Annotated in this window: 27 protein-coding genes and 1 pseudogene (1 of these 28 running past the window's edge); 11 read left to right on the top strand and 17 right to left on the bottom strand. The window is 50.5% G+C overall.

Going from position 1 to position 57671, the window contains the following annotated elements:
* Window positions 1–426, bottom strand: the start of a protein-coding gene (locus DHN43_RS26045) for a TRAP transporter substrate-binding protein (RefSeq protein WP_208995635.1). Its footprint begins 552 nt before the window's first position; 426 of the gene's 978 nt are visible here — the first part of the coding sequence; its start codon is at window positions 424–426; the stop codon falls past the left edge of the window.
* 213 nt (window positions 427–639) lie between these two features.
* Here DHN43_RS26045 and DHN43_RS26040 point away from each other — a divergent pair, with 213 nt between their 5' ends.
* The 6 genes from DHN43_RS26040 to DHN43_RS26015 all read left to right on the top strand — a co-directional run bounded on the left by DHN43_RS26040 (window position 640) and on the right by DHN43_RS26015 (window position 6104).
* Window positions 640–1599 carry a C-terminal binding protein gene (locus DHN43_RS26040; protein WP_108820598.1) on the top strand — a complete coding sequence of 320 codons (960 nt, stop codon included), beginning with the start codon at window positions 640–642 and terminating at the stop codon, window positions 1597–1599.
* Between the two features lie 26 nt (window positions 1600–1625).
* Window positions 1626–2282 carry an RraA family protein gene (locus tag DHN43_RS26035; RefSeq protein ID WP_063288110.1) on the top strand — a complete coding sequence of 219 codons (657 nt, stop codon included), beginning with the start codon at window positions 1626–1628 and terminating at the stop codon, window positions 2280–2282.
* A 55-nt stretch (window positions 2283–2337) separates the two neighbouring features.
* A complete protein-coding gene (locus tag DHN43_RS26030) occupies window positions 2338–3267 on the top strand; it encodes a sugar kinase (RefSeq protein WP_108820597.1) in 930 nt (309 codons plus the stop codon).
* A gap of 28 nt (window positions 3268–3295) precedes the next feature.
* Complete coding sequence (locus tag DHN43_RS26025) at window positions 3296–4492, top strand: L-dopachrome tautomerase-related protein (protein WP_108820596.1); 1197 nt, start codon at window positions 3296–3298, stop codon at window positions 4490–4492.
* Window positions 4493–4568: 76 nt separating this feature from the next.
* Window positions 4569–5207 (top strand): bifunctional 4-hydroxy-2-oxoglutarate aldolase/2-dehydro-3-deoxy-phosphogluconate aldolase, encoded by a 639-nt coding sequence (locus tag DHN43_RS26020; protein ID WP_063304525.1) that lies wholly within the window; start codon window positions 4569–4571, stop codon window positions 5205–5207.
* Between the two features lie 30 nt (window positions 5208–5237).
* On the top strand, window positions 5238–6104 hold the full coding sequence (locus DHN43_RS26015) for an EamA family transporter (RefSeq protein ID WP_108820595.1): 867 nt from the start codon (window positions 5238–5240) through the stop codon (window positions 6102–6104).
* 261 nt (window positions 6105–6365) lie between these two features.
* Here DHN43_RS26015 and DHN43_RS26010 read toward each other — a convergent pair whose 3' ends face one another.
* The 14 genes and pseudogenes from DHN43_RS26010 to DHN43_RS25940 form a co-directional block, all read right to left on the bottom strand.
* Window positions 6366–8279: an SWIM zinc finger family protein gene (locus DHN43_RS26010; RefSeq protein ID WP_108820594.1), complete on the bottom strand. Its 1914-nt coding sequence runs from the start codon at window positions 8277–8279 to the stop codon at window positions 6366–6368.
* Complete coding sequence (locus DHN43_RS26005) at window positions 8276–9382, bottom strand: VWA domain-containing protein (RefSeq protein ID WP_108820593.1); 1107 nt, start codon at window positions 9380–9382, stop codon at window positions 8276–8278. The genes DHN43_RS26010 and DHN43_RS26005 overlap by 4 nt, the downstream gene beginning before the upstream one ends.
* Window positions 9379–11736 (bottom strand): DUF5682 family protein, encoded by a 2358-nt coding sequence (locus tag DHN43_RS26000; RefSeq protein ID WP_159096993.1) that lies wholly within the window; start codon window positions 11734–11736, stop codon window positions 9379–9381. Before DHN43_RS26000 ends, DHN43_RS26005 begins: the two co-directional genes overlap by 4 nt.
* On the bottom strand, window positions 11687–12778 hold the full coding sequence (locus tag DHN43_RS25995) for an ATP-binding protein (protein WP_108820591.1): 1092 nt from the start codon (window positions 12776–12778) through the stop codon (window positions 11687–11689). Before DHN43_RS25995 ends, DHN43_RS26000 begins: the two co-directional genes overlap by 50 nt.
* Complete coding sequence (locus tag DHN43_RS25990) at window positions 12772–13527, bottom strand: DUF4132 domain-containing protein (RefSeq protein ID WP_244307022.1); 756 nt, start codon at window positions 13525–13527, stop codon at window positions 12772–12774. The genes DHN43_RS25995 and DHN43_RS25990 overlap by 7 nt, the downstream gene beginning before the upstream one ends.
* Window positions 13524–14270: a hypothetical protein gene (locus DHN43_RS25985; RefSeq protein WP_108820589.1), complete on the bottom strand. Its 747-nt coding sequence runs from the start codon at window positions 14268–14270 to the stop codon at window positions 13524–13526. The genes DHN43_RS25990 and DHN43_RS25985 overlap by 4 nt, the downstream gene beginning before the upstream one ends.
* Window positions 14271–14308: 38 nt before the next feature.
* Window positions 14309–16540 (bottom strand): HEAT repeat domain-containing protein, encoded by a 2232-nt coding sequence (locus DHN43_RS25980; RefSeq protein WP_108820588.1) that lies wholly within the window; start codon window positions 16538–16540, stop codon window positions 14309–14311.
* Between the two features lie 646 nt (window positions 16541–17186).
* Window positions 17187–17906 carry an IS6 family transposase gene (locus DHN43_RS25975; RefSeq protein WP_244307019.1) on the bottom strand — a complete coding sequence of 240 codons (720 nt, stop codon included), beginning with the start codon at window positions 17904–17906 and terminating at the stop codon, window positions 17187–17189.
* Window positions 17907–17956: 50 nt separating this feature from the next.
* Window positions 17957–18463: pseudogene (locus DHN43_RS25970) on the bottom strand (transposase).
* Window positions 18464–18541: 78 nt separating this feature from the next.
* Entirely contained in the window at window positions 18542–19453 is a 912-nt protein-coding gene (locus tag DHN43_RS25960) for a TauD/TfdA dioxygenase family protein (RefSeq protein ID WP_108820585.1), read from the bottom strand.
* Between the two features lie 23 nt (window positions 19454–19476).
* Window positions 19477–20115: a hypothetical protein gene (locus DHN43_RS25955; RefSeq protein ID WP_108820584.1), complete on the bottom strand. Its 639-nt coding sequence runs from the start codon at window positions 20113–20115 to the stop codon at window positions 19477–19479.
* Window positions 20102–20815, bottom strand: coding sequence for a hypothetical protein (locus DHN43_RS25950; RefSeq protein ID WP_108820583.1), 714 nt, complete (start codon window positions 20813–20815; stop codon window positions 20102–20104). Before DHN43_RS25950 ends, DHN43_RS25955 begins: the two co-directional genes overlap by 14 nt.
* Complete coding sequence (locus DHN43_RS25945; RefSeq protein ID WP_108820582.1) at window positions 20784–21830, bottom strand: GSCFA domain-containing protein; 1047 nt, start codon at window positions 21828–21830, stop codon at window positions 20784–20786. Before DHN43_RS25945 ends, DHN43_RS25950 begins: the two co-directional genes overlap by 32 nt.
* Window positions 21831–21865: 35 nt before the next feature.
* Window positions 21866–23104: an MFS transporter gene (locus tag DHN43_RS25940; protein ID WP_108820581.1), complete on the bottom strand. Its 1239-nt coding sequence runs from the start codon at window positions 23102–23104 to the stop codon at window positions 21866–21868.
* Window positions 23105–23496: 392 nt separating this feature from the next.
* Here DHN43_RS25940 and DHN43_RS25935 point away from each other — a divergent pair, with 392 nt between their 5' ends.
* From DHN43_RS25935 to DHN43_RS25920, 4 genes are read left to right on the top strand one after another with little or no spacing between them, the layout of a single operon-like run.
* Window positions 23497–31791, top strand: a complete 8295-nt coding sequence (locus DHN43_RS25935; protein WP_108820580.1) for a non-ribosomal peptide synthetase — start codon at window positions 23497–23499, stop codon at window positions 31789–31791.
* 36 nt (window positions 31792–31827) lie between these two features.
* A complete protein-coding gene (locus DHN43_RS25930; RefSeq protein WP_108820579.1) occupies window positions 31828–42228 on the top strand; it encodes a non-ribosomal peptide synthetase in 10401 nt (3466 codons plus the stop codon).
* The gene (locus DHN43_RS25925) at window positions 42225–46346 is read left to right on the top strand and encodes a non-ribosomal peptide synthetase (RefSeq protein ID WP_108820578.1); all 4122 of its coding nucleotides are present in this window, start codon (window positions 42225–42227) and stop codon (window positions 46344–46346) included. Before DHN43_RS25930 ends, DHN43_RS25925 begins: the two co-directional genes overlap by 4 nt.
* Before the next feature lie 8 nt (window positions 46347–46354).
* On the top strand, window positions 46355–55570 hold the full coding sequence (locus tag DHN43_RS25920) for a non-ribosomal peptide synthetase (protein WP_159096991.1): 9216 nt from the start codon (window positions 46355–46357) through the stop codon (window positions 55568–55570).
* On the opposite strand, the gene DHN43_RS25915 is transcribed toward DHN43_RS25920, so the two are convergent.
* Window positions 55517–56284, bottom strand: a complete 768-nt coding sequence (locus DHN43_RS25915) for a 4'-phosphopantetheinyl transferase family protein (RefSeq protein ID WP_108820576.1) — start codon at window positions 56282–56284, stop codon at window positions 55517–55519. The genes DHN43_RS25920 and DHN43_RS25915 overlap by 54 nt on opposite strands.
* Window positions 56285–56290: 6 nt before the next feature.
* On the bottom strand, window positions 56291–57076 hold the full coding sequence (locus DHN43_RS25910) for a thioesterase II family protein (protein WP_084405891.1): 786 nt from the start codon (window positions 57074–57076) through the stop codon (window positions 56291–56293).
* A 228-nt stretch (window positions 57077–57304) separates the two neighbouring features.
* On the opposite strand from DHN43_RS25910, the gene DHN43_RS25905 reads away from it, so the two are divergent.
* Window positions 57305–57671 (top strand): IS6 family transposase (locus DHN43_RS25905; protein WP_244307017.1); only part of this gene is annotated, 367 nt, incomplete at its 3' end.

Raw genomic sequence — 57671 nt, 5'->3', positions numbered from 1 at the left:
CCAGCCCAGACCCTTGATGCCGAAATCTTCAACGCGGTTAAGCAGCATATCGCCAAACTCGCCGTAAAGAGCATCAAGCGCGTCTGCTCGATTGGCAAAGGTATAAGGGAGACCTGGAACAGAGAAAGCCGGATCCCAACCAGCCATCACTTCAACAACAGGTGCAGTCATATCAATGACACCAGACTGCACTGACTCGGTCAGTTCTCGGTCCCCCCCGATTTGACCATTTGGGAAAATGTCTACCCGTACTTCACCGTCAGATTCAGTTTCGATGATTTCTTTGAATTTAACCCATGCTTTATGCATATGGTAGGTGTCAGCCGCTCCATGCCCCACTTGAATTGTCGTTTCTGCATTAGCCATCCCAGCGAAAGAGACGGAACACGCTAAAGCAACAAACATTGCTGTCTTCTTCAAAAACATAACAACACTCCCAATTAACATTTCAGTTATGTTATCTATATTTTTCTGAAATCTCAGATATTCAAGCGTAAATTTACGTATCACGACATTATCCACAACGAATACGCGGCGTAAATCACAAATTTGCCTGTGTGTTATATTTTTCACTTGCCAATTTTTTAATCTCGATCTTTCTTATATCTCATAACTAACATGTCACTTTTGGGGCAGATAATGAAAAAGATCGTGGTCATTGAGCCAGGTTACCTGAGCTATGAAGAAGAAGAGACGGTACTTCAGCAATACAACGCGAAGATTGTCGCACTACCGATTGGAACTGACCGATCTAAAATCGAGACTGAAATCATAGATGCAGATGCTGTCTTGGTACGCGAAGCACAGATTGATGCTGAGTTAATTTCACTCATGAAGCGCTGTCAGATCGTTGTTCGTTATGGAGTTGGTGTAGATAACATTGACCTGAAAGCAGCAAAGGACAAAGGGATCTACGTCGCTAACGTACCCGATTACGGGTCCGAAGACGTTGCTGAGCATGCCGTCTCACTCATGCTTTCCGCTACACGTAGAATTCCGAGCCGCGATCAAGATGTACGTTCCGGAAGATGGGGGGTTGGCCAAGCTGAACCAATGGTCCGCATGGCTGGGAAAACACTCGGCATCGTGGGGTTTGGTCGTATTGCTCGATGTTTTGCGCAAAAGACTGAAGGCCTTGGTTTCTCACGTACTCTGGTAGCCGATCCTGCATTATCTGTCGAAGCGGCTCTGGAAGCGGGCGTAGATCTCGTCAGCCTCCAGACGCTTTGCGCAGAAGCAGACTTCATCTCACTCCATGCTCCCCTGAACGCCAAAACCAGACACATGATTGATGCTGAGATTTTGGGCAAAATGAAGCCAAATGCGGTGCTTGTAAACACAGGCCGCGGTGGGTTGGTTGATGAAGATGCTCTTCACGATGCCTTGAAGAACAAGAAGATTTTCGCTGCGGCCATTGACGTTTTCGAGCAAGAGCCCGTGCGCAAGGACCATCCTCTGCTCACCCTGCCAAACACCATCTGCACAGATCACACCGCTTGGTTCACTGAAGAATCCGTCGTCGAGCTCCAACATAAAGCAGCTGTTGAAGTGCTGCGTGTGTTCGACGGAGAGCAACCCAAGAACTGGGTCAACTCGTAAGTTCCTCCAAACTGAAGGCTAGTTCCATGTACAGCAAAGATATTATCGAAGGCTACCGTGCCATTTTCTCCACCGCATCCATCGCGGATGCATGTGATCAACTCATTGGCGAAACGATGTTCCTGCCATTCAGCATTAAAAATCGTATCAACGAGAAGAAAATTGTCGGTCCGGCTGTAACCATCCTCGAAGATGTAACACAAGAGAAACTCCCTCCTCAGCACGCCCTTGATGCAATTGATGAGTCCGAGGAAGGGTCCGTTATTGTAATCACCGGCTGCGAAGCTCTGGAAACAGTTGCAGTCTGGGGTGGTTTGATGACCGCAGGTGCCGTTGCAAACAAGCATGAAGGCGCTGTTCTGAATGGTGGGTTGCGCGATATTGCAGAAATTCGCCGTGACTATGACTTCCCTGTCTACTCGAAAACTGTAACTCCAGGTACCACGCTTGGTCGCTTCAAAACTATTGATGCCAACAAACCTGTCGAGATTGGCGGCGTAACCATCAACCCAGGTGATCTGATCATTGGTGATGTTGATGGTGTTGTATGCGTTCCAAAAGACAAAGTTGAAGCTGTCCTAGAACTCTCCAAGTCCATTGATGAACGTGAACTTGAGCAAGCCAAGTTGATCATCGACTCCGGCTCTCTACGCGATGGACTGGCCAAGTACGGCCGCATCTAATTTTCTTAGATCATAGCGGTGGCTTATCAGGAGCCACCGCATTTTGGAGTACCCTATGTCCATCGATATTGTTTCTTTTGGTGAACCTCTTCTGGAGTTTAGTCAGCTTCCGGGTCAGGACAAACCGGTTTCCTATCTCAGCGGTTATGGTGGCGACACGTCCAACTTTGCGGTTAGCGCAGCGCGCCAGGGTGCCAAAGTCGCGATGTTTGCTCATCTTGGTTCAGATGTGTTCGGTGATCAGTTTGTTGATCTCTGGAATGCGGAAGGGGTCTTGACTGACTGGATCCAACGCCACCCAACCGCGCCAACTGGTATCTACTTCATCTCACACGATGAGCGCGGCCATCACTTCACCTTTTATCGTGAAGGTTCGGCAGCCTCTCTTGTATCACCAACTGATCTGCCCGAGGACCTGATCGCCGACGCTAAACTCTTGCACACATCAGCGATCACACATGCCATCAGCAATGGCTCTTGCGATGCAGTGTTTGCGGCCATTGAACTGGCGAAAAAACACAATACGTTGGTTTCTTTTGACACCAACTTACGCCTCAAACTATGGACTTTGGATCGCGCACGGGCGGTTATTCATGAAACGGCTCGCCACGTCGACTTTTGCATGCCGAGCCTTGATGAAGCGCGGCTGCTGACGGGGCTCAATGATGCAAACGAAATTGCGGACTTCTACCTGAATCTTGGTGCAAAAACCGTTGTGCTCAAGATGGGGCCAGAAGGTGCAATGGTCGCAACTACCGGTGAACGCTTCACAGCAAAAGGCCACAAGGTTGAGACTGTTGACGCGACCGGTGCTGGAGACTGTTTTTCCGGTGCATTTTTCAGTCAGATTGTTGCTGGAAAAACCCCACAAGAGGCGCTGGTTTATGCCAACTGCGCTGCAGCGCTGACCACAACAGGATACGGCGCAGTTGTGCCAATTCCTACTGCGGCACAAGTCGCAGCTTTTCAAGAAAACATTTCATAAAGCGGACTTCTAAGGAAAGGGAGAACCCATGAAGATCGTCTCAAAGCTGCTTGGTGCAGCTGTACTTTCACTTGTTGCATCTACAGCATTGGCTGGTCCAAAACTGGAAATCGTTACTGAATGGAACTCACTTCCTTACGAAGTACAGGATACACAAGTAAGAACCACCTGGGAGAACAGTAAGCTTTTCGGCAAATCTCTGATGCAGGGCGTAAAAGTCGACAGGCAAAGCAATTTGTATGTGTCAACTGCTCGCTGGGGTGGCCCAGAGATCCCGGCAACGCTTTCTAAATTGAAAGATACCTCGGAAGGAAAAGTGCTTGTTCCATATCCCTCTGAGGAAATGAACAGCATGGATAATGCGAAGGGGTTAAAAGCTGTTCTTGGCTTTGAGATTGATCGCAACAACATCATGTGGATTCTGGATCAGGGGCATGTTGCAGGTCAGCCAAGTAAAGCTGGTGATGAGAAGCTTGTTCTTTGGGACATTGATAAGGATCAAGAAGTTCAACGTTATGAGTTCAGTGAAAAAGACAGTAATCGTAAGTGCTCTTTCCTGAATGATCTTGCCATCGATAACGATAGCGGCTTTGCTTACATCACCGATTCAGGAATCTTCTGTCAGCCCTTGGATGGCGGCTTGATTGTCTATGACAGTAATACAAATACAGCGCGCCGGGTTCTTGCTGGTACCAAGTTCACCAATAACGAGAAGAACTTCTTCTTCAACATCAATGGTGAACCAGTACTCTCCAAAAATCCTATGCTAACAGGTGCTGACGGTATCGCTCTGTCTGGTGATAGAAAGACCCTTTACTGGACTAATCTGACCGGTAACACGCTGTATGCTATCGAGACCGCTTTGCTGCGTGATTTCAGCCGTTCTGAAGATGTGCTGCAAGCAAGTGTTCGTGTTGTGACTACTCTACCTTCCAACACTGATGGCATGACTGCCGACCGGGATGGAAACCTTTACATGACAGGCCTGACACTCAACGGACTCATGCATCGTGATGCTGAAACCGGTGACGTCACTCGTCTCGCCTATGACAAAACCATGGTTTGGCCAGATACATTGGCATGGGGACCGAATGGCGATCTTTATATCACATCCAACAATCTGCACACTTGGGTGGATGGGAATATGAACTTTGAGAACCCTGAAACCTCTAATTTCAAGATCTGGCGTTTGAAGGTCGGCAAGAAATCTTACTTGCAGCCTTAATAGGGACAAATGCCAGCAAGTTCAGGGGGAGTTTTTCTCCTGAACTTGGCCCCCCAAAAAAAACTCTGGAACCGAAATGAACAGTAAAGTCCGTGTACTGGAAGCCTATAAAGTCGTTCCAGTCATTCAAATCTCATCACTTGAGCAAGTCAAACCTCTGGCTGAGCAACTGATTGTCAATGACCTACCCGTCGCTGAAGTAACTTTGCGAACGAAACCCGCTCTCGCATCCCTCGAAGTCTTTGCAAAAGAATTCCCAGAGCTTCTTTTGATTGCGGGCACAGTCCTGAACAGTCAGCAAGCTCGCTCTGCATCTAATGCGGGCGCTTCGATGATTGTTTCTCCAGGTTTCAATCCTCAAACTATAAGTTACTGCCTTAATAACGATTTGGATGTCATTCCTGGCGCTATGACGCCAGGTGAGATGGAACAGGCACTTGATCTTGGGCTGAAAACGCTGAAGTTTTTTCCCGCAGAAGCAGCAGGCGGTATCAAAATGCTCAAGTCAGTCTCAGCTCCTTACAAAGACCTTCGCTTTATGCCGACTGGTGGCATTCATCCCGCGAACGTCAACGATTACCTCGCACTATCTTCCGTCATCTGTTGCGGTGGTTCATGGATGGTGGATCCTAAGTTAATGGCAACTCATGATTGGCCGGAAGTTGGGCGCCTGATACGTCATGCCCGTGCTCTGACTAGCAACATAGCCGACTAGTTTCCGATAAGTTACTGGGGATCCAAAATTATGGATGTAGGGCTAACTGCCAGTATAACAGGTGCTTTCTGTCAGGCTCTCAACTATGTATTGACACAGAAATGCCAGGATAACGTCAATGCCACAGGTACTCAGATCATCATTGCCGTACATATCGGGATGGGCATAATAGCAGCAATCCCGTTTATTGGTTTTCAGCTCTGGAGCACTGTGTCCTTTGATCATGTAGTTCCGCTGCTTATGGTCAACATCCCCTATATCGGTGCACAAGTTTTATTTCTGGCAGCACTCCAGAAAAGCGGAGCCTCTATAATCTCTCCTCTGCTTACTCTAAAAATACCAATTCTAGCAGCACTCGGCTTCGTGTTGCTGGGTGATACGCTAAACCTTCAGCAATTATTTGCGGTGTTGGGCATTCTTGTTCTTGCTATTTGCCTTTCCAAAAGCGCAGGAAAGATCGATTGGGTGCCTCTACTTCTGATCTCACTTGCATGCTTGGGATATGCCATCTCAGATCACTCGATCACCCAATACTCGAAATCTTTGCAGAATTTTTCCGAGTTAGATCAGGTATGGGTTACTGTCTCAATCAACTATCTGTTCTGTGGGTTGATCTGCCTCATCTCGGCACTTCCATGCAAGGTTGATCACCACCTCGTCTTTAAATGCAAATGGATTTCCGTCACTTGGTTGATGGCTGTTACACTGCTGGTTCTTGGCTTCAAAAGCAGCGGTGTGTTACAAGCCAATGTCGCACAATCCCTTCGAGGTGTTTTTGGCGTCGCCCTCGCCTACATATTCCTCCGCACAACACCTGCTCCCTCAACTCTATCACCACCACGAAAACTATCGATTGCAGCAGGAATGATCGTCGCTGTTGCTTTATTTTTCTCTTGAAGCCAATAGAGAACCCCTAATATTGGTGCTCACAAGCGAAACGAATGGCTTCAACGGTCACGTCGCAACAAATCGATCAAAATCAACTCATGATTGAAACGTGCTCTGGCCGAGTGTTCCTAGAATAGGGCCGTATGTCAGCTATTGGTCAAAGCTGTACTTTCGCACCTGCAGCAAACGGCAAAAAAGTTAGCTCTACTTATCTAATTTCAGTAGCGTGGCAGGACACTTGGGGGGGGGCTTTTTGGGTGCGTGTTTTTGTTACTTTCCAATAAGACTGTCATTTAGCAACGCTGCACGTCGGATTAGCACAACCTTCCAGCAGAGTTTTAAAACCGCCTGGCGGTCTTGTAGCTCTACTTGGGAAAGGGTCCTAGCAAGATTGGTCAAGCCTAACTCCTCTGCTTTTTGCACTAATTCCGCAAATTTCTTAGCATCCTCAGGAGCGGAAAAGCCATCACACAGGGCCTGCAAGGTCTCAAAGGAAAAAGCGCTTAGCTGATTAGAAAACAAGGGGCGCTGCGTCGAGCGCATGACTTTGTGTACCTGTCCGCGAAACTTTTGCCAGTTGGTGATCTTGGTCCAAGCTTCAGGTGGACCCTCTGCAGTTACATTCCAGATCTCGAATGGTGCTTTAGCGTATAGACTGATAAGCCGAAAAAAGACGCCCTCTCCCTCCGGTACCCCTTCAATCAACGCACCTTGAATATTATGCTGCCAGTTACAAAGTAGTTGTCCTACTTGTTTATCCGGCACATTTAGTTTCAGTTCGTGGCCTTCAGCATCGTGGACATCGACCTTATAGCACTGGTTAATTTCATCAAAGTAAGGTGCAGTAGCGGATGCAAACCAGATTAAAGAGGGCTCGGGGCGATACATCATGCGCAGCCCAATGCCCATTCGGCGTACTAGATCAGCCCGCATTCGCTGCCAATCTGCAAAGAATGGCAAGCTTTCCAGCCTCAACGGGTTTGGGTCAGGTGCCACTTGAAGCTGCCTTGGCAGGATACCATCCTCTGAGATGCGGGGTTCTCGAAAATGAAGAACTTTACCGGGCATTTGTGAGGGAGCTAATCCCTGCCACCAGGACTGCTCAAAGGCTTTGTCTATTGAAAAAGTGATATCTGAGCCTGCAGCACGCGCAGGGCCAGAAGATAAAAAGCGCTCCCCATCCCATCCGTATATCGTTAAGCCCCGTGCCCCTGCTGGTGTGCGCCACTTACTCACGCCAAGAATTGCAAGCTCAAACGGCTCAGCAGGTTGATAATCACGCCGTAATTGCCCTGTCAGCAACGGGTCATCCGGTGCTATCACTAGCGCCCTGATCAGGGCGTAACACGCTGACAATTCGGTCAGATAGACAACAGGATCTGCGTTGGGAGCATGAGTTGCAAGCTGGCCTGCATGCATTGCAGCACCGCGCAACATAGCCGCCAGCCGTGGCACAGCGTCAGCCCGAGCAGAAATGGCAAGATCGTTCAGCCTGTCTTGCGCCAACAGCGGATTGCCTTTCAAGCCATGCTGTAATGCGCTGCATACCGCTGCACCGGCATTCTCCAGAAGTTTGGGATCTACTTGGGCCTGTACTTCCTCAACATCTGGAAGGTCGTGTTTGCACAATACGAGAGCCGCAGCTGCAACGGTTCGCTTGCGCCGACCTTCTGTGCCTTTAAACATGGCCGCGCGAAGCCCACCTCCGGCAAGGAAGGTCACCGGACCTGAGGCCGCCTGAAGCCTGACGACACAGCTGTTGTCATTTGATGTGGGTACCGCACCTTTAGATAAAGCCGCGATGCGCAGGGCCTGTGGCCAGTCGCCCCCGGCAAACCGTTCGATCTCATCTAGCGACAGTTTTGAAATTTCTGAATAGGCCGAGATCTTATCTGCACTAGTCTCTGGTTCAATCGTACCGCGCAAGTGCAGCACGGCCATCAAGATATGCTTGCAAACACCGGTGGCTGAACAGCCACACTGCGCCTTGGCGGGGCCACCCTTATCCAACTCCACCTGATAGGATTCAATCTGCAGAACGGCGCTCTCAGCGGTCACCTCCACGTTCTCAATTGTGTCCGGTTTGGTGAGCCCAGCTTTTGCCCGCCGCAACAGCCCCGGCGAGGCTATCGCTACCAGCGCTTTGTCATCCTGCGCGAGAAGCGTCTCATGAAATGTGCTCACATTATCACCTCAGCCAGCCAATCGGCAAAGAATTCAGGAGACATGGCACCTATCTGCATGCCCAGTGCACCCGCTTCCCCAGCCAGCTGTTCATTATACCAAACCTGGCCGGTATTATCTAAAGCGGGCAATCCCAACTGGAGAACCCGGCTTTCTGTTAACCGGGCAACAACGCCCAGCATCTCGCGCTCGCTACCACCTTCAAAAAAGTCTGTAACCAAAGCAAAGATTGTGCGTGTTGGATTGCTGATCAGCGTTTCGCAATATCGCATGGCCTGACCGATGTTCGTGCCGCCCCCCAACTGGACCGACAGAAGGGTTTCAATCGGATCTGTCAACTTGTAGGTTACATCAACCACAGAGGTATCAAAGAGGACCATTTTCACTCTGACATCAGGCAAGCCAGAGAGGATCGCGGCAAGCACAGCAGCGTGAATGACGCTATCAGTCATGGAGCCACTCTGGTCGACGCACAAGACCACGGTCCAAGGCAACCGCCGCTTGACCCGCGAGTTAAAACGTAACTTCTCTGCTATAATGCGTTGGCGCTCTGGATCATACCGCAACATGTTTTCTTGCAGTGTCGTGCGCCAGTCGAAATTTGCCGCTGAAGCCATATTTGACCGCATAAACCGATTGCGTTTACCAGAAAAAGCTTTATCTACACGCGATCTTAAGCGCTCCATGATCTGGTTGATCACCTCTTGGGCGAGGGCTCGCAACTGAGCTTTCAATGCTTCAGGGGCCCGTCCATGAAATCTGAGCAGTGCAGGCAGTAACTCCTGCCGGGGTTCAATTTGAGCAAGGACCTGCGGATCATTCAAAAGCTCATTCAGCTGGTAGCGGCTGATAGCGTCTTGCTGCAAACGATCGCAAACACTACCGGGAAACAACTTGCGGGCTTTGCCCAGCCAATCAAGGGCAGACATCTGCGTTGGATCCAAACTTCCCTGACGGCCATGTAGCCCGCGCCCTACATACTCGCGGCCATAAAGATAGTCGAGCGCCTCATCCATGCGCTCTTCGTGCCTGTTTAATGTTCCCAGCCTGTCTTGCGCATAACGGCCAAGGACCAAGCGCCAGCGGCGTGCAGGCTCACTCATATGTCCTCCTCCAACAGTCCGTCCTGCCGCAACGCCTCTAGCATTTGCCGTTGCGCTGCCACTCCCAAGGCAAGGTCACGTTCGGTGAACTGCGAGATAAGGGAGCCTCCTGCCAGTCCTTTATGGTGGCAGGCGAGCTTGTCAGCTAAGCGATCAGTTTCCCGTGGGTTTAGCCTTGAGAATGCGCGGCGTAGGATCGGGAGCAAGGAAAGAAAACCGTCTTCACTTATCGAAATAACGAAGTTATCCACCGCTTCCATAATGGCCTTATTAAGCCACAACAGTTCTGGAGCGGTATTGATCATGCCCTTGAGAACGCCCGCTTTGTCGTCAGTCTCCAACGCAGCCCCTTGAAAATTGCCCTGCAAAGCTGCGACCAGCTGCTCTTGTGGCAGGAGACCAGCACGTAAAGCCAACGCAAGGGCAGCACCAGTAATCTCAAAAGGAGCTTTGGCGTTGCCCAGTCGGCTCATTGCATCATCAAATAACTGCCGGTCCAGAGCCCTGCCTTCATCTGCATCCAACAAATCAGAGACTGAACGCAGTACTGTCACAACATTGTCGATCATATCCTCAGGCACATGAGGCAAGTCATCTGCCAGATAGAGCAGGCGGGCATAAACAGCTTGCAACAGCTTAGAGAGCTGCAGGTCATCCGGTGGCCGCATGGGGCCGCGGGTGTGGCACAAAGCATAAAGATATTGCAGTGCTTGCCCAATTTCAGCAAAACTACCGGAACGACCCATATCCTTTGCAAACGCTTCAACAAAGGGGGTAAGTTGATCTTGCAGTCCGACACGAATGCCATGTCCCAACAGTTGAAGCTGCACACTTAGGTCATTTTCCCGCAGCTTCCAAATCTGTGCCAGACAAGCGGCAGTTACTGTATCACCAACCCCATTGGCCGCCAACTCAACCAAACGGGTTTCAACCAGTGGTGACCATGCATAGGCCCATTCTTCAAATAGCAAACCTGTCCCATACCCGTTTGCATAATCAGGCCCTTTTTCCATTACTGCAAAGCCTGTATCGAGCAGTTGCATTGCATGCAGAAAGCGTGAGGTGGCTAGATGGGCGGTCTTGCGATAAATATCAAAGGAACGACGTTTGGTCAGCGAATCTGAAATTTTCAGCCGATGGGCAACAGCACGCTTGCGTGCATCCTCCACAAGTGGCAGGGCGGAAACACCACGGGGTACTGATCCCAAGGCTGAACCGTGCCAATGCCGGCGTAACCGCTCACTCCACGGTTCCCGGTAGGATACTTCCCCCTTCGTCAGAGCTGCAAGTACACCGTCAAATAGATCGTGACGCAAAACAGCACGACGACCGCGCATTGAGGCAAGTGTTTCGGCCATTCGCAGGGTTTCAACCTTCGCTGGCAGAGAAACAGGATGCCCCTTATCTGCCATAGCAACAGTAAAGTCCTGTATGAGCTCTGTGGTAAGTGACCGCCAATCAGGCACCCCGTTTGCCTGTTCTGCGGCCTGCCACAGCGCCGCGTAATAACCGGGCTGTCTTAGTCCTGCGGCATAACCAGAGAGCGCATCCATTGCAGCATGGCTATAGCGGATCAGATAGCTATCTTTTAGCGGTGGAGTTTTTATGGAACGACCACTGGGATGGGTGAGAGCTGGGGCATGAAACCCACCGACAACAGCAACCACCTTGCCACTTTGCATGGCGTCAGCGATGTTACATGCCATTGTCTTTTCGCGCTTATTGTACCCACGACCAATGATTTCTTCATTAGGCGTCGTTGCGCGAAGACCAGCGCAATAAGCCCCAACATCATGCAGAAACGCCTGCCAGTCGTTTTCCCCTAATCGAGTTTCGAAGAGATGATCCCAAAGTTCAAAGCCATCACGACAGTCCAAGCGGTTGCATAGGGCACGCACATAATCTCCATCGTCAAACGGGGCTTCATCATTCAGGGGAACAGGCTGAGACCCATTGTCTTGTCCTTTGAATAAATTATCTGAAGGCAGGTCTATGAAGCGGGCAGTTGCACCAACTTTACGCGCTGTCATCATTGCCACATATTCTGGGCTGTGCGCACAAAACGGCGCGTAGACTGCTTGCCCATCACGCAGCATAACGGCTGCAACAGGTGGTTGGGTCGCCGGATCACGTATCCCATCGATCAAAGGTGTCAGGTCGCAAGGCCCCTCGATCAACACATAATCAGGGCGCACTTCTTCTATCATGGCACGAACCGCCCAAGCACATGCGGGGGAGTGGTGCCGGATTGGCGCGATCCATAATCCCTGTTCTGGCTGGAACAAGGGCAGGTCAAAGGGATGATCAGATTGCATCGTCTTCGCACGCAGCTTTGTGGAAGGCTGCCCAGGCACGACTACCCCTCGCGCGTTCTTTAGCTATATGATTTGTATAGGCTCTCAGCTTTCGAGCGTCTTCAGGATCATCCTTAAACGCCACACCACGCAATTGTCTTGCGACCTGTGCGCCAGTCACTGCCCCGCCATCCAGGTAGGTTGCAGCAAGAATGGCTGCATGAGCAGTGTTCACAGCTTCAGCTGTTGACATGACTGAACTGGGAACAGGAACGGTTGCGCCTTCCCTCGTTACCCCACTGCGCAAGTCTCGAAAAACCGTGACAACCAGATCCAGAACATCCTCTGACAAGTCACTCATCACCCCGTGACCATCCATACGCTCTGCGAGCTGGAGGGAAATCAGGCGTTTTTCAAACTCCGCGTCGGCAATCGGCTGTACGGTTTCAAAGTTGAAGCGGCGTTTCAATGCGCTCGACATGTCATGAACGCCTCGGTCGCGCAGGTTGGCTGTTGCAATTACATTAAATCCGGGAGCTGCGCGAAACTCTACTTGTGGGCCCAGTTCAGGCACCGCAACAGTTTTTTCTGACAGAAGCGAGATCATGGCATCCTGCACTTCCGGCGCACAGCGCGTAAGTTCCTCAATGCGAGCAATACGCCCTTCACGCATGGCCGTTAAGAGCGGTGAGGGGATCATCGCACGCTCGCTGGGACCCTCTGCCAATAGCAGCGCATAATTCCAGCCATAGCGCAAATGATCCTCAACAACACCAGCTGAGCCTTGAACCACCAACGTTGATGAACCGCCAATTGCTGCGGAGAGCAACTCAGACAACATCGATTTTGCCGTACCGGGCTCACCGACCAGCATTAAACCTTGTTGTCCCATCAAGGAGACGATTGCGCGATCGACCAGTCCATCATCACCAAAGAACTTCTGAGACACTCCAAGGGATGTGTCACCTAAAACAAACCGCCTGACAGCCCGTGGCGATAAGAGCCACCCTGTTGGTTTTGGTGCATCATCAGCTTGGGCAAGAGCCTTCAGCTCACCCTCAAACTTCACTTCAGCAGGTGCACGTTGAACGGCCTCTACCACGGGCAAACCCTTTCCCACTTAGGGTCAAAACTGGCTTTTTGAGCGATCTGATGTAAATCCGCCCAACACTCTGCCAACAGAACAGGTGGTATCTTGCCAAGTTGCAGCTTTTGATCAGAACCATAACCACGGGATTGCCCTGCTGCCAGTTTCTCGAAGGTCAAGCTCTTGAGGGCGACTGGGATGTTTTCCTGCGCTACATGGTTTCCTGTAAACTCAAGTACAGCGATAATACCAACGCCTCCAAAATGACGCGTGTAGCAATCGAACCCGCCGCCATCAAGTGCGTCACCACGTTCATATCCCGCACGGGCTGCCGCACTGCGTAGCGTAAAAGCATCATAAACCCACCCCAGACGATCATCGATTGTAGTTTTCTTTTGCATTTCGTCAGGCAGCAATGACAAGTCCTTACGAACCTGATGAAACAGTGGCTTGACTTCATAATCAATCATATGAGTGCGCCAAGTTGCTGCTGCTTCTTTGCTTAATGTTGAGGCATGTGCCAAACGTAGCTTTGCAAAACTGTTAATCTGAACATCTTCATCACTGCTATCGATGAATTCTCCCTCTGCGGTTGGGCGGAAGGCGTCCCCCTCTTTGCCGTCTTCATCCAAACCCTGCCAAACCAACCGTTCAACGAGCTTCCGCATCAAAGGGTGGCTATGGAAGTCTGTCTTCCAATCATCAACCAGCCAGTCACGCCCACAACACATAGCCTCAAAAAGCCTGTTTGACTGAAAGCTTATCGCTTGTTTGATCTCTTTCTTGGCCGTAGATAGGGCTTTTTTGCAGCTTTCGTGTCATCATCCGTGCCAGAAGGCAGTGATTTTACAATTTTGCCTGCGGGGTTGAACAAGGTGAGGCCAAGCTTTTCATCAAGCTTTGCCACATAGAGTTTGGCGCCACCAGAGCAAGGCAGTTCAAGACTGCCATCATCTTCCAGCCCACCTGTTGGCACGGTGCGATCAGCCAGCTGGTCCATGCTCCAGTCATAACGTTCAGCCACAGCCTCCACCATCTCGTTTGCTTTGGCCTGTACCCCTTTTTGCCGTAACCGTGTCGCCGCCGCAATAACCACCTGCAATGACAGCGCGTCACCTTTCGCCGCCATCAGCTCTAAAAGGGCCGTTGACTGGCTGGTACGCCCTCCATGTTTGCGCAGGTAAGACCTGACCTTAGCAACCGCATGAGCAGGTGGCACCTTGCAGGCAAGCGCTAACAGTCCTTTAGACTTAGCACCTGAATTAGGGGTTTCGCTCAATAAACGCCGACGGAAGTATTCCAGCTTCTGCTCATCCGTCCAGTCTTTTCCTTCCGGGTACTCATACTTCCAATAACTGTCCGAATGCGATGCCAACCTTTTGGCTTCAGCTTCAACATATTCGTGTGGAGGGGAAGCTGTATCGTAAGCAATCCATGCATCGAACAACCAGCTAGAAAACTGCACTGCATCTTCTGGCTTTAACTGATCCAGATAAAGGTCAAACAACGATGTCTCGGCAGGAGCTCTTAGTTTGACTGCCAGCGCTATCCACCAATGAAATACAGGGGGGGTACTTCCTTACCGCTGCAATAAGAAACCTGTGGCAGGGTTTCCAAATTGAGCCAGTCGACATCCTTGAAATTTGCAGTTTTAAGGCGTTTCTCAGCTTCTTTCAGCAATGCTGCTGGACCGATAAACGACGAGATATCCTGATTAAGCGCTTTAAGCGCAGACAGGATAGCTGCTGTCGCGACCGCACTTTTTTCCTTCTTAAGCCGCTTTTTTAGTGGTGCAATGGCAGCTTCATAGCCAATGTCGCCCAGCCATTTTGCAGCGTTTGAACGCGCGTCTTGCCGGGTATCATCAATCAAAGCAACGAGTTGACTCTCATATCCGGTATTTTTCTGAAGTACTTTTCGGGCGCTTTTACGGATATCCTTGGTGCCTGACATAGCCATATCCAGCACATAAGGCCCATATTTCGCGGGCAACGCAGGAAGCATTTCCAGCATCATCAAACCAGCTATCTTGTCTTCATTAAATTCTTTATCGACAACCAGACCTAACTTATGATCAATCAACCAGAAGTTTTCTGTAATCAGTGGCCAGATTGCCTTAATGCCGTGATCATCAAATCCGTCTTCCGGCAGGAAATCGAATACGTTGTTTGACCGATTAAAGGGCCGTCTCGCAAACAAAAACGTCAGTAGCTCACCTTTCCTTAGATGAACTTCGCCGCGATTGATTTTTAGCTGTTCTAACAAGAGCTCAAAAAATCGAAAATCTACTTTCTCTTCACGTTCCAAAAGGCTAAGCGCAAGTTCCACAACATCGGATCTGTAACTCCAGTCCCTGCCTTTACTCGCATCTGCAAGATTCAGCTCAATCGCCTCCCGCAATGGATAGGTGCTGCGAATTTCAGCAATGAGGGATCTTGATTTGCTCTTACGCATCCGGCGCCTAAATTCGTCAGGCGCGTTTTGCCGGTCATCGACTTGGCCTTGCAGGGCCATCTCAGCGTGAATAGCAAACACTTTAGGATCTAACGTTGATGCATATTTGAGATAGTGACGTCTGTCTTCTTTTAGGTCTTGCTGATATTCATCTTCCAACACACGCCCCAGTTCGAAAAGGCGTGCCCGAACCTCTTCAGTTACAGGCGGCAGGGCACTCGCTTCTAACTCTTGCAAGGGAGGAATGGCGATAAAACTGCCATCTATTCCCACATACCCTGCGGAAGTTCCCTCTTTTTCCTTTTCCTCAGTCTGTTGCAAACCGATTGCGCGGATATACCCTTCAATCAATGTGCGAATGCGGGCTGTTCGTTCAGTTTCCAAATGTTCCTTGAGTATGTCGCAGGCATTATCTGTACCCAGCAACATGAGCACTTCAACCATTGACTTGCGGCTCTCGGCTTTACCAACAGCGAGAATATCTGTGGCCGTCCCCTCACACATTTTTGTACCAGCAGTTGCTAGGGCTTTAACAGCTCTCTCTCGGATAAACTTCGATCCATCCCCGAGAGCACCTATAACCATCTGGAAGACTAAAGGCTCAGAACATAGTGCCTGCTCCTCAACAAACTTGAGAACTCGCAGACGACCCTCTTGAGGCAAACGGTTCATTAAAGCAACAAACGCCTGAGGATGGGCACGCACTAGAGTCGATACTTCAATATGCGTTGTAAGGAGTTGTCCCTCGCCAGAACGATAATCCTTGTCGTGGTAAAAAACCACATCGAGCACGTCTTCTACTGTGCCGCTGAGCTTTTCGACAATACCCATCAACCAGTTCGAATCTAACAGCGCCTCTGGTGGAACCCTGTTCTTCCATTTTTCATGTTTACATCCTCGCAGCAACTCTAATAAGAAAACACGAACATCTATCGGTGTTGCTGGTGTACTAGGCATATACTTCAGCGGTAACTGATTTGTACCGAGGGTAGCTTGTAAAGTCTGAACATAACGTACAATTAACGCAGGCGCTGTTTCAGGATTGAGAAAAAGCTGTCTTCTGACAACAACACCAAGAGTCGTGTCATCATAAGTACTGCGCCCACAGCCCAAACAGTCACGCCCCAGTTGCTTCAGGGTAGATAACACCATCGCATCTCCTTTGCCGATGATGTAGTCATACGCCTTCCGTGCCAGGCCGGGCTGAAACTCATCTAACCTCTGCAAGTCAAGAGGAAGCGTTTCTGCTGACTGCAACTCCTTGTTAGACAGATTTTTTGCTTGTTCAATTACATTCTGAAAGGTTTTTCTGAAAATGGACATGCTCACTATCGCTCTATGGTAATCGCTCAAAAACAACTAATACATGTACTATATTATAATACAATTCAGAGTCCCGTGCGGGATATCCAAGATTTGAGTATGTTTTTTATTAATTTTTGTTGCCCCAACTAAAATTGCCTAGCATCGGCTTGCCTCTGAAGATGCGGTGACGGTTCCGGGAGACAAAGCCGTTTTCATGCAACCCTCATTCTACTTGGAGCAATTGGCTTTATCAGCTCAAACCTTTAACCTTGTATTAGCGTTTTCCAACCAGCCACGGAACAGCTGCTACCATCATGACTGGAAGCACAAGTAAGCAACCCTTGAGGATGAAACAGTAGCCCTTGTCGATACTGGGTGAGCATCGCATTTGAAGGGAGAAATGCAATGTCCAGATGGATACTGCCAACTTTGCGCTCACGTCCTTCGACAAACTGCACATTGCAACTAGCATGAGTAACTTTCTGGCGAGTTGGGCTTTATTAAACCGCCAAGCCTTGGGGACGCGGCCTAGCTTGGTTTTGATGCACTCGTCCCCAGTGTTGTGCGTTTCGAGAGGAGAACGGAGAGAGGCATCGACTGGCTGTCTTCATAGGCCCTGTTGCAAATATTGCTTTGAGTTAAATATTTACCTCAGCGCCGTTTATCAAGCGGCCCATGCCTCAATTTCGGCACGGTGATGATCAAAGAGCTCCGAGAACATGTCCGCCCCTAAGCCAAATGTACGCTCGATAAGACGGACCTCGCCCTTGATCCCAGGTTGGATCTGGAACGCTTTGGCTTGGCCCTTTTTGAGGGCACGCATCACCTCAAAACCCTTGATCGTGGCGTAGGCTGTTTTACGTGATTTGAAGCCTAGTGTGGGCTTTATTAGCCGCTTCAACTTGCCATGATCGGCCTCAATCACGTTGTTGAGATACTTAACTTGGCGGTGTTCTGTGTCCGCTGGACATTTGCCCTCGGCTTTTAATGCCCCTATCGCCGGTCCGTATGTCGGGGCTTTGTCGGTATTGATCACGCGTGGTTTTTCGTAATCCTTCAAACCCCTTAATACTTTACCCAAAAAGGTTTTTGCGGCCTTTGTGTTGCGCGTTAGAGAGAGGTAGAAGTCGATTGTATCGCCCTGTTTTGTAACCGCGCGATAAAGATACATCCATTTTCCTTTAATCTTGATGTAAGTTTCGTCGACTTGCCAACTGCCATTCCAAGATGGCCGCCGCCAATGCCAACGAAGCCGCTTTTCCATCTCGGGTGCATAGTGCTGAACCCAGCGATAAATCGTAGTGTGATCGACATCAACACCGCGCTCTTCAAGCATGTCTTCCAAATCACGGTAGCTAATCCCGTAGCGACAATACCACCGCACAGCTCACAGGATGACTTCCCCACGATAATGCCACCATTTGAAATCACCGCTCACTGGAATACCTCTTGCTTTACCCAAACATCCGGCATCCGAATAGTATTTGCAACAGGGCCGGTTTCCTGCCATTCGCCGGCACCAAAAATCTTCACACCAGTGCTGTCCACTACCAGATGGACCGGCTTGGATTTGGGGGGCTGTCTGCCGTCGGAAAGTTGCAAGCCATCGGCGCGGCGCGAAAGTGTAGAAAAGTCAGGGACCGGCAGATCCAGACCCATCAACCGGAGTATAGAACGCACGAACCCTTGAGTTTACCTAGGGGCAAGGTCAAACACAGCCCTCAACTGCAAACAAGTCTCAATTGCTAGGTCGGAAAACTTGAACGGGCGGCCGCGGTGCTTGGTAGCTGGGGCAAACCAGTTCATGGCAACGCAGTCATCGATCCAGATCGTTATATCACCCCGGCGGCGTAAGCTGTCATTATACGCCGCCCAATTTGTCACTTTGTACTTATCTTTGGGGATCTTATGGCGGCGATCGGCATTGTGTTTAAATGGCATGAAAGAAGAATTGGCTGATAAAACGGTAAAGCCATTTAACCGCTAGCATACTTGTGCAACATAGCCGCTGCGAGGTATTTAGTCTGCTAACTCCATCTCCTTCATGACCCGATGAGGTTCTGCGGCGGCAGGTTGAGTGCCCAAAACAGTCACGCGTTCGCCAAAGCGGGAATATGGGTAATAGTCCCAGACTGCGCGATGTTGCGTGCAGCGATTGTCCCAAAATACCAATGTGCCCGGTTCCCACCGTATACGACAATTCAATGCCTGTTCGCGTTCAACGAGTTGAAAGAGCATGTTCAAAATGGCATCACTCTCGTCCTCGGATAAACTCGGGATGTGCGTTGTAAAACCTGAGTTCACAAAAAGCATTGGCTTGCCTGTCTCTGGATGCTTCGCAACTATTGGGTGCTCAGTTTTAGGTAGCCCTTCTGGTGGCGTGAAGCCCTTCCACGGCACGGCTCCATCGTGAACTGCAGTGAGCCCAAGTAAGAACTCTTTCATCACAGGCGACAGCATCTCATAGGCCAGATGCATGTTCGCGAACAAGGTATCCCCGCCGCATCCAAGTTCAGGTGTCTCATGCATGTACAACATCGAGCTATGCGAAGGGGCAGGATCAGCTGTACCATCTGTATGCCAAACCTCTCCTGCTACAAATCGAGATTTCTTACCGGCACGGATTAAGACAATCTCTGGATCATCACCATCAATATCACTCAGTGGAAGAGCACGCAGTGTACCAAACTGCCGAGCAAACTCCTTCTGTTGGTCTTTGGTGAGTTTTTGGTTGCGGAACACCAGGACGTGGTTTTCAAGAAAGGCACGGTGGATCTCAGCAAACTGCTCTTTGCTTACGCCATCAGATAGATTTACTCCACAAACTTCAGCACCAATGACCGGTGTAAGGCGGTCCAGCTGAATATGCCGGTAGGTTTCTCGAGGCGCTGCCGCAATACTTTCAATAGCTGTCAGAGCATGTTCATGCATGAAGTTCTCTCCCTGGAAAATAGTTAAGCAATAGTTTGGAGGCCTCTAACGAGGCGTAGCAAAGCTTCACAGTAACGCCTCTCCAATTCACCAAATGCATGAGCACACGCAAAGGCATAGGCCGAAGCTTTAAACAGGCTGAGGAGAGCAGTCGTATCTGCCCCCTGCAGCGAGCCATCAGTAAACAGTTTGGCGTTTATGTTGGAATGAACCTGCGCATTTGCCCGAGCAAACGCCCTTGTGTTGGCTTCGCTGTTTAAAGTGCCATAATAATCAGCATAAGCTTCCGCAGAGCCAAACTCGCTCTCGATCATATCTTTATTGCCCGCGGCAAACTCAAGCGCACTGGAGTGTGAAACGCGGTAGGTTTTCTCCGCAACGAACGCAAGGCGAAACAGGACTAAGTAAGCATCTTCTAACGCGTTGAGCCAACACTCGGATACTGGCATATCCCCTATCGCCGCTTTGCAATGCATATCTTTGAGGCATTCCAGCTCACGGGTGCTTTCCCCACGCATCTGTGCTGCTTCAACTCCAAGCACCAGTACTGTTCGCCCCATGTACGCATGGAGTCTCTGAACCGTACCATCGGTCAACAAAGACACGATACAACTCGCCAGGTCAGCCTCAATGTGTATTTGCTCCAAATCACGCACCAACATGTGCTGATATCCTCTGACTGGAAAACGCATTCAAAATAGCCTGACCAAATGCAGTATTCCCGTGAATCGGGTCATTTTCCTGCGAGAAGTCTTCGTTCTGTAATCTATCGAAACCCATAGTACCATCGCGAACGTCCAGAACCGGAAGGCCCAAGCGTTCTGCTTCTGCAATCATAACGTTTTGCGCTGCTTGGAAAACACTTGGCTCTGAAGTCTCAGGTACTTTCTGGGGAGGAAGAACGGCAATCACCTCAACTCCCATTTTGAGAACGGTGCGGTAGAAATCCAAAGCGCCCTGTACCATGGCACAGATAAGGCCATGAAACAGAGGGCCTTCCAGAAAGGCTGATGGCAGCGTTCCGTCAACCTCCCTGTATATCTCCCAGTTTTCAGTGGTTGCGTAAAAATGCAGCGCAAAGCCGAAAGTGCAGAGCAGTGGAACCTTTACATCCTGCAGCGAATTTGCATCGAGTTCCTCCAGAAAAGACCGATACATTTCATTGGCATAGCCACTTCGAAAAACTGGATCTTCGTTATTCCAGTCAACAAAAGGAGCTGTGAACTCGCGCCCTGCGCCCATAGGACCACCAACGAAAGGGATCCCAGCTTCTTTGGCCGCACGCCCAATTGCGCCAGCGTGGGAGTCTCCTAACAACAAGAACTGAATGTCATTTGTAATAGTCGAGTAGTTCTTCTTCACAGATGATATCCTCAGTTGGCAGGAGTGATTGCGTGCTGACGTCTGAATGGCCTTGATGCATCTGGTCAGCAGAAGATATGCCATTAAAGAAATGACCCATTACAAATCGGACGCCGGTTGGTGTGATCGTGCGCTTGTTGGGGTTGTAAAACACTCCGTTCATGGGAGGAGAAGCAACCAGTTCGTAAGAGGGAAAGTACTCGACGTTCTCATTGGAGGCTTCCAACTGCCCTGCTACAGCTCTCAGAACAGACTTGGTATAGGTGGAAGCTGTTAGCACATGATGCATCGTGAATGTCGCTGTGACCGGAACCGGTGAAACGGTAAACACCAGACGCAGGTTGGGATTGTGTCTTCCTATAAGATCGATACATTTTTGAAAATCAGAGAGTATTTCTGCAAAGGCAAAATTATGCGCTTTATGCAATCTTTCATCAAACCGGCCTTTCACTGTGCCAGGGCACATGGGATAGACAACATCTGTAGCCGTATTGAGCCAAGCCTCTGTCAAACCCATAGTAAACACGAACAGATCAGCAGAGCTTACCGCTTTGCGAATAGCTGCAAGGGTGTCTTCACGTGATGCCCACATGGCTTGAGGGCTTTCAAAGCCATCTGGGGAAATATTGGGCCGGAATGGATCGAAGTACCGCTCTCCATTATTCCAAGTCTCTTTAGACTGGGGGACTTCATCAAAAGCCCATTGGAGCCATTGCAACAACAAACGTGCAGTATAGATGTTTCCTGTTCTGAATGAGAAAACGCCATAGTTGTGATCAAGGGCTTCCCGAGCGCTTAAACTGTCAGGCGCGGGTTCAGCATTGTGCCAGTTCATCCCTCGTCGCTGCAGTTCTTTGCCCATGTTCTGAGAGAAACAAGACCCGGCAGTTATTATGGCCGCATCTTTCTGTATCTGAAACTTCGGGGTCCAGACCTGCGAGATCGAGAAATAGTCTCGCTCTGCGACCGATGGGCGCCAGAATTTGTTGGAAGCCAGCGAACTGTACGGGTTCATTTCACACCACTCCTCACGTGAGATGGGTCAGCAGTTCAGCTGGCCTGCTCCGCAATTTTTTCTCTTTGTCTGGTTGCACTGAGCAGCCGGAAACCCAGGTAAGCTACCGGTACGCACATTATCGCGGATGTGAGGAACAATGGCCCTCCACCGATACGTTCAATCACCATTGCTGCAGCAAATGGCACCGCAGCAGCGCCCGCATTGGAAAGCATATAAAGGCCCATATAGCTGTTCCTAAGACGCACAGGAGCGGTGCGATCCACCACTGTGGCAAACAAAGGCATGGCGATAATTTCCGCCAATGTCGCAAGTGCTATCGCAACAAGCCACAACTCCCTTACTTCGGAGCGATTGGAAGCGATCACCAGCAGACCAAGCATCAGGAAAAAGAAAGCAGCCAGAATGGCCTTGTGTTCTTCAAGCTCAACCAGCCACTTCATCAAGAACAGATGGACGATCAAAACGACGCTCGTGTTTGTAACGTTGATCGAGGCAATAATCCCATTGATATCTGGCGTTTCGAGAGACATCAGGAAAAATGTGAGGGGCTCATCTATTTGTGCGTACAAGATGACCAGGAAGAAATTTGAGATAAACAATGTCAGAAAAAGACGATCTACTACTGCTGTTTTTAACAGTGTCGAAATCGGCATTTCCTCCTTGTCTGAGACAACAATGCTTGGCGCGACACTTTTCATTATGCAGAGCGCGAGAGCAGCGTACGCAACCGCACCTGCCAGAAAAGCGAAGTTTGAGTTTTGGTTTGCAAACCATAGCCCGCACAAAGGCCCTAACGCACCTGCGATATTGACCAGATAGTAGCGTATGTGAAACAGCAGTGGTCGGTCTTCATCCTTCGCTGCGCAGTCCCCCAATGCAGATCGCAAAAGCGGCTCGAGTGCACCATTGGCAACGGACATGCCCACAATGACCGCAAAATAGATCCGTTCATCCCTTCCAAACGCCAGAACGCAATAGAGCCCTAAGATGCTTAAAGCACTGATCAGCATGATCGCGCGACGATTCAACTTGTCCGCTATAATCCCACTTACAGGCGAAGCAATAAGCGCAGCAAACGCTGATAGCGAAAAAACTACTCCAAGTTCTGCAATAGAGGTGCCGAAGTTTCGTGCCATGAGTACCGCGAAGAAAGGCCAGATCATGAACGATGCAAAGCGTGCGCAAAAGGTGCCAACCAGGATAGTTTTTGCTGGTCTCGGAAGTACCCAGAACTGACGCAGAAATGATTGCCGGTGACTTGGTACGGGCATGAACAAAAAACCTGCTCGTTAATGAAGACGTTCGGCGCGGAAATTGCGCAGCGAATTAGTTGTAGTAGAAAACTTCACAATCATTACTCGACCAGCCCCCTAGCTTGTCGATCATAACAATAATGAGATGCTCTCCCTCAAATATGAGTGGTTCATTTGTTTCCCCAGCACGCTAACAAGATGCCTTCAGATTCGAATTATAACTTGACTTTGTGATATATTAGAAAGAAAGTTTGAGCAATTAAAAATTTAATACCCGAGGCCTCAATGAATAAAATTCACCTTTACTTCCCTGAATCCGATCTAAACGGACGCATGGACTGAGAGTAAGTACAAATAACTCTCAGTAATATATATTTTTATTCAATTACACAATCAATGATAGTTGTTTCATGGAAGAAACCAATCCTCGCAACCAGGTTACGATGAACCCAGGTGACCTAGGCAATGTCGTGTCGCACATAGAACAAGTTGCGACGAAAAACGCTTCAAATCCAGCCTTAGTGGGGGATGGAAAGACTATCAGTTACCGCGAAATGCTTGCCGCAACAGACCAACTTGCGAGCGTTCTGCAATCAAACGCGGTTGGGGCCGAAGTTACTGTTGCAGTGTGTATGCCTCGCACTCCAGAAGCCATAATAGCGTTGCTTGCCACTCATAAAGCTGGAGGAGTTTATGTCCCGCTGGACAATACTCTCCCACGCAAACGGCTTGAGTTCATGCTTAAGGACAGCAAGGCCAGTGTCGTTGTGTGCACTGACGAAACAGCGTCTCTTGTGAAGGAGTTATCTGCCGAGATACCGAACTCATTGCAGATCATTAATTATTCTAAGCTGGATCCAACTCCCTTCACTAGCAGCACAAGCCAATCGGTTAAACCAGATCAGCTTGCTTACATCATCTACACTTCAGGCTCTACGGGACAGCCCAAGGGTGTCATGGTTGAACATCGTGGTCTGCTAAATCTAGCCTTGGAGCAAGCGCGCTGTTTTGGTTTGGATGAGAGCTCTCGCGTCCTTCAGTTCGCATCTTTAGGTTTTGATGCTTCAATATCTGAAATTCTGGTGAGTTTGTGCTGCGGAGCTCAGCTTCATTTTGCACCCGACGGCACGCTGTTAGCCGGAGATGCATTGAAGCACATTATTAAAGACAGAAGTATTTCTCATCTAACAGTGCCTCCCTCTCTTGCCAGTCGCATGGACCCGTTGGATTATTCGAGCCTAAAGACAGTGGTGGTCGCGGGTGAGGCAATGCCGTGGTCACTCGTGGAACGCTGGTCCGGGCACGTTAACCTGATAAATGCATATGGTCCGACTGAAAACACTGTATGCGCAACACTTTACAAGAGCAGCGGTGAGACTGGTAGTTCGGATACAGTTCCGATAGGCAAGCCGATCTCAAACGTTGATGTCCATGTTCTCGATGATGATCTGAAACAAGTGAAAGATGGTGGGGTCGGCACCCTGTGGTTGGGCGGTATCGGGTTAGCCCGTGGATACAAGAACCAGCCAGATCTTACTGCGAAAGTATTCCGTTCTGTCCCCGGCATTGCAACTGGTCGGCTCTATAACACAGGAGACCGCGCGCGACGACTTGCAGATGGAACGTTGGAGTTCCTCGGTCGTCTGGATGAGCAGGTCAAGGTGCGTGGCTATCGTGTAGAATTGCAGGAAGTTGAGAAGTGTTTTTCTAAGCTTGAGTGCATAGAGCACGCTCATGTTACCGCGACAACAGCTTACTCAAAGGACCCGGAAATCCTCGCTTATTTCACTTCGCGAGATGGTGCTTTTGTCCCTGGGGTAGACGAGTTTAAAACGAACCTCTCCGCCTTCTTGCCAAACTATATGGTACCGAGCGCGTTTATTCACCTCGATGAGTTCCCTCTAAATGTAAATGGCAAGATAGATCGAAAAGCGCTTCCAGCTCCTGACAGATATGCCCGCGGCGCGCAGTCAAATGAGCTTCCAAACACAGAAACGCAGCAGATCTTCGCTGGTTTTTGGAAAGATTTGCTCCACGTCGAAACGGTCTTTTGTAATGACACACTTCAAACTCTGGGAGGCTCTTCCCTTGATGCTGTTCAGTTTCTCACGCGGTGCCGTGAACGGTTTGGTCCAGTCCTCTCACTAGAAGACGTATTTACCGGAAAGAAACTCAGCGAACTCGCGGCAAAAATCCAAACTTCAGAAGAACCAGATAGATCCGAGAGGTCTTTGACTGATTATGATCTGGAAAGAACCACCTTCCCCGTTTCTCATCAACAAAACGGAGTGTGGTTACTGGAAAAACTAACGCCGGGCTCTCTTGCATACAACGCTCAATGCCTGATCCGGATGCAGGGCAAAGTAGATGCATCCGCGTTGCAGTCAGCATTGGACCTGATTGTCGAGCGTCATGAGATTTTTCGCACCACGTTTCACGAAGATGCTTCTGGTACGACCTATCAGAAAGTTCATCAACCTGTGCCTGCCCGATTGGATCTGGTGGACCTGAACACCTCAATGGATAGCCCAGAGCTCTGGAAGGTTGTCGATCGCGAGGTCTCAAAACCCTTTGACACCAGCTGCTTGCCATTGGCTCGCTGGGTATTGTTCAAGCTTGATGATGGCTCCTCCGCTCTCTTGCACATTGAACATCACCTTGTTCATGACGGTTGGAGCGCGAATATCTTTCTTTCAGAGTTCCTGGAGGCTTATGAGGCTTTCGCAGATGGAGCACTGCCCAATCTCGCGCCTGTCCCTGCCCAGTACCGGCATTACGTGGGATGGCAGCAGAGTGAGGACGCAGAGAGAACCTATGAAAAACAGCTGGCCTATTGGGAAGAGCAACTCTCAGGCGCCAACTTTACGCTCGCTCTCCCAACAGATGCCTCGCGCCCAGAAACCATGTCGTTCAAAGGCAAACAGTCCCGTTTGGAACTAACAGGGACGCTGCTTCAAAAACTGGAAGCTTACTGTAAGGCCAGTGGTCACACAGATTATACTGTGCTTCTCGGTGTCTTCCATCTTCTACTCTCCCGCTACACAGGTCAAAAAGATCTACTCACAGGCAGCGCCGTCGCAAACCGGAAAACCAGCTTTTCAGAACATATGCTGGGCATGTTTGTGAATAGTGTCGTTATTCGCTCCGATCTGTCTAACAACCCAAGTTTTTCCGAGTATCTGAACCGACTGCGAAGCACACTCTCCAATGCTTATGACAATGAAGAAGTGCCGTTTGAACGAGTTGTCCGAGCGCTGCAGCCTGAACGGGACCTTTCCAGAAACCCCATCTTCCAAGTTGGTTTTAGCTACCACAACTCAAAGGTACCAGAGCTCGCACGAAATGATCTGAACGTATCGCTGTACGAAGCCTACAGCAACAACTCTGCCAAATTTGATATTGAGGTGGTTATTCTACCTCGTTCCTCTGACAGCTCTGATATCCCGGCGCTGACTCTTTTGTGGAACTATGCAACTGACCTCTTTCAGCCTCAAACCATAGAACGCATGCAGGAAAATTTCTTCGCATTGCTGGAGCAGTGTTTATCTGAGCCGAGCCTGTCAGTTGCCAGTTTCAGCGCAGTTTGCGAAGAAGAACGAAAGCATCTGCTCTCGCTCAGCGGGCCTACCCAACCGACCAAGACCAGTGCGCCAAGCGCGGTCGTCCATAGACTGGAACAGCTCGCAAAATCCCAGCCTCAGCACGCCGCCATCCTTCAGGATGAAACATCCCTTTCCTACGGTGAATTAGAAAAGCAAGCCTCATGTTTGGCCATGAAGCTACGTGTTCATGGTGTAGGTAAAGAGAAGCTGGTCGGCGTTTGTATGGAACGAAACACCGATTTGATCGTGGCACTGCTGGCAATCTGGAAAGCTGGTGGAGCATATCTTCCAATCGATCCCGCACTGCCAGAAGCGCGGAAGGCCTTTATTCTCCAGGACAGTGCACCAGATTTGATCTTATGCTGCCGTGCAACGCACCAATCTCTTGCAAGTTTGCCAGACAATCAAAATCTCTATGCTTTTGAAGATCTTGCAGAAACCACAGACCATTCAGTGCCGATGGGTCCTACGCTGGAGCCTGTCTGCGCTGAGGATCTTGCCTATGTCATCTACACTTCAGGATCTACCGGGCAACCCAAAGGCGTTCAAATTGAACATCGGCACATTGCCCGATTGATTGACACCTGCCAGCCACTGTTCAACTTCACATCTTCTGATGTCTGGTCCTTCTTCCATTCCTACGCATTTGACTTTTCGATTTGGGAGATATGGGGAGCTCTTTCTACGGGCGGCTCTGTTGCAATTGTGCCAGAGGATGTGCGCCGTGATCCCGCTCAGTTCTACGCTTTGTGCTGTAACCAAGGGGTAACAATTCTCAGTCAAACACCTTCCGCCTTTCGTGCTTTCATGACGGCACAGGCCGAAGCTGTCACGCCACATGCATTGCGCTCAGTGGTGTTTGGAGGTGAAGCCCTTGCAACGCCGATGCTCAAAAACTGGTTTGATAATCCTGGTAATGCGGGCTGTCAGATGGTGAACATGTACGGGATCACAGAAACCACCGTACATGTTTCCTACAAAGAGCTCACAGCTGAGAACATTCATCACTATTCAGAAGGCAGCCCCATTGGTCGCCAGTTGGATGACCTGAGCCTTCATGTATTGGATGATAACCTCATGCCTGTGCCATTCGGTGCAGCCGGAGAGTTATATGTCGGTGGAGCTGGCGTTGCACGAGGCTACCTTAACCGCCCTGCCTTAAACGCGGAGCGGTTCATTGAGAACCCGTTTCTACCCGGTGATCACCTGTATAGAACAGGGGATCTGGCTAGGTATGCAACTGACGGCACCTTGTTGTATCTGGGCCGCAACGACAGTCAGGTGAAAGTACGCGGATACCGCATCGAACTGGGCGAAGTCGAAGCCGCTCTAGCTACCCACGATGAGCTTCAGCACGTTGTAGTCACCTGCAGAAATGAAGCCACAAGCGATGCCCTGTTGGTCGCCTACTATGTGCCCGTGGCACAAAGAACAGGCTTGGACTCCAGCGCGCTACATTCTTTTGCAACTAATCTTCTGCCAAACTACATGGTGCCCTCAGTATTCGTGGAGTTAGAGGCGCTACCGCTGACCCAAAACGGTAAACTGGACCACAAAGCACTTGAAAAATACGACGTTGCACAGACCAAAGTCTTCGTGGGTCCAGAGGGGGACAGCGAAACGCTGTTAGCTCAGGTTTGGGCGGAGATCTTAAAGGTCAAACAGGTTGGCCGCTTTGACAACTTTTTCGAGCTGGGTGGTCACTCACTCTTAGCTGCAAGAGTACAGGCCGCTCTGAATGCAAAAGGCTTCCATCTAGCAGCGGTGGATTTGCTACGCAGGCCAGTGCTCAAGGATCTTGCGCAACACATTCATTCCAGCGTTCAACAGAGCGCAACTGCTGGAAAAACCGGCACCAACCAAAGCCCAATGTCTATCTCCGGCCTTTCACAAATGCAGATCGAGCATGTTGCAGGCTCGGTGCCCGGTGGCATCCAAAATGTAAAAGACATTTACCCTCTGACACCATTACAGGAAGGCATTTACTTCCATCATCGGCTTTCAGAACAAGGGGACCCATATCTGCTCTGGGGCCTGATGGCATTTGAGACCGCTGAAGCATTGCAAAGCTATCTGGCTGCCCTGCAGAAGGCCATGGATCGCCACGACATTTTGCGCACAGTGTTTATGTCCGAAGGGCTGGAAAAGCCACTTCAGGTTGTTCTCAAGACTGTTGAGCTGAAAACCTGCGAGTTGGAGACTGATAGCCTCGAAGGGGCTGGAGATGCAGTTGCAAAGCTTCAGGCCTTGTTTGATCCACGAGTAACAAAAGTTGATCTTCGCGAGCCTTCCCTTCTTCGCGTTCATTATTGCTATGATGCTGACAACAAACGCTGGCTGGCTCTCAAACTGTTCCACCACATTATCGACGACAACACATCGCTCAAGCAGCTGAATGCTGAGGTCAAAGCATTCATGATGGGGCAAGGTGAGACGTTGCCTTCCCCTGTTCAGTTTGGAGACTATGTTGCGTTCCAACAGGGGCAGAGCCGCAAGGAGGACACACACAATTTCTTTCGTAACCTGTTCACTGGGTTTGAAAGCGCCACGGCACCCTTCGGTCTTACCGGTGAGCATGTTCATGGTGCAGATCTGGATACTGATAGCGCCGATACTGATGTCACGCTGACTGCGGACATCAGAGAACTTGCCAGCCGATTAGGGGTGAGTACGGCTTCAGTATTTCACTTCGTCTGGGCTCTGGTCATGGCAAGGTGTTCTGGGCAGGAAGATATTTGCTTTGCCACAGTTCTCCTTGGTCGATTGCAGGGGCTCGAAAATGCTGAGCGGATACTGGGGCCCTTCATCAACACCCTCCCCTTGCGCATCCAGCTTGCTGACCGGGATTGGGTGAGTGCCCTTCGTGCTGTCCACCAGACACTTGTCGATCTGATGCACCATGAGTTCTCCTCGCTAACCGATGCGATTGAAGCCAGTGGAGTGGACCGTGCTACACCACTCATCACTTCGTTGATCAACTTTCGCCATGCCGAGCTTCTGTCAGATGGGTCTCAAGGCACCTCTCACCGCGATTTACCAGGCGCCACGTACCTCGCCGGCCATTATGGCACCAGTTACCCGTTCAACCTGACAATTGATGACTTCGGAGGGACATTCAAAGTCCAGACACAGGCCCCACATGGTTGCAATGCATCTGCACTTTTGAGGATGACACTGGAGGGGCTGCAACACCTCACAAAAGTCTATCCAGAGGCTGAAACGACACCAACACATCAACTTGTTGGTTTGGATCGGGATCTGGAGACCAAGCTCCTTGAATGTGCAGCAGGGCCAGAGTTTTCGGAGAGTTCAAACACACTCCATGGCGGCTTTGAAGTCGCTGCTGCGGCACGCGGTGATCAGGTTGCCTTGATCACTGATGAACTCCAACTCACTTATGCTCAGGTGAACAGTCGGGCCAACAAGCTTGCCAGATACCTGGTTTCCAAAGGCGTTGGATATCAAGACCGTGTTGCGGTGTGCATGCTAAAAACCGCTGATGCCGTTATCGCACTCCTCGCCATCCTGAAAACCGGCGCAGCCTATGTCCCAATCGATGCAACCTATCCCTTTGAGCGCATCACTTACCTGATTGAAGACAGCGCTCCGGCTCTGGTTCTATGTGATGATGTCACGCTACCTCAAATGGTAGAGATGGGTGTTTCTGAGAAGCTGATTAATCTGGATCAGCATGATCCATGCTGGCAGGCGTTTGGCGATGACAACTTGAATGCATCGGTTTCCCACAAAGACACAGCTTATGTAATCTACACCTCTGGCACCACGGGCAAACCTAAGGGCGTGATGGTACCGCACAAAGGTCCGGCTAATCTCGTTGCATGGTTCCAACAGCAAGGACAAATCACGCAGCAAGACAGAGTTCTCCTGTCCACCTCTCTTACCTTTGACATCTCAGTGGTTGAGATATTCGCCAGCCTTACCTGTGGTGCAAGCCTAATTGTGGCAGACCGCTCCCGCTTACTGGAAGGTTCGTATCTGGTTGAACTCATAGGTGAGTATCAGGTCACAGTCTGTCAGTTTGTCCCTTCTTTGTTGGGCTTCTTCCTGTCGTGTGAAGGGGCTGACACTTGCTCGAGCTTGCGGTCTGTGCTGTGCGGTGGTGAGGCCTTTTCTTCCTATCTGGCAAAGCGCTGTTTCGAAGTATTGGGGCCCGTGCGGCTGCAGAACCTTTATGGACCTACTGAGGCAAGCATATATTGCACAGCGCAAGAGGTTGAACATCACGCAGATTATCCGCCAGTTGTTCCTATAGGCCGCCCCATCGCAGGCATGACGATGCATGTTCTGGATCAACATCTGGCACTTGCCGCCCCCGGTGTGGCGGGGGATCTTTATGTTGCTGGCCCAGGTGTTGCAACCGGATATCTGAACCGCCCAGAACTCACAGCAGAACGTTTTATTGATAGCCCGTTCAAAGCTGGAGAGCGCCTTTATAAGACTGGTGATGTTGGGCGCTATCTGAAAGATGGCACCATTGAGTATTTAGGGCGAGATGACTTCCAGATCAAAGTGCGTGGCTATCGGATCGAGCCCGGCGAGATCGAACATGCCTTGCGTCTGAGTGAGGGCGTATCCAATGCTGTCGTCGTGGCCCATCAGGATCAGGCCAAAGACGCGCAGCTGGTAGCCTATGTATGCCCTGACAAAGGCGCTGGCCCGCTAGATCCTGCTGCATTGCGTACCATCCTTGCCAGCCAATTGCCGGAGTATATGGTGCCGGGGCTCTATGTGCAGCTGGATACCTTGCCTTTGACGTCTAACGGCAAAATAGACCGTAGCCAGCTTCCTGAGCCCGATAGCGGCAATGTTCAGCCGATCACCAGTTACGTGCCTCCTGAAACCCCAATGGAAGAGGAGCTTGCGCGTATCTGGGCCGAGGTGCTGCAGCTGGAGCGTGTCGGCATACGCGACAACTTCTTCGACATTGGCGGACATTCTCTTCGTGCCACACGCATTATTGCCCGAATGCATGATGTGTTGGGAATGGAAGTGCCGCTGCGCATCTTTTTCGAGCGCCCCACCATTGAGCAGACACTCGATTACATTTTTGAAGAGCTGGAAGCAGCCGAAGAATATTCCTGACGCAGAAGCAGATTGTCAGCGTCATTGGGAGGAATCATGCAGGACGAATTAAACAAGCGCAAACGTCGCTCTCTCACACCAGAGCAGCTTTTGAAGATGCGCCAACGCAGCGCGCTCAAGGCAGCTCCGCGTGATCAAGACCCCCTGCCTTTGTCTTTTGCGCAGGAAAGGCTCTGGTTCCTCTCTCGCATGGAAGGCATCAATTCAGCCTATCATCTGACCCTTGGCTTGCGCCTTCGTGGCGAGTTAAACATGACATACCTGCAAAGCGCGCTAGACCAGCTGATGGACCGTCATGAAGGCCTGCGTACAGTCATTACAGATGATAACGGGAAGCTGTCTCAAAGCTTCTCACCCCGTACCTGTGGCTTTCCCCTTCGCTTGCTCAAAATTGAGGTCGATAGCGACCCAGAAACAGAGTTCTGCCGTTTGGCAGAAGAGGAGAACACACGGTCGTTCGATCTGCTGCAAGGACCGTTGGCTCGCTGTTGTCTTATCCGGATCAACGAGACGCATCACGTGTTGCTGCTGGCATTGCATCACATCATTTCAGATGGGTGGTCCAACGGCCTCCTCCTCAAAGAGTTGGGTGAAAACTACTCTCATCTGGTAGAGGCAGGAACACCAATCGAGCGGGAAACACCCGATCTTACATACGCCGATTATGCCGTATGGCAGAAACAGCCGGAGCAGCTCAAAAAATTTGATGAGCAGAAGACTTATTGGAAAGAAACGCTTGCCGGTGCACCCGAGCGTTTGCTGTTGCCAACGGACCGGCGGCGACCTACTCAGCAAAATTTTGCGGGTGAACTTCTGCCGTTGGAGTTAGGCCCTGAGTTGAGTGAAAAGGTGCGCCAATTGGCGCGCAGCACGGGCTCCACCCCTTATTTGTTACTCATGAGCGCCTATGCAATCGTGCTCTCCCGTTTGTCTGGACAAGAGGATCTGGTCATTGGCACCCCATCTGCCAACCGTGTCCGCAAAGAGCTGGAAGAGATGGTGGGCCTGTTCGTGAACACACAGGCTTTGCGCTTTGATTTGAGCGAAAACCCCACAGTAAGTCAGCTACTTGCCCAGATGCGAGGCATTTTCCTCGACAGTCAGGACAATCAGTCTCTCCCTTTCGAGCAGGTGGTGGAAGCGCTCAGTCCTCAACGGTCCTTATCCTACACACCACTTTTCCAGGTCATGTTCGCATGGCAAAACACAGAGGGTGGAACATCTCAATTCGCTGGGTTGGAGTTGGACACTGTACAACTGCCTCGCACCGCCTCCCAGTTCGATATCACACTTGAGCTTGTAGACGATGGCTCAAACATCTCCGGCGGTTTGGAATACGCGACAGCTCTGTTTGACCGCCAAACCATAGTTCGGCTTGCAGGTTATGTGTTACAGGCAGTGAAAGCCATTTGCGCAGACCCGGAACAGGCAGTCGCCGTACTGCCACTTATGGATGCAGCCACACATACAGCAACATTAGAAGCTTCCCATCTTCCATCTATGGATGTACCGGCAGCAAGCGCCATCCATCTGCCGTTTGAAGAGGCCGCTGCAGCCCACGGCGATCAGGTTGCATTGATCGGCAATGAGATCGAACTCTCTTATGCTCAACTGAACAGTCAGGCCAACAAGCTCGCCAGATACCTGCGCTCTAACGGCGTTGCAAATCAGGACCGGATTGCGGTGTGCATGCGTAAATCCGCAGACGCGGTTATCGCCTTGCTTGCTGTCCTGAAAACTGGCGCTGCCTACATTCCAATTGATGCGAACTATCCCCCTGAGCGGATCAACACGCTTGTACAAGATTGCCAGCCCACAGTCATTCTGGCCGATATGCGTGGTCAGGAGCAGTTGGATCAACTCACCAAGCTGCCTGCCCAGACTATTAATATTGAGAGGAGAAGAGATGAATGGGCTTCTCAGGATGACCGCGATTTAGATGTTCAAGTCGCGCCTGACCAACTGGCCTATATCATCTACACTTCCGGTTCGACAGGACAACCCAAAGGCGTCATGGTCGATCATCGTGCGATCTGGACTGTCAGAGATGCATGGAGCAGCCTTTACGACTTCAAAGAACCACCATGTGTTTTGCAGATGGCGAGTCTTTCGTTTGATGTTTTCACCGCAGACCTTGTCCGCGCCCTCACTTTTGGAGGCAGGCTTGTCCTGGTGGATCAGGACGAGCTGGTAGACAGTACCGCCCTTCTCGCAAAAATTGAGCAGCATCAGATAACATTCGGTGATTTTGTTCCAGCAGTTTTGGACAATCTTACAACACACGTGCAGACGATCGGAAAACAGTCAACCAACCTCAAAACTGTCGTGTGCGGTTCTGATCGTTGGTCCTCCAAAGGTGCTTGCGAAGCACGAAAGGTCTTCGGGCCTGCAGTGCACATCATTCATGCTTACGGCTTAACCGAAACCGCTATTGATTGCCTCGCACTCAACTTACCCGAAGAGTTTTCTCCGAACACCACTCTGAGCCTCGGCACTGCACTCAAGAATTATCAGGTCTTGCTTTTGGACACTTCCGGCCTACCTGTTCCCGAAGGGGTTGTTGGCGAAATCTGTATTGCCGGATCTGGTTTGGCACGCGGCTATTGGAACGCACCTGAACTCACCAAGCAAAAGTTTACCGATGTATCAATTGGTGATGGCCTGAGGATCTTCAAAACAGGAGATTTAGGCCGTCAGCTACGTGATGGGACACTCGAGTTTTTAGGACGGAATGACCGGCAGGCAAAACTCCGCGGTTTTCGCGTCGAGCTTGGTGAGGTTGAAGCCGCTCTTGAAGCTGATGAACGCATCACATCAGCCATTTGTGTTGTGAGGCCTCACACCAGCGGCGAACAGCTTCTCGCCTATGTCGTCCTTGCGGATGATGAGGGGCCTGAAGTTCCTCAGGCACTGAAAGCAGACTTGAGCCACAAACTCCCACACTTCATGGTTCCTGCCGGGATCACCGTCATCGACAAGATACCACTCACCTCCAATGGCAAAGTCGATCTGAAAGCCCTCCCGGACTTTGATCTATCCACCCTCTCACAAACAGAGTTTGAGCCTCCACGAGCAGGCAGAGAAACGGAACTCAGCCAGATCTGGTGCGATGTACTCGGTGTCGCCAGTATTGGGCGCAACGATAACTTTTTTGCTCTGGGCGGTCATTCTCTGCTTGCAGTACGGTTAGCCCAACGTATCCGTGAAGCAACTGCCGTCGAAGTCCCGGCAACAATTGTTTTCACTGCCCCAACGCTGGCCTCTCTCGCCGAGGCGATAGACAGCCAGACACGCACCGCAAAAAGACAGATTGAGCCCGCAAACAAAACACAGAACCTGCCGCTTTCCTCTTCTCAACAACGCTTATGGTATCTGGCAGAAATGGAGGGCCAGAGCGAAGCCTACCATATACCATTGGTTCTGGAGCTGAAGGGAAAGTTGGACGTCTCAGCCCTGTCTCAAGCAATTGAGAAAATCGTTGCACGGCACGAGGCTTTGCGGACGTGTTTCAGCCAGAAGAACGGGACCGCCTATCAGGAAATTCAGCCAGCAAATGTTTGGCGGATGGGGGCGGTTACGCAAGTGCCTGCGAATGAGACGTTACAGGATCATGTCGCCCGTTTGATCTCTGTGCCCTTTGACTTGGAGGCGGGTCCGCTGTTTCGTGCGGATCTTTTGCACTGTGACGCGAACCATCATGTGCTGGTGATTGTTATGCACCACAGCATTTCAGATGCCTGGTCCATGGGTATCTTCAGCAGGGAACTGAGTGTGCTTTATTCTGCTCTGTCCCAACATCAGGATACCAAGCTCCCCGATTTGCAAATCCAATATGCAGACTTCGCGCAGTGGCAGAGCAATGAGTTGAAGAATGGCTCATGGGACCAGCAAAAGCACTATTGGAAGTCCAGGCTCAAAGATGCACCTGTACTGCTGGAGCTGCCAACAGATCATCCAAGACCAAAGCGTCAATCCTTCAAAGGCACCGCAATCCCGTTGAGTCTGGAGCCATCCTTAACTCAGAAGGTGAAGGAGCTTGCTGCATCCAATCGGAACACGTTGTTTACCAGTCTTCTTGGGACGTGGGCGCTGACACTGGCCAAGCTTTCAGGACAAAAAGATATCGTTGTTGGCAGTCCGGTCGCCAACAGAGATCATTCACAACTCGACAACATGATTGGCTTCTTCGCCAACACACTGGCCTTGCGGGTGGAGGCGAATGAAAGCCTTACCTTGAAAGAGTACCTGTCGCAGGTGCAGACCACTGTTTTAGAAGCGCAGCAAAATCAGGACCTTCCCTTCGAACAGGTGATTGAGCATATCAACCCGCTGCGAAGTCTTGCGCATTCCCCCTTGTTTCAGGTGATGTTTGCCTGGGAGGGAGAGAACAATGACCGGTTCGAGCTTCCCGGCCTTTCTGTTGATGTTCTTCCTCACCACCATGGCGGTGCCAAGTTTGATCTGCTGTTGTCACTTCAGGAAAGAGACGGCCAACTGAAAGGTGCCATCGAGTTTGCAAGCGATCTGTATGAGCCAGAGACCGTCGCTCGCATCGCAAAGTACTTCGAGCATGTTCTCACCCAAATGGTGGCAGACGCAACGACGAAGCTTAGTGCCGTAAGCCTGTTGAGCGAAGAGGAACAAACGCTGGCGCTGCACGCATGGCAACAGCCCTCTGTGCCCTACCCTGAGTTAGAATGCATCAGCAGACGCATTGAAGAACACGCCGCTTGCACACCAACAGCCACAGCGTTGATCTTCGGCCAGACAGAACTCAGCTACGACGAGTTGAACACGCGCGCTAATCGGTTTGCTAATGCACTTGTGCAGGAAGGCATTCGTACACGGGCAAACATCGCGCTTTGTGTGGACCGGTCACCAGAAATGATCATCGCACTGCTGGGTATCTTCAAGGCAGGTGCTACCGTTGTGCCGCTGGATCCAGCTTACCCTGAGGCCCGCCATCAAGCCATCTTGCAGGATGTTCAGCCTGATCTCGTCATAACTACAGATGCGTTAAAGCCCAAACTGCCAGTCGAATTTGCGAGTGCAACAGTCACTCTTGCAGAGCTTGCACAAAAGAGCCAACATATTTCGGCGGAGAATACGGGGCTTACCCCTGCCCCTCTTGACCCAGCCTATGTCCTTTACACCTCCGGGTCTACAGGCACACCAAAAGGCGTGGTGCAGACCCACCGCACCTTGCGCAATCTGGTCAACTGGCAACTTAAACAGGTTCCGGCAGAAAGAGCCCCCTCGCGCATTCTCCAATTTGCCTCCCTCAACTTTGATGTGGCCTTTCAAGAGATTTTCTGCACGTTGTGTCAGGGCGCAAGCCTTGTGCTGCTGAGTGATAACCAGCGCAAAGACATCGGTAACCTCGCAGGCTTCATCAAGTCCAACGGTGTTGAGCGCGCCCACTTGCCCTTTGCGGTACTGCAACAGATGGCAGGTCTTTTTGAGGCAGAGCAGCTACCGGATGGCCCTGCTTGTGAAGTGATCACCGCTGGCGAAGCGCTGTTGGTCAATGATAGCCTGCGGCAACTCCTTAAGGCACTGGGAGGGCACTATTTTTACAATCAATACGGCCCCACTGAAACCCATGTGGTGACCCAGCACGTTCTGGATTGCGCGCACATGGAGGCTTGGCCAGCTTCCCCGCCCATCGGCAAGCCCATGGAGAACACCAGTGTGTTTCTTCTGGATGAAGGCATGCGACCTGTGCCTCCCGGAACAATTGGAGAGCTGTATGTGTCCGGAGACAATCTGGCTTTGGGTTACTTTGGTCAGGAAGAACTAACCGCAGAACGATTTGTCACGCACTCGTTCGCCTCTCAAGACGCGCAACGCTTTTATCGCACCGGTGATTTGGCAGCCTACCTGCCAGATGGCAGCCTTGCCTTCCATGGCCGTGCAGATGATCAGGTGAAATTCCGTGGGTTCCGGATTGAGCCGATGGAGATCACGAACTGCATCTTACAGATGGACGGCATTCTGGAAGCCGCCGTGATCTTGGACAAGCAGGCAGGCCCCGAGCATGCCCGGCTCGTCTGCTACTTCGTCGGGACAAGACCCGCTCACACATTGCGGGCAGAGCTGAAAGCTCACTTGCCGGACTACATGATCCCAACGGACTGGATGCCTCTGGAAGAGTTGCCCATCACCCGGAACGGCAAGCTGGATCGCAGAGCTTTGCCATCTCCTGTCCGCATAGGGAGTACAGACTATGAAGCACCACTGCCGGGCCTTGAAGCAGATATTGCTTCGATTTGGCAGGTGGTGCTCAAGGTGGAACAGGTTGGCCGCACCGACAACTTCTTTGACCTTGGCGGGCATTCTTTGCTGGCGACACGCCTGATCCATGCAATAAACAAAGAACTGTCACTCGGCCTGTCCCTCAGTGATCTTATTGAAAACCCGACACTTGTTGATCTGGCTGCCTCGGCCAATACCAACACCGGCAAGGCAGAACACTCAGCGCTGCAAATCCATGCAGATGAAGCAAACCGGTATGAACCATTTCCACTCACGGACATCCAGCAGGCTTACTGGGTTGGCAGGGATGACAGTTTGGGGCTGGGCGGCGTCAGCGCTCATGCTTATGAGGAAATTGAGATCCCTCACCTTGATCTTGAGAGATTCAACGCTGCTTTGAACAGGCTGATCCTTCGTCACGATATGCTGCGAGCTGTTTTTGCCAGCGATGGCACCCAACGCATATTGGAGGATGTTCCTGAATACATCATCCAGACTGACGATGCCTGTGGCCGCAGTGAACGTGTCGTGGAGCGCATCATCTCAAGAAACCGGGAGGCCATGTCGCATCAGGTTTTGGATGCGGGAACATGGCCGCTTTTCGAGTTCCGGGCCGTGCAGCTTGAGAATGAGATAACTCGGCTACACATTTCCATGGATGCGTTAATCGTGGATGCAGCCAGCAGCCAGATTTTCTCACGCGAACTTGCTACCTTCTATGAGGACCCGCAGGCAGAACTTCCGAGGATTGAAATCACGTTCCGCGACTATGTGGTGCAGGAACTAGCGATGCGGGATGACTCTCGCTATGCGATTTCTCTGAAGTATTGGCAAGACCGCTTGTCGACTCTCGCTGCAGCACCGGAACTGCCACTTGCAAAACAGCCAGAGAGCATCAGCAATCCCCGGTTCACACGCAGACAACTTGTTTTGGAAGAGGCCAAATGGTCAACGATCAAAGCAAATGCACGAAAGTATGGTGTCACCCCCTCCGGCTGTCTGCTGACAGCATTTGCGCAGGTGCTGGCCAAATGGAGCCCGTCGTCCCGGTTCACGCTCAGCTTACCTGTGTTCAATCGCCAACCGCTCCACCCCCATATCAACCGTCTCATCGGCGACTTCACGTCTATTGTTTTGCTGGAAGTTGGCTCGGACCGGGCAAAAAGCTTTTCTGACAATGCAAAAGCAGTCCAGCGCCAACTCTGGAAGGATATGGATCATAGCGAAGTCAGTGGTGTACGGGTTCTGCGGGAACTCACGCGCCTGCGTGGTGAGCAGCAAACGGGAATGCCCATCGTCTTCAACAGCACCCTTGTGGAGATGATCCCGGATCAGGAGGAAATTACGCTTTCCTCCGCATTGGACGCTCAAAATGTACATACCATCACCCAAACACCGCAGGTGTGGCTCGATCACACCATCATGGAGATTGATAGCGAGCTACATTTCAACTGGGACAGCATAGACGAGTTGTTTCCAGAGGGCATGATGCAGGACATGTTTGATGCCTATTGTGCTCTGCTAGAAGAGTTGGTCACCTCTGATCGCTGGCAACAGCAAGTCCCCCAGCACTTTCCTGTCTGGAACGCTGAGCGCACACTGTCAAAACATTGGCCATTGATGCATGAGCTGTTTGAAGAACAAGCACTCAAATCACCAGCTGCTCCTGCTGTTATCTGCGGCGATCTGGTTCTATCTTACAAACAAGTCCGCCAGCGTGCCCGTAATCTTGCCACTCTCCTGCAACAGAAGGGCTTGGCAAAAGGTGATCTGGTTGCCATTCAGATGCGGACCGGTTGGGAACAGAGTGTTGCCGCCCTCGCCATCCTATATGCAGGGGGCGCATATCTTCCAATCGACCCAGATCTGCCAGCCAATCGCATTGAAGGTATTTTGCAACGGACCAGGTCCAGGCTCGTATGCGTTAAGACAAGCCAGAGTGACAAGCGCAAGGGACTTCCTGCGTTTGCTCAAACGGTTGATGTGGGTAGTGAACTGAATGCTTTAAGCGATGAGAAGCTGCAGGTAATTGATACACAGCCAGATGACCTTGCATATGTGATCTTCACTTCCGGTTCCACCGGGGAACCCAAGGGGGTCATGATCGATCATCGCGGAGCAGTTAATACGCTCCTCGACATCAACCGCCGTATAAACGTGCAGCCAGAAGATCGTGTGTTTGCCGTCTCTGCATTGGGCTTTGATCTATCAGTCTATGATATTTTTGGTTTGCTGGCGGCAGGTGGCTCTGTTGTCCTGCCCAATGAGGCTGAGGCAAAAGACCCTGCCCATTGGCTGGAGTACCTCATTCGTCACAAAGTCACGATCTGGAATTCTGCACCAGCTTTGCTTGGTGTACTGACAGATTATGCTCAAAGTGATCGCAAAAGTCTCGGCTCGCATTTGCGTCAAGTGATGTTGTCTGGTGACTGGATCCCACTTTCACTGCCTGAGCGGGTGCATGCGCTCGCCCCGAACGCACATGTCTTGTCTCTGGGTGGAGCAACTGAAGCCTCCATTTGGTCCATCTGCTTCCCTATTCAGGATATCGCGCCGCATTGGAAGAGCATTCCCTACGGCAAAGCGCTCGACAACCAACAGTTTTATGTTCTGGATGACGCGCTGGCCCCTCGCCCTTGCTGGGTTACTGGTGAGCTGTACATCGGTGGCATTGGACTTGCGATAGGATATTGGCGGGACGAAGAACAAACCAACCATCGTTTCATCACCCACCCCAAAACCGGCGAACGCTTGTACCGTACCGGCGATTTGGGGCGCTATATGCCAGATGGAAACATAGAGTTTCTTGGGCGCGTGGATACTCAGGTCAAGGTGCAAGGTTTCCGCATCGAGCTTGGTGAGATCGAAACTATGCTCAATGCCCATAAAGACGTAAAAGCCTCAGTCTTTAAGATGTTTGGCGCGGCACAAGGCGATAAGCAACTCGTTGGCTATGTGGTTCCGGAAGAGCGCGGTGTCGAGATTGACGCTCTTCTGGATCATCTACGCGCCCACCTGCCCCATTACATGGTTCCCTCTGCTCTCCTTGAGATTGAGCGCCTCCCGATTTCTGCAAACGGCAAAATTGATCGGAAGCAACTGCCGGAACCACGCAGTGGGATACAAGCTGAGCTAAGCTTCGAACCGCAAGGGGAACAGGAAGAGAAAATCCACGAGATTATCTCTCAGATCTTGAAACTGGATCACGTTACACCCGAGGATAATTTACTGCAGCTGGGAGCTACCTCTATCGATATCACGCGCATTTCAAACGCGTTGTCGAGCACGCTCTCGTTCCGCCCACCACTTGCAAAGTTTATGGGCAGCCCAAGCCTTGCAACGCTCCTTGCCATGTATCGGGAGCAGTTTGGTCAGGTGGCGGAAGAAGCGCAACCTGACGCAACAAATTCCGCAATTGCCACCCTTGAAGACCCGCTGCAGCGACAGTCTTTCAAAGACTGTAATGTTGGATTGCGCAAGTTTGATCAGCAACATGGCGTGCATCAGTTGGAAAACTCCAGCTCTCCTGAGTTCGACGAATTTGACGCCTACCGGTCAGTGCGTCAGTTCAATTTGGATCCTGTCCCCAAAACCCGATTAGAGGCCCTCCTCTCTGCATTACGGCGTAATCAGAACCAAGAGGCACCAAAGCACTTGTTTGCAAGCGCGGGGGGGCTCTATCCGGTGCAAACCCACCTTTACATCAAACCCGGTCGTGTGTTGGGCCTGGAAGGTGGGGCCTATTATTACGATCCTGAAAAACACGCTCTGATTTCGACAGCAGATGGCAAGGCACTGACCCCGGATGCCTATGATTATTTCGTGAACCGGCCAGTTTTTGAAGAGGCTGCCTTCGCGCTTTTCTTCATCGCCGAGCGGCAGGCAATCGAGCCCCTTTATGGCGAAATGAGCGAGCAATTCTGGTTGATCGAAACAGGTGCAATGGCACAGCTGTTGACCATGCGTGCCCATGAAGCAGGGTTAGGCCTGTGCGGCATCGGCTCCATAGATGAGACGGTTTTGACGGAGCTGTTCCGGTTGGGGCCTACTCATAAGCTCATCTATTCCATGATCGGCGGCACACCCACCAGTGAGCAAAACCGGCAACACACCATAGAGACCTTCGGGACTGCGCTCACCTCCTCAATGGATGAAGATGAAATGGAGGAGTTTGAAATATGAAAGCTCAACAACTGCTTGATTATTTTGCCCAGCACAATGTGAGTCTCCAGACTGATGGAGAAAAGCTTCGTTTCAAAGCGCCAAAAGGGTTTCTGGGAGCTGAGCTTGCCGCCGCTCTGAAAGCAGAAAAGTCAGAGCTGATTCATCTGCTGCAACAACATGCAGCAGAAAGGCAGGTTGAAGGAGTACCTCTTTCACCATCACAGCGCCATTTGTGGTTCTTGCATCAATTGGAACCAGAGAGTCCGTTCTACAATAACCCCGTAGCGCTCAAAGTTTCCGGTATGCTCGAGCTGGAAACTCTGCACCGCGCCGTAAATGCTGTTGTTGCGCGTCACAACATGCTCCGAGCGAGGTTCAGCACAAGCAACGGAACGCCTACACAAACTTTTCCAAAACCTGCTGACCTGCCCTTTCACCTCTTGAACCTTTGCCATCTGAGTGCCGAAAAACAGGCGGAGGCGCTCAATGAACGGGTCCAGCATGAGGCGAGGCAACCGTTTGATTTGGAGCGCGGCCCACTCGTGCGCTCAAGTTACATAAAGCTTGCAGATGAAGAACACGTATGGCTCGTAAACCTGCACCACATTGCCGCTGATGGCTGGTCTATCGGTTTGTTTTTCAGCGAAGTTACGGCTCATTACAACGCTTATCAAATGAGCACCTCGCCCGACCTTCCCCCTTTGTCCATGCAGTACGCCGATTATGTGCAGCATCATAAAACCGTGCACAATTCGTCCAGAGAGCAGCAACAGATCCAGTATTGGACTGACAAGCTTGAAGATCTGCCAGACTTACTTGAGCTACCCACGGATTTCCCTCGCCCAGCAGAACAGACACATAACGGTGCTCACTTTGAACTCACGCTTGATGATAACTTGAGTGACCGCCTGCGATTTTTCTGCAAAAGACGTTCAATCACGCCATTTGCGCTCTATCTGGCCGGATTTGCCGCCCTCTTATGGCGCTACAGCAAACAGGAAGGCATCTGCATTGGCACCTCTTTTGCCAACCGCCATCTGGCAGAGCTGGAGCCTCTGATCGGGCACTTCATCAACACGCTCGCACTCAAAACGCATGTCACGGCCACAAGCACCTTTGCTGAGCTGGTAACGCAGTCGCAAACGGCCATTCTGGAAGCGCTGGACAATCAGGATTTGCCTTTTGAGAAAGTAGTCGAAGCTGTAAATCCGGAACGCTCACCAGCTCACTCGCCTCTGTTTCAGGTCATGCTGATTTATCAGAACCTGCCGGGGGGATCGGCTCAAATGGATGGTGTTGAAATCGAAACACTGGCAACAGACAGCCAGACAGCAAAGTTCGATATCACACTGGAAGTATTTGAACGAGGCTCCACGTTTAGCCTTGGCTTTGAGTACAACAAAGATCTGTTTACGCAATCCCGCATTGCGCGAATGGCCAGTCACCTCACCTGCTTCCTCTCAAACGCCGTCGAAGCACCAGAAGTGGACCTCGGTGCGATTGATTTCATCCCCCCCGAAGAAAGGCATCTGTTAACGCAGGTATGGCCTCACGGAGCGCAGCACGCGTTAAGCTCAACGTACATTCACAAAGCATTTGAGGCTCAATGCGAGCATTCACCCCGAGCACCTGCACTCGTGTGCGGCGAAGACGTGTGGAGCTACGCCAGCCTCAACACCAAAGTAAATCAACTTGCCCGCCACCTGAAGGAACTTGGTGTTACTGAGGGAAGTCCAGTGGGCCTGCTTTTTGAGCGGTCCAGCGAGTTGGTGATAGCCATGCTTGCCGTGCTGAAGGCGGGTGGTCACTTCATTCCGTTGGAGCCCGGGCTGCCAATCAAGCGTCTTGAATATATGGTGCAAGACAGCCAGCCCAATCTGATCCTCACCCATCCAGAGGCATCGGAAGCGGTCACCAGACTCAAGGGCCATTGTGACGTTAAAGTCTTATCACTGGATACAGAGCAACGAGCCAAAGTCACTCAGTCCTACAGCACTGATAATTTGCCAGCTAACGGTATAAGCACCGAGGATCTTGCCTATATCATCTACACATCTGGGACCACCGGCGTTCCCAAAGGCACCAAGCTGACTCACAAGGGTTTGGTGAACCTCATAGAGTGGAGCGATCGCACATTTCCAGGCAAGCCCGGTGATGCTCTTTTGCAGAAGACACCGATGGGATTTGATGCGGCGATCTGGGAATTCTTCTGGCCGTTATGCTCTGGTGCATCGCTGGTACTGGCTCCGCCTCTTGCTCACGCCTCGCCTCCCGAGCTGACAACGATCTGCGCATCTCATGGTATCACCACCATCCAGTTCGTCCCTGCGATGCTGGATCTGTTTCTTGATGAACCAGAGGCTGCCCAATGCACCCAACTGCGCAATGTGTTTTGTGGTGGTGGTGAGCTGAGCGGTGCACTTATGCGCAAGTTTTCCAGCAAGCTGCCGTGGGCGACTCTGCATAATGTTTACGGCCCGACTGAATGCACCGTAGACAGCACCTGGCATAGTGTGAAGCCGGAAGATCTGGACAAACCTTCAGCCCCCATCGGCAAACCCATATCAAACGCAAGGACTTACCTGCTTGATGAGAGCATGTCGATTGTCCCGGTTGGACTGGTTGGCGAGCTATATATCGGTGGTGCCAGCCTGTCTTCTGGCTATCTTAACGCCCCGCAGCAACAAGCATCAGCGTTCGTTACCAGCCCATTCAACTCAAGTGAACAGCTCTACCGTACGGGCGACCTTGCCTACTACGATGAGCAAGGTCAGCTGATTTTTGCAGGCCGCAAAGACAACCAGATCAAGCTGAACGGTTTTCGCATCGAGCTGTCAGAGATTGAAGCTATCCTCCGACAATATCCCGAATGCCACAGCTGTGCCGCGCTCGTGGTTCAGCAAGAAGGTGGTATAGCCCAACTGGCACTTTGCTACACCACACCAGATGGTTCTCCCCTCGTAGAAAGCGACCTTCGTCATCATCTGGCAGAAGCACTTCCAGACTACATGCTTCCTCATATTCTGCTGCATTTGGAAACACTCCCTCTCACCAATAACGGCAAGATTGATTATTCCAGCCTAAAGGCATCTGTGCTGGCCCATGAGGCCGTGTTTAAGGTCAATCAGGAAAGCCCACGCGATTATATCGAGCTCCAGATCTATAACATCTGGAAGGAAGTGCTTCTCCATCCATCCATTGGTATCAGCGACAGTTTCTTCCATGTCGGCGGCTCTTCCATCGCAGCGATCAAGGTGGCTCATCGGGTTGGTGAGACGTTCAAAATTCAAGTCCCGCCCAAAATATTCATTCTAAATCCGACAGTAGAGGCGCTCGCCAGTTGGATCCGAAACGGAGCTGCGGAAGAAAACTCCCGCGACAACCTCATAACGTTCCGCGAAAGCCAAAACGGTGAGCATGTCGTGTGCGTTCACCCTGCTGGTGGAACAGCCTTTTGCTATCTGTCTCTGGCGAAGATCCTGTCTGATGAAATTGGCGTTTATGGTCTGCAATCACCTGGCCTCAATTCAGGAGAGGAACCTCTCCCCTCCATAATGGCCATGGCCAACGCCTATCTGGAACGTATTGAACACATCGCACATGAAAAGATTGTCCTCACCGGCCTGTCGTTTGGAGGCTACGTTGCCTATGAGATGGCCCGGCTCCTGAAAGCCCGTGGCAATCACAATGTCAGCGTCATTCTTCTGGACACTCAGGGGTTTGAAGAACATGAGCGCCAGAGCCTTGCACCGGTAGATCTTGCAGAATTTCGAGACAAGCTGGTGAAGTTCAACGGTATGTATCCGGGCATCGATGACGAGCAAATCAAGCGTTACCATCAGGTTTACAATCACAATCGGGCCTGTGTGCCAGATTATGATTGCCAGCCATTGGACGCGCGAGTTGTGTTCATTCAGGCGCTTGGCTCGCTCAACAAAGGCTTCCTGCATCAACTGCGTCAGTTTTGGATTGAAAAAGCTAAAGGCGGCTTCATGACGAGACTGGTTCGGGGAGACCATTGGGAACTGTTGGAATCAGAAGAAATACAGCGCGTCAAAAAAGCGATTTCCCATGAATTTCAATTATTTGAATGGCAAACCACCTTTCCTGCTGTTCATATGCAGATAGACGCTTAGAGGCTTACATGACTATCAAGACTTCTCATGAGTACTTAGCCTCGACCTCTTATGATTTGGAAATTGGCGATCAGGGACCCGTCCAATCTTCGTTGTTAGACAGTATCAGCTTTTATGCGGATCATTTCCCAGAACTGGCCGCGGTGCAGGATCATGATCGTATCCTCAGCTACGAAGAGCTCAACGAACTCTCCTCGCAAGTCGCCTTAGCATTGAGAGGCTGCGGCGTAAAAAACGGCGATGTGGTTGCCGTCTGTTTGCCTCGTTCACAAGAGCTCGTAGTTGTCATGCTTTCTATCTTGAAGGCGGGAGCAACAGTTGTCCCATTAGATGCCGCCAGCCCGCCAGCCAGGCAATCAGCAATCTTATCTGATAGTCAAACACGTTTTCTCATCGTTCCGGATGCGAGTAAATCCAAGCTATTTCCCCGAGAAGCACATCAGGTCCTTCATGCGGATCAGTTACTCATCCAAAGCCTGCATGAGAATAGCCATGACCTCCCGCGCTATCCTTTGGCGAAAACGGCATTTTTGTTTTACACCTCTGGAACAACGGGTGCTCCCAAGGGCGTTCAAGTGCCTCTCTCAGCAATCGAGAGGCTTGCCCATCAACCCCGCTTTGTCCCAATGCATATTGGAGATCGCTACGCGCACATTTCCAACCCTGCGTTTGATGCACTCAGCTTCGATGTTTGGGTGCCGCTTTTAACTGGTGGATGTAGTGTCGTTTTCTCCAGTGACGAACTCACCGATTTTGTAGGCTTTGCCCGGCAACTGGAGCAGCAATCGATCTCAACCATGTTCATGACAGTTTCTCTGTTCAATGCGATGGTCGATCACGGGACTGACTGCTTTGGAACGCTTGGGCATCTGCTCATTGGCGGGGAGCAGTTGAACCCGAAAACGATCGAGAAATGGTATGCTGCAAACCCTGAAAGCACCTGTCAGATATACAATATTTATGGCCCGACAGAGTGTGCGACCTTTGCCTTGTGCTTTGCAATTCCTCGGGACTTTGATGCAGGCATCATTCCCATTGGCAGTCCCATTGCAAGTACAGACTGTCAGCTAAGGTCATCAAACGGCGAGATCACCAATATTGGAGAAACTGCAGAACTCTACCTTGGCGGTGCAGGCGTCGCTCATGGCTATTTGAATAGAACAGAGGAAACACAGCGCAGGTTTGTAAACCTTCCAAACTCTGGAAAGTGGTATAGCACTGGCGATCTGGTCCGCCTCAATCAGCAAGGTCTGGTCGAGTATGTGGGCCGCGTTGACAGGCAGATCAAAGTACGCGGGTTTCGCGTAGAACCTGAAGAAATCGAGCAACGCATCCTGCAATATCCGAAGATACAGCAGACTTGTGTTTTAGCAGTGCAGGAGCAAAACAATCCGCTTGAATTGCACGCTTACTTAGCAATTGAAGAGCAGCTTGATTATGAAGAGCTTGATGCCCATTTTTCTGCGTCCCTGCCAGATTACATGCGTCCTCATAAGGTCTTTTGCCTTAGCTCGTTACCTCTGAATGCAAACGGGAAGATTGATCGAAAAGCCCTTCAAGAAATGGAGATTGCTCAATTCCGGCGAACTTCCTCCTCTCAAGCCTCGGAGAGTGCCGTTCTGAGCAGCATTCTGCAAACTGCAGAGATGGTGTTGAGTGTGGCGCAGTTAAGCCGTGAAGAGACGCTGCTTACTGCTGGGGGCGATTCACTCAAAGCAATCAGCTTATCTAACCAACTCAACTCAGTATTTGGCTGCCGCGTTGCGCCGTCACAGCTTCTAAACCTGACATTTGCTGAACTCTCTGAGATTGTTGGCAAGCACAATGAGCAAGCCAGCAGTTTACCGCCTGCACTTGCTCCATCAGGTTTGGCAAAAGAGCAGGCAACCTCGGAGCAAATGCGGTTATGGCTACAGCAGCAACGGATCCCTGCTGACATATCTTACAATACACCGTTCATCTTTCGGTTTTCAGGTCATCTGAATTCCGAAAGTTTGGGTCACGCAACATATGAGCTGGTCAAAAAACACCCGGCACTGCGCACCTGCTTCCATTTCACTGATGATGGGGTGCAACAGCGGGTAGCTGAAAGCAATCCAGAGGCGTTTCACTTCCACGGAACCTTGGAAGAAGAAGCAATTTCGCAACTCCAAACCAAACTCCTCACTCAACCATTTGTTCTTGAGCACCCAAGCCTGTTTCAACTTCATCTGGTCCACCAACCAAATGGCAGCAGCGTCCTTCTGTTTCATGCACACCATATCATTCTGGACGGCTGGTCACTCAACATCTTGTTTGAAGATCTTTCCCGTTCATTTCAGGCAGAAACAGACGAGACAGGACAGGACCAAAAGCCAATTGGGCTGACACCATTAGATTTTGCAAAATGGCAGTCGCACCTATGGGAAACTAAACATTACAACAAGCAAAAGGATGCTCTCTTCAAGCTATACGACGCGCCGGAGATGGAGGAATGCTGGAAGCCCGTGCTGAAACACGGTCAAGGGATGCAAGGTGTTTCAGCGGGGCGAACACGTTTGACACGTCTTGACGCAGCCACCAGAGCAAATTTGCTAACCATTGCAAAGCGTCTTTCACTAACACCCCATCAGGTCTTTCACGCGCTGTTTGCCCATGCACTTTATGTGCACACGGGGAGAACGAGTTTCACAGTTGCAAGCCCTGTAGCGAACCGGCTAACAACAGAGTTTGAAGCAACAGTTGGAATGTTCGCCAACACAGCGTTGGTGCCGGTTAAAATCGACCCAACTGCCTCCATTCAACAAAATACAAGCACCCTCACTCAGGCTTCAAAACAAGTCCTTGCCTGTCAGGATGTTGCCTTCGAACATGTGGTTGATCATCTCCAGAAAAGGAAGCGTATTTCGGGCATTCCGTTTGAGTTTATGTTTGCGACCGAAAACACCCGTTACGAAATGCTAAAGCTCAATGGAGAATGCGCGCAGCTATCTTACCCTGAAGATGTCGCCCCCAAATGCCCGCTCTACCTGTCTGTTCTTGATGAAGCTGAAACCTACCAGTTCTACTGGGAGTATGATCTCAGTTATTTCGACAATGATGCTATCACCCTGCTGGAGCAAACCATGTTCGCTGGTTTGGATCATATGGAAACTGAAGAGGTTGCAGCGAACGTCTTCCAACTCAACACACAACAACGCATTTCGCATGTAACTGGTACAAGCCAGTCACTGCCATACACAACGGTCGCAAGCTGGTTTCAGAAACAAGTCTCACTATCACCACATGCACCTGCCCTCGCATGGCGCGGCAACACTCTCACCTATCATGAGTTGGACGAGTTATCCGATGCTTTGGCTGCTAACATGCAGTCCACTATTTTTGGGTCAACAGAACCTGTAGGACCTACGCGCGTCGCACTCTATATGGATGCTTCCCCAGACTACATAGTCTCGCTTCTGGCAGTGACAAAACTCGGCGTAACAGCTGTTCCGCTGGACCTGAGCTATCCTCAAAAGCTGTTGGAGGGTGTGATTTCACAAGCCCAACCAGTCGGGATCCTCCATGCAGTGCAAGCATCCTTACCTTCTGCACTTGATCGCCAAGACTTACGCGCGCTCCCAGTAGATTTGCAAGAACTCAGAAATTCACGCGATCATCAGCATCCTCTGAAATTTTCAGGTCGCGAAAGGCCCTTGTATACCCTGTTTACCTCCGGCTCCACTGGTCAACCCAAAGGGGTTGATGTCTACAACCAGACACTTTGCAATTTGTTGCACTGGCAACAGCAACAGGGAGGGTTGCCCGCCGGAGAACACACCATGCAGTTCTCCAAATTAGCCTTCGATGTTTCGTTTCAGGAGATCTTTTCAACGCTCTGTTCGGGCGGGTGCTTCCATGTCATTGATCCTCTTTGGCGACAGGACATGCAGTGCTTATTGAACTACATGCATGACAATAATCTGCAACGCATCTTTATGCCTTTTGTGGCGCTGGAATTGTTTTGCGAAGCTGCTCAAACATTCAACATCTTCCCCGGTGCTTTGAAGAATGTGATCACGGCCGGCGAGCAGTTGTATTGCACCAAAGCCCTCCGTGCGTTTTTCACGCAGTTACGCCAAGCCTCCTTGCACAATCACTATGGCCCAACAGAAACGCATGTGGTTTGCGCCCACTCTATGCACGGACCAGCAGCAAACTGGCCGACCCGCCCACCGATTGGCACTCCTGTTCACAACACCGATATTCTCATCGTAGATGACAGCTTCCATCCGGTTCCATCCGGTGAACGCGGCCAACTCCTCATAGGCGGCGATCTGGTTCACCGTTGTTATTTGGACAATGCAGAGCTGAACGCTGAACGCTTTGTCATACTCCAGTCAGATCATGGCACTGGCGGTTCAAAACTCTATTACAAAACCGGTGACATGGGCTTTCTGGATGAATTTGGACAGATAAACTATGAGGGGCGTCACGACCAGCAGGTGAAGATCTCAGGTCACCGCGTTGAACTCGGCCAGTTGGAAGCCTCTTTGATAAATCACGGTGCCATCGAACAGGCGTCTGTTGACTTTGATGACCAGCATAAAAAACTCCATGCCTATGTCAGCCTGCGAGAAGACACCATCAACGCAGATGAGCTTGATCACTATCTTTCAACGCAGCTTCCTGACTACATCCGGGTTGACGAATTCAGACAGGTCGACGAGTGGCCCCGCGCTCCAAGTGGAAAGATAAATCAAAGAGCATTGGCCAGCTGCAAATGGCGCAAGATTGAACGTAAAAAACGCAAAATAAACGCAAATAACGCAATTCAACGCACAAATGAACTCATTGCAGCTTTTGAACATGTCACTGGTGCATCCATCACTGCGGATCAAACATTTTTCGAGGCCGGATGCTCTTCCCTGCAATTGATGCGCTACCAAATGCATATCAATAAAGCACTGGAAGAAAAAGTCAGTATCGCAGATCTGTTTCGTTATGTGACGCCTTCAGATCTGGCAGAACATCTTGAAGGAAAAGCGGAATCAGAACCTTGGACTAGCAAATCATCGACAGCCCAAAGTGCGGATAAAGTTGCTATAATCGGTATGGCGCTACGTGTTCCGGGCGCAGACGACCTGGCCGAGTTCTGGTCAATGGTTCGTGAAAATCGAAGCGGAATTGAACATTTCACTCCAAAGAACCCTGATTTCGTTGGTGCGCGAAGTCAGATGAGCGAAATGATGTCGTTCGATCCTGAGTACTTCGGTATCAGCCCACGGGAAGCAGCGCTCATGGATCCGCAGCAGCGACATTTCCTGATGAGTTGCGTGCATGCTCTTGAAAATGCTGGCATTCCTCCACTGAACACCAACCAAAACATCGGTGTTATCGCAAGCTGTGGTGAGACAACCTACTATCACGCAGCCCTTCGCTCCAAACCTCCAACCACCCTTCCCGACAAGTTCCAAATGGCCTTACACCATGAGAAAGACTTCCTAGCCACCAAGGTTGCCTTTCAGCTGGACCTCAAAGGCCCTGCCATTACACTACAAGCCGCCTGTGGAAGCTCGCTGATTGGCATTCATACAGCCGCAGGCATGCTCCGAAATGGCGAATGTGATGTCATGCTAGCAGGAGGCGTGCTTGTAGATCCCGATATGTCAGAGGGCTATAAGTATCAGTCCCAACACATCTTTTCCAGGGATGGCAACTGCTCACCGTTCAGCAAAGACGCCAGCGGCACCATCGGCGCCAGTGGTGTTGGGGTGGTGGTGTTGAAGTCATTGGATCGCGCCCGAGCGGACGGTGATCGCATCTATGCTGTTATCGAAGGATCAGCCATCAATAACGATGGTCGGTCCAAAATGAGTTATACTTCACCTTCAGTTTCCGGGCAGGAAAGCGTTATTCGTCAAGCCCTTACGAATGCAGGAGTAAGGGGTGATCAAGTCGGATATGTGGAAGCGCACGGAACAGGGACACAACTGGGTGATCCTATTGAAGTACAAGCCCTTTCCTCTGCATACGGCAATCTCCCCAAAGCATCCTGCGCACTTTCATCTGTCAAAAGCCAGATCGGCCACTTAGGTGCCGGTGCTGGCGTCCTTGGACTAATTCGCGCAGCACTGTCGATCTATCGCGGCTATGTACCCCCTAACCTTGGATTTGAGCAGCCCAATCAAGAACTTGGCTTGGATCAAAAGGGGTTCTATATCCCGACCAACAGCAAAAAATGGGAAGATACACGTCCACGTTATGCAGGCGTCAGCAGTTTCGGAATTGGCGGCACAAACACTCATGTTGTAATCGGAGAAGCCTCGGAAGACGAGCATCAACGATACGCGACTACAAAATGCCTTGTTCTATCAGCACATACCAAGACTGCACTTTTTTCTTTGGCAGAAAAGATCAAGAATTATCTTGAACATAACCCAACTTCATTTCAGCAGATTCTCTCACATTTGCAATCAAGCAGGCGAGCACACCCATGGCGTTTTGCTATCGATTGTGATGAAGTCGAAGAAACAATTGAAGCTCTGGGATCATTCGTCCCGCATTACTGTGATGAGAATAAAGGAGTTTGCGATCCCGCCAGCCTAACCGCTGCTGATTGGCTGGCAGGCAAAGAGATTGCGTCACAAAGTGCAGGTACTCCGCCGCCTTGGGATTTGCCGGGTTATTGCTTCAATCTTCAACAATACAACGTGTTAGAGCTTCCAGCAGCCAAGAGTAAGGCGAGTGAAAACCTTCCAAAACGCCTGCCAGAGGAACAATGGCTAAGCCAGATGGTTTGGCAACCAGTCTGCCGCGTTGGAAGTTGTAAAACAGGGCAGAGATTAAAAACAGCGGTTGTCCTATATGATCCGAACAACGTCTCTGATGACTTTGCCGCACTTGATGCCGTCTACCATCGTGTTGTGCCTGTTTGTTATGACGGACGTATTTCTGGTGCTCATTCAGACAAGTTGTCGGTAGATCCGTTTTCTACGGACTCCGTTGAAGACCTTCTGAGCCACCTGTCATTTATGAACCTTGGAGAGTTGGACTGGCTTCATGCGCTTCCATTGTCCTGTAAAGGCGAGCAAAATGAGTTGGATAGCCTTCGGGAAGCAAAAAAGGTTTGTCTGGATAGCCTGACTTATGTGCTTCAGGCTCACTCTAAATATGGGCTTGAGATATCCAGAATATGCCTGCTCTCTTACGAGGCTGCACCGGTGAATGGTACAGTCGCTCAGCCGCTACACGGGCTACTCGCTGGTCCACTTTCTGTGATCCCTCAGGAGTTTGGCATCCAAACACTCTGGCTGGATTTAGAAGGCACAAAACAAGGTTTCATTTGGTCCGAGATTGCATTTGCACTCTCACTCGAAGATATGAAGCCACAACGCCTTGCCTTGCGTAATGGATTTGTTTGGGAATGCAGGATCTTACCTCTTTCTCAAAATGGCCAAACTGCCGAACTGACTAAACTGGATGCGCCAGCTCTCTTCGTGGTGACGGGTGGCAGCGGTGCGATTGGAATTCAAGTTTGTACGAGCCTGCTGGCTGATCCTCATGCTCAAATCGCAATTATCTCCCGCAATCCGTGCATTCCAGAAAAACTTCTGCAGTTTGATACAAGAATTCACCTGATACAGGCTGACATAGGAAAGCCAGCCACGTGGCCTCTGACGTTTGAGAGTGTCACCAAATTAAACATGCCTGTTGTAGGCGTTGTCCATGCCTCTGGAGTTGGAGAAGGAAATCTGATTTCTTTCCGTGACCCGATAGAAGTCTACAACAAGATGCTAGCAAAGTATGAGGGAAGCATTTTTGTTGAGCGTTTCATTGAAGTATTCAAGCCAACGAGGGCTATCTACTGCTCGTCAATGTCAGCTGTTTTAGGGGGAGCTGGCCAACTGGACTACGCCTCCTCCAACGCCTTAATGGATAGCTTTGCGCATTACAGCAATCCGGTGACCCCTGACACAATCAGAACCACCATCAACTGGGATATCTGGAGCGAAAGTGGGATGGCGACCCACTCCAATACACAAGATGAACTACATCAAAAACACCTGACGCTTGGCCTATCCAACAAAGAAGGCTTGCGCACATTCTCTCGAGCATTTCATACAACTGTACCACAAGTGCTGGTTAGCACTTGTGGTGTTGAAAAGGCTCGATACTTCTATCGATCACTGGTCAGGAACGAGATCAAATCTGATGCGCGAACGAGCAAGACACACAAACTAAAACTCATTCGCGATCAGATAGAAACCCTTCTTCTGCAACAGCTTGGACTTGATCAGCTTGCCCCTGATGAATGCCTCTATGACTTAGGTATGGATTCACTTACTCTTCTGGACGTCGTTAGCCTCTTAGAAAACTATGACATTCAGGTGTTACTCTCCCAAATCCCAAAGAACACTTCCTTAGACCTGATTATGAATCTGGTTGAACAACAGCACAAGGCAAACCCCTCTTCTCCAAACAGCACTTGGGCAGATGCAGTTGCCCCGCACCAATGGCATTCTGGTGAGGGTGATGAAGTTGTTGTTCTCATACATCCAATCGGAGGTGATGTTGAAGCATACCGAGAACTGGCAGGAAAACTCCCGGACAACATTGGGATCACCGTGATTGCCGATCCTGCCCTCACAAATCCCGATCTACCAAAAATCAGTTTAAAAGAAAGAGCTGCGGTTTACGCTGAAGCCATAGCGGAAAGGTTTGCAAATAAGCGGATTCATTTAGTCGGCTGGTCATTCGGGGCATGGGTTGCTCAAGAAATGGCGCTCTGCCTCTCGAAGCAACAAAGAGCTCCCGGCAACTTAACGCTCATTGATCCGCCAGCACCAAACTCTGGCGAAAATCTGAAGCAAATGAGTGAGCAAGAAGTCGAAATCATCTTCTTAAAGGAGCTGAAGGCGAAATGGCCAGACAAAAGGGCCCTCGTTGAGGACAGTCATGAACGACTGGCCTATCGAGAAGCACTTGTTCGCTGTACGAAAGCCAACCTGGAAGCGATGGTACACCATACAATGAGTCCGACGCCTTTCTGGCGGACGAATGTATTCTTGGCATCTGAAACTGCCAAAGGGTTGAACGGAACCCAAAATACACCAGCAAACTCCCGTGAGATCTGGGTTAAACTACTGCCAGATTTACAAAACTGGCAGATTGTAGAAACAGATCACTATTCAATACTCATGGGAGAAACGTTAGATCACGTATTGGCTACTGCTGGTTTGGTCAAAACACTCGAGTTGGCGTAATTGGAAGGGAGAGTGGATGTCTAAACTAGTGATACCGGGGTCCACTGCGAGGCTACAGCTGTAACCTTCCCATCCGACCTCAATATCCAGCAGTTTCAAAGGAAGAGGTTCTGAAGTGATCCAGGGGTGCTGTTGCTTTAACTTAACGTCAAGTGAGCTGAGGTCATCACGCAGCCCCTCACCTGTTGCCTTTAAGATGGCTTCTTTCCGGGTCCAACAGCGATAAAACATGGCTGCGCGTTCCTTGGAACTCCTTGATTCAATGTGTAAACGCTCCATCGGATGACAAACAAGCGGCATCAAATCAGTCATTTGGCTGCCTTGTCGCTTGAGTTCAATGTCAACACCCAAGGGCGCATTTTGTGCAAAAGCGACTGCAACCAAACCGCCTGAATGACTCACATTGAATGTCGGGTATCCTGAAAGGTATGGCTTACCACCATCTTGCAGCAGAAAGGGTATTGGCGGCAGATCCACTCCCAGAATGGTTCTAACGACCCAGCGACCCAAGGCAAACGCGCGCCGGTCTCGCAAGAACCTGAACCGGGCACCTCTTGTTTTCTCTTCAGCGGTTAACGCTTGGTCCATTGGAAATGGATACTCCAATGGCAACAAAACAAGCATCACTTTGCCTGGCTCACAGCAACGTTGCCATTGCTCTTTCACAGCCAAAAACCAATGCTGAGCATCAAAGACGGAAAATGAAACAGGCATGAAATCTTAAGCGAGCTCTATGGATGAAGGCTGGTGTAACTGACCAACAACGTTTGCAGCATGGTCTTTTATCTGATTAAGGACTTTAGCTGGAGAATGCTCAATGAAAAAATGCCCGCCTTCGACTTCATCAACGGCAACGGTTTCAGAGCTCAACTTCGTCCATCCCTTCACTTTATGTGGTTCCACAATCTGATCCTTAGTTCCTGCGTAGGCAAAGATTGGTGACGCGATTTGCCAGGGAACTCGCGGCCTGTAAGTCTCACAGAGTTCAAAGTCACCTATAATCGCAGGTAAAAGCAAGTCTACAAGATCGTCATGTTGTGCAATCTGAGCAAACTCGGGATTAAACGAGATGAGCTCATCAACCATCTCCTCGCGAGTACACCCATCAAGAAACGGTAGAGTTCTTGGAGCAAAAGGAGACGCCGATGCCAGCACAAAAAGAGCCGTTGGCTTCAGCCCGCTTTGCTTGAAAAGATGGAGCGCCAACTCGTAAGCAATCCACCCCCCCATACTTGACCCCAAAATTGCAAAAGGCGCACCGCCGAACTTCTCAATCTCTAGCGCTAGCTGCGATACAACTCTTTCCATCGCATTGATTGCTGGTTCTTTTAACCGGGTTCCTCGCCCTGGAAATTTAGCAGGCATCACATTTACCTGATCACCTAGCGGTGCTTTCCATCGGTTATATAAGCTCGTATCGCCTCCCGCCTGAGGCAGACAGACTAAGTTCAGCTTGCACTTATCTGCTGTAGTATCAAACCACTGGGACGACCATCGACAACTCATTTAGTAGTCCATCAATAAACTATTTCAATGAGGTGATTATTACGTGGTTTTGAAGTGACGTCGAGTGGGTTATCAGAGGTGGTTCCGTTTATTTGGACAGGTGAGCGTGTTTTATGGCCCTGTTGCAAATACTATTCGGATGCCGGATGTTTGGGTAAAGCAAGAGGTATTCCAGTGAGCGGTGATTTCAAATGGTGGCATTATCGTGGGGAAGTCATCCTGTGAGCTGTGCGGTGGTATTGTCGCTACGGGATTAGCTACCGTGATTTGGAAGACATGCTTGAAGAGCGCGGTGTTGATGTCGATCACACTACGATTTATCGCTGGGTTCAGCACTATGCACCCGAGATGGAAAAGCGGCTTCGTTGGCATTGGCGGCGGCCATCTTGGAATGGCAGTTGGCAAGTCGACGAAACTTACATCAAGATTAAAGGAAAATGGATGTATCTTTATCGCGCGGTTACAAAACAGGGCGATACAATCGACTTCTACCTCTCTCTAACGCGCMACACAAAGGCCGCAAAAACCTCTTTGGGTAAAGTATTAAGGGGTTTGAAGGATTACGAAAAACCACGCGTGATCAATACCGACAAAG

The sequence above is a fragment of the Pseudovibrio sp. Alg231-02 genome, assembly GCF_900143565.1.
Taxonomy (GTDB): domain Bacteria; phylum Pseudomonadota; class Alphaproteobacteria; order Rhizobiales; family Stappiaceae; genus Pseudovibrio.
Note: the sequence above shows the minus strand (reverse complement) of the source record. Positions and strands in the feature narration are given on the sequence as shown.

What these genes read in the sequence shown, in the direction of transcription:
- DHN43_RS26025 (WP_108820596.1), top strand. Translation starts at nt 3,296, where the DNA reads ATGAAGATCGTCTCAAAGCTGCTTGGTGCAGCTGTACTTTCACTTGTT.
- DHN43_RS25955 (WP_108820584.1), bottom strand. Translation starts at nt 20,115, where the DNA reads ATGTTGGTGCGTGATTTGGAGCAAATACACATTGAGGCTGACCTGGCG.
- DHN43_RS25940 (WP_108820581.1), bottom strand. Translation starts at nt 23,104, where the DNA reads ATGCCCGTACCAAGTCACCGGCAATCATTTCTGCGTCAGTTCTGGGTA.
- DHN43_RS26030 (WP_108820597.1), top strand. Translation starts at nt 2,338, where the DNA reads ATGTCCATCGATATTGTTTCTTTTGGTGAACCTCTTCTGGAGTTTAGT.
- DHN43_RS25960 (WP_108820585.1), bottom strand. Translation starts at nt 19,453, where the DNA reads ATGCATGAACATGCTCTGACAGCTATTGAAAGTATTGCGGCAGCGCCT.
- DHN43_RS26015 (WP_108820595.1), top strand. Translation starts at nt 5,238, where the DNA reads ATGGATGTAGGGCTAACTGCCAGTATAACAGGTGCTTTCTGTCAGGCT.
- DHN43_RS26020 (WP_063304525.1), top strand. Translation starts at nt 4,569, where the DNA reads ATGAACAGTAAAGTCCGTGTACTGGAAGCCTATAAAGTCGTTCCAGTC.
- DHN43_RS25925 (WP_108820578.1), top strand. Translation starts at nt 42,225, where the DNA reads ATGAAAGCTCAACAACTGCTTGATTATTTTGCCCAGCACAATGTGAGT.
- DHN43_RS25935 (WP_108820580.1), top strand. Translation starts at nt 23,497, where the DNA reads ATGGAAGAAACCAATCCTCGCAACCAGGTTACGATGAACCCAGGTGAC.
- DHN43_RS25945 (WP_108820582.1), bottom strand. Translation starts at nt 21,830, where the DNA reads ATGAACCCGTACAGTTCGCTGGCTTCCAACAAATTCTGGCGCCCATCG.
- DHN43_RS26035 (WP_063288110.1), top strand. Translation starts at nt 1,626, where the DNA reads ATGTACAGCAAAGATATTATCGAAGGCTACCGTGCCATTTTCTCCACC.
- DHN43_RS25915 (WP_108820576.1), bottom strand. Translation starts at nt 56,284, where the DNA reads ATGCCTGTTTCATTTTCCGTCTTTGATGCTCAGCATTGGTTTTTGGCT.
- DHN43_RS25910 (WP_084405891.1), bottom strand. Translation starts at nt 57,076, where the DNA reads ATGAGTTGTCGATGGTCGTCCCAGTGGTTTGATACTACAGCAGATAAG.
- DHN43_RS26040 (WP_108820598.1), top strand. Translation starts at nt 640, where the DNA reads ATGAAAAAGATCGTGGTCATTGAGCCAGGTTACCTGAGCTATGAAGAA.
- DHN43_RS25980 (WP_108820588.1), bottom strand. Translation starts at nt 16,540, where the DNA reads ATGTCCATTTTCAGAAAAACCTTTCAGAATGTAATTGAACAAGCAAAA.
- DHN43_RS25920 (WP_159096991.1), top strand. Translation starts at nt 46,355, where the DNA reads ATGACTATCAAGACTTCTCATGAGTACTTAGCCTCGACCTCTTATGAT.
- DHN43_RS26005 (WP_108820593.1), bottom strand. Translation starts at nt 9,382, where the DNA reads ATGAGTGAGCCTGCACGCCGCTGGCGCTTGGTCCTTGGCCGTTATGCG.
- DHN43_RS25930 (WP_108820579.1), top strand. Translation starts at nt 31,828, where the DNA reads ATGCAGGACGAATTAAACAAGCGCAAACGTCGCTCTCTCACACCAGAG.